Source organism: Agromyces sp. NPDC029043 (assembly GCF_055564615.1).
Map to the genome: position 1 here is coordinate 1 of NZ_JBVHVX010000027.1, position 49,877 is coordinate 49,877.

General features: G+C 63.9%; 47 protein-coding genes and 1 pseudogene. 30 read left to right on the forward strand and 18 right to left on the reverse strand.

Annotated elements, in window-relative coordinates:
• The 5 genes from ACZ4TW_RS22065 to ACZ4TW_RS22085 form a co-directional block, all read right to left on the reverse strand.
• On the reverse strand, window positions 1-386 hold a 386-nt coding region (locus tag ACZ4TW_RS22065), incomplete at its 3' end, for a cation transporter (protein WP_465546421.1).
• Between the two features lie 62 nt (window positions 387-448).
• Window positions 449-1,408, reverse strand: coding sequence for a hypothetical protein (locus ACZ4TW_RS22070; protein WP_007239618.1), 960 nt, complete (start codon window positions 1,406-1,408; stop codon window positions 449-451).
• Between the two features lie 92 nt (window positions 1,409-1,500).
• Window positions 1,501-1,707, reverse strand: coding sequence for a heavy-metal-associated domain-containing protein (locus tag ACZ4TW_RS22075; protein ID WP_005195294.1), 207 nt, complete (start codon window positions 1,705-1,707; stop codon window positions 1,501-1,503).
• Window positions 1,708-1,810: 103 nt separating this feature from the next.
• Window positions 1,811-3,079 carry an MFS transporter gene (locus tag ACZ4TW_RS22080; protein ID WP_465546424.1) on the reverse strand — a complete coding sequence of 423 codons (1,269 nt, stop codon included), beginning with the start codon at window positions 3,077-3,079 and terminating at the stop codon, window positions 1,811-1,813.
• Between the two features lie 3 nt (window positions 3,080-3,082).
• The gene (locus ACZ4TW_RS22085; protein ID WP_465546426.1) at window positions 3,083-4,219 is read right to left on the reverse strand and encodes a PLP-dependent cysteine synthase family protein; all 1,137 of its coding nucleotides are present in this window, start codon (window positions 4,217-4,219) and stop codon (window positions 3,083-3,085) included.
• Window positions 4,220-4,426: 207 nt separating this feature from the next.
• Between ACZ4TW_RS22085 and ACZ4TW_RS22090 the strand changes: the two genes are divergently transcribed.
• From ACZ4TW_RS22090 to ACZ4TW_RS22100, 3 genes are read left to right on the forward strand one after another with little or no spacing between them, the layout of a single operon-like run.
• On the forward strand, window positions 4,427-5,197 hold the full coding sequence (locus tag ACZ4TW_RS22090; RefSeq protein WP_465546428.1) for a response regulator transcription factor: 771 nt from the start codon (window positions 4,427-4,429) through the stop codon (window positions 5,195-5,197).
• On the forward strand, window positions 5,187-6,419 hold the full coding sequence (locus ACZ4TW_RS22095) for a sensor histidine kinase (RefSeq protein ID WP_465546430.1): 1,233 nt from the start codon (window positions 5,187-5,189) through the stop codon (window positions 6,417-6,419). The genes ACZ4TW_RS22090 and ACZ4TW_RS22095 overlap by 11 nt, the downstream gene beginning before the upstream one ends.
• Before the next feature lie 47 nt (window positions 6,420-6,466).
• The gene (locus tag ACZ4TW_RS22100) at window positions 6,467-6,847 is read left to right on the forward strand and encodes a BlaI/MecI/CopY family transcriptional regulator (protein WP_005180013.1); all 381 of its coding nucleotides are present in this window, start codon (window positions 6,467-6,469) and stop codon (window positions 6,845-6,847) included.
• A gap of 53 nt (window positions 6,848-6,900) precedes the next feature.
• Here ACZ4TW_RS22100 and ACZ4TW_RS22105 read toward each other — a convergent pair whose 3' ends face one another.
• The 3 genes from ACZ4TW_RS22105 to ACZ4TW_RS22115 form a co-directional block, all read right to left on the reverse strand.
• Window positions 6,901-7,230, reverse strand: coding sequence for a hypothetical protein (locus ACZ4TW_RS22105; RefSeq protein ID WP_465546432.1), 330 nt, complete (start codon window positions 7,228-7,230; stop codon window positions 6,901-6,903).
• Between the two features lie 28 nt (window positions 7,231-7,258).
• On the reverse strand, window positions 7,259-7,834 hold the full coding sequence (locus ACZ4TW_RS22110; RefSeq protein WP_007240708.1) for a hypothetical protein: 576 nt from the start codon (window positions 7,832-7,834) through the stop codon (window positions 7,259-7,261).
• Window positions 7,835-8,177: 343 nt separating this feature from the next.
• On the reverse strand, window positions 8,178-8,810 hold the full coding sequence (locus ACZ4TW_RS22115; RefSeq protein WP_465546434.1) for a TetR/AcrR family transcriptional regulator: 633 nt from the start codon (window positions 8,808-8,810) through the stop codon (window positions 8,178-8,180).
• 171 nt (window positions 8,811-8,981) lie between these two features.
• Here ACZ4TW_RS22115 and ACZ4TW_RS22120 point away from each other — a divergent pair, with 171 nt between their 5' ends.
• On the forward strand, window positions 8,982-10,532 hold the full coding sequence (locus ACZ4TW_RS22120; protein WP_465546436.1) for an MFS transporter: 1,551 nt from the start codon (window positions 8,982-8,984) through the stop codon (window positions 10,530-10,532).
• A gap of 200 nt (window positions 10,533-10,732) precedes the next feature.
• Here ACZ4TW_RS22120 and zapE read toward each other — a convergent pair whose 3' ends face one another.
• A complete protein-coding gene (gene zapE / locus ACZ4TW_RS22125) occupies window positions 10,733-11,740 on the reverse strand; it encodes a cell division protein ZapE (protein WP_270486921.1) in 1,008 nt (335 codons plus the stop codon).
• A gap of 322 nt (window positions 11,741-12,062) precedes the next feature.
• On the opposite strand from zapE, the gene ACZ4TW_RS22130 reads away from it, so the two are divergent.
• The 4 genes from ACZ4TW_RS22130 (at window position 12,063) to ACZ4TW_RS22145 (ending at window position 14,982) form a co-directional block, all read left to right on the forward strand.
• Entirely contained in the window at window positions 12,063-12,326 is a 264-nt protein-coding gene (locus ACZ4TW_RS22130; protein ID WP_465546439.1) for a hypothetical protein, read from the forward strand.
• A gap of 152 nt (window positions 12,327-12,478) precedes the next feature.
• Entirely contained in the window at window positions 12,479-12,883 is a 405-nt protein-coding gene (locus tag ACZ4TW_RS22135; protein ID WP_369141757.1) for an MFS transporter, read from the forward strand.
• 82 nt (window positions 12,884-12,965) lie between these two features.
• Entirely contained in the window at window positions 12,966-14,324 is a 1,359-nt protein-coding gene (locus tag ACZ4TW_RS22140; protein ID WP_454166274.1) for a TrkH family potassium uptake protein, read from the forward strand.
• Window positions 14,325-14,343: 19 nt separating this feature from the next.
• Window positions 14,344-14,982 carry a potassium channel family protein gene (locus ACZ4TW_RS22145; RefSeq protein WP_279107505.1) on the forward strand — a complete coding sequence of 213 codons (639 nt, stop codon included), beginning with the start codon at window positions 14,344-14,346 and terminating at the stop codon, window positions 14,980-14,982.
• A 135-nt stretch (window positions 14,983-15,117) separates the two neighbouring features.
• Here ACZ4TW_RS22145 and ACZ4TW_RS22150 read toward each other — a convergent pair whose 3' ends face one another.
• Window positions 15,118-15,402: a hypothetical protein gene (locus ACZ4TW_RS22150; protein ID WP_465546441.1), complete on the reverse strand. Its 285-nt coding sequence runs from the start codon at window positions 15,400-15,402 to the stop codon at window positions 15,118-15,120.
• Window positions 15,403-16,366: 964 nt separating this feature from the next.
• Window positions 16,367-16,855, reverse strand: a pseudogene (locus ACZ4TW_RS22155) (arsenic resistance protein); the annotation flags it as partial.
• A gap of 97 nt (window positions 16,856-16,952) precedes the next feature.
• Between ACZ4TW_RS22155 and ACZ4TW_RS22160 the strand changes: the two are divergent.
• On the forward strand, window positions 16,953-17,303 hold the full coding sequence (locus ACZ4TW_RS22160; RefSeq protein ID WP_465546443.1) for an ArsR/SmtB family transcription factor: 351 nt from the start codon (window positions 16,953-16,955) through the stop codon (window positions 17,301-17,303).
• A 287-nt stretch (window positions 17,304-17,590) separates the two neighbouring features.
• Window positions 17,591-17,815 (forward strand): hypothetical protein, encoded by a 225-nt coding sequence (locus tag ACZ4TW_RS22165; protein ID WP_259906560.1) that lies wholly within the window; start codon window positions 17,591-17,593, stop codon window positions 17,813-17,815.
• 77 nt (window positions 17,816-17,892) lie between these two features.
• On the opposite strand, the gene ACZ4TW_RS22170 is transcribed toward ACZ4TW_RS22165, so the two are convergent.
• Together ACZ4TW_RS22170 and ACZ4TW_RS22175 are read right to left on the reverse strand one after the other, a co-directional pair.
• Window positions 17,893-18,216, reverse strand: coding sequence for a hypothetical protein (locus ACZ4TW_RS22170; RefSeq protein ID WP_465546445.1), 324 nt, complete (start codon window positions 18,214-18,216; stop codon window positions 17,893-17,895).
• Between the two features lie 139 nt (window positions 18,217-18,355).
• Window positions 18,356-18,916, reverse strand: a complete 561-nt coding sequence (locus ACZ4TW_RS22175) for a DNA-binding protein (RefSeq protein ID WP_465546446.1) — start codon at window positions 18,914-18,916, stop codon at window positions 18,356-18,358.
• Window positions 18,917-19,136: 220 nt separating this feature from the next.
• On the opposite strand from ACZ4TW_RS22175, the gene ACZ4TW_RS22180 reads away from it, so the two are divergent.
• From ACZ4TW_RS22180 to ACZ4TW_RS22195, 4 genes are all read left to right on the forward strand, one after another.
• The gene (locus ACZ4TW_RS22180; RefSeq protein WP_061230199.1) at window positions 19,137-19,418 is read left to right on the forward strand and encodes a hypothetical protein; all 282 of its coding nucleotides are present in this window, start codon (window positions 19,137-19,139) and stop codon (window positions 19,416-19,418) included.
• 101 nt (window positions 19,419-19,519) lie between these two features.
• Window positions 19,520-20,566, forward strand: a complete 1,047-nt coding sequence (locus ACZ4TW_RS22185; RefSeq protein ID WP_465546449.1) for a PDDEXK nuclease domain-containing protein — start codon at window positions 19,520-19,522, stop codon at window positions 20,564-20,566.
• A 147-nt stretch (window positions 20,567-20,713) separates the two neighbouring features.
• Window positions 20,714-21,274 carry a hypothetical protein gene (locus ACZ4TW_RS22190; RefSeq protein ID WP_465546451.1) on the forward strand — a complete coding sequence of 187 codons (561 nt, stop codon included), beginning with the start codon at window positions 20,714-20,716 and terminating at the stop codon, window positions 21,272-21,274.
• Window positions 21,275-21,472: 198 nt separating this feature from the next.
• Window positions 21,473-22,030, forward strand: coding sequence for a hypothetical protein (locus ACZ4TW_RS22195; RefSeq protein ID WP_465546453.1), 558 nt, complete (start codon window positions 21,473-21,475; stop codon window positions 22,028-22,030).
• Window positions 22,031-22,487: 457 nt separating this feature from the next.
• Here the strand turns inward: ACZ4TW_RS22195 and ACZ4TW_RS22200 are convergent, their stop codons facing one another.
• The 3 genes from ACZ4TW_RS22200 to ACZ4TW_RS22210 form a co-directional block, all read right to left on the reverse strand.
• The gene (locus ACZ4TW_RS22200; RefSeq protein ID WP_465546454.1) at window positions 22,488-22,973 is read right to left on the reverse strand and encodes a hypothetical protein; all 486 of its coding nucleotides are present in this window, start codon (window positions 22,971-22,973) and stop codon (window positions 22,488-22,490) included.
• A complete protein-coding gene (locus ACZ4TW_RS22205) occupies window positions 22,970-23,683 on the reverse strand; it encodes a ParA family protein (protein ID WP_465546456.1) in 714 nt (237 codons plus the stop codon). The genes ACZ4TW_RS22200 and ACZ4TW_RS22205 overlap by 4 nt, the downstream gene beginning before the upstream one ends.
• 356 nt (window positions 23,684-24,039) lie before the next feature.
• Window positions 24,040-25,014 carry a GAF domain-containing protein gene (locus ACZ4TW_RS22210; RefSeq protein WP_465546458.1) on the reverse strand — a complete coding sequence of 325 codons (975 nt, stop codon included), beginning with the start codon at window positions 25,012-25,014 and terminating at the stop codon, window positions 24,040-24,042.
• 77 nt (window positions 25,015-25,091) lie between these two features.
• On the opposite strand from ACZ4TW_RS22210, the gene ACZ4TW_RS22215 reads away from it, so the two are divergent.
• Together ACZ4TW_RS22215 and ACZ4TW_RS22220 are read left to right on the forward strand one after the other, a co-directional pair.
• Window positions 25,092-26,486 (forward strand): cytochrome P450, encoded by a 1,395-nt coding sequence (locus tag ACZ4TW_RS22215; RefSeq protein ID WP_465546460.1) that lies wholly within the window; start codon window positions 25,092-25,094, stop codon window positions 26,484-26,486.
• 492 nt (window positions 26,487-26,978) lie between these two features.
• Entirely contained in the window at window positions 26,979-27,509 is a 531-nt protein-coding gene (locus ACZ4TW_RS22220; protein ID WP_465546461.1) for a hypothetical protein, read from the forward strand.
• A 1,798-nt stretch (window positions 27,510-29,307) separates the two neighbouring features.
• On the opposite strand, the gene ACZ4TW_RS22225 is transcribed toward ACZ4TW_RS22220, so the two are convergent.
• A complete protein-coding gene (locus ACZ4TW_RS22225; RefSeq protein WP_465546463.1) occupies window positions 29,308-29,847 on the reverse strand; it encodes a helix-turn-helix domain-containing protein in 540 nt (179 codons plus the stop codon).
• A 552-nt stretch (window positions 29,848-30,399) separates the two neighbouring features.
• On the opposite strand from ACZ4TW_RS22225, the gene ACZ4TW_RS22230 reads away from it, so the two are divergent.
• The 14 genes from ACZ4TW_RS22230 (at window position 30,400) to ACZ4TW_RS22295 (ending at window position 48,897) form a co-directional block, all read left to right on the forward strand.
• Window positions 30,400-32,535 (forward strand): cutinase family protein, encoded by a 2,136-nt coding sequence (locus tag ACZ4TW_RS22230; RefSeq protein ID WP_465546465.1) that lies wholly within the window; start codon window positions 30,400-30,402, stop codon window positions 32,533-32,535.
• 116 nt (window positions 32,536-32,651) lie between these two features.
• On the forward strand, window positions 32,652-35,099 hold the full coding sequence (locus ACZ4TW_RS22235; RefSeq protein WP_465546466.1) for a peptidoglycan DD-metalloendopeptidase family protein: 2,448 nt from the start codon (window positions 32,652-32,654) through the stop codon (window positions 35,097-35,099).
• On the forward strand, window positions 35,096-35,749 hold the full coding sequence (locus ACZ4TW_RS22240; protein ID WP_465546468.1) for a hypothetical protein: 654 nt from the start codon (window positions 35,096-35,098) through the stop codon (window positions 35,747-35,749). Before ACZ4TW_RS22235 ends, ACZ4TW_RS22240 begins: the two co-directional genes overlap by 4 nt.
• 178 nt (window positions 35,750-35,927) lie before the next feature.
• The gene (locus tag ACZ4TW_RS22245; protein ID WP_465546469.1) at window positions 35,928-37,547 is read left to right on the forward strand and encodes a MinD/ParA family ATP-binding protein; all 1,620 of its coding nucleotides are present in this window, start codon (window positions 35,928-35,930) and stop codon (window positions 37,545-37,547) included.
• Complete coding sequence (locus ACZ4TW_RS22250; RefSeq protein WP_465546471.1) at window positions 37,544-37,993, forward strand: hypothetical protein; 450 nt, start codon at window positions 37,544-37,546, stop codon at window positions 37,991-37,993. The genes ACZ4TW_RS22245 and ACZ4TW_RS22250 overlap by 4 nt, the downstream gene beginning before the upstream one ends.
• A gap of 67 nt (window positions 37,994-38,060) precedes the next feature.
• Window positions 38,061-38,225, forward strand: coding sequence for a hypothetical protein (locus ACZ4TW_RS22255; RefSeq protein WP_465546473.1), 165 nt, complete (start codon window positions 38,061-38,063; stop codon window positions 38,223-38,225).
• Between the two features lie 19 nt (window positions 38,226-38,244).
• Window positions 38,245-38,994: a DUF8175 domain-containg protein gene (locus tag ACZ4TW_RS22260; RefSeq protein WP_465546475.1), complete on the forward strand. Its 750-nt coding sequence runs from the start codon at window positions 38,245-38,247 to the stop codon at window positions 38,992-38,994.
• Window positions 38,995-39,050: 56 nt separating this feature from the next.
• Window positions 39,051-41,225 carry a hypothetical protein gene (locus ACZ4TW_RS22265; protein WP_465546477.1) on the forward strand — a complete coding sequence of 725 codons (2,175 nt, stop codon included), beginning with the start codon at window positions 39,051-39,053 and terminating at the stop codon, window positions 41,223-41,225.
• A 9-nt stretch (window positions 41,226-41,234) separates the two neighbouring features.
• Window positions 41,235-42,863, forward strand: a complete 1,629-nt coding sequence (locus ACZ4TW_RS22270) for an SCO6880 family protein (protein ID WP_465546479.1) — start codon at window positions 41,235-41,237, stop codon at window positions 42,861-42,863.
• Between the two features lie 16 nt (window positions 42,864-42,879).
• On the forward strand, window positions 42,880-44,472 hold the full coding sequence (locus ACZ4TW_RS22275; protein ID WP_465546481.1) for a hypothetical protein: 1,593 nt from the start codon (window positions 42,880-42,882) through the stop codon (window positions 44,470-44,472).
• 40 nt (window positions 44,473-44,512) lie between these two features.
• Window positions 44,513-45,211: a hypothetical protein gene (locus ACZ4TW_RS22280; protein ID WP_465546483.1), complete on the forward strand. Its 699-nt coding sequence runs from the start codon at window positions 44,513-44,515 to the stop codon at window positions 45,209-45,211.
• Window positions 45,212-45,215: 4 nt separating this feature from the next.
• A complete protein-coding gene (locus ACZ4TW_RS22285) occupies window positions 45,216-46,469 on the forward strand; it encodes a DUF1173 family protein (RefSeq protein WP_465546485.1) in 1,254 nt (417 codons plus the stop codon).
• Window positions 46,466-48,277, forward strand: coding sequence for a type IV secretory system conjugative DNA transfer family protein (locus ACZ4TW_RS22290; protein ID WP_465546487.1), 1,812 nt, complete (start codon window positions 46,466-46,468; stop codon window positions 48,275-48,277). Before ACZ4TW_RS22285 ends, ACZ4TW_RS22290 begins: the two co-directional genes overlap by 4 nt.
• Window positions 48,274-48,897, forward strand: coding sequence for a hypothetical protein (locus tag ACZ4TW_RS22295; RefSeq protein WP_465546489.1), 624 nt, complete (start codon window positions 48,274-48,276; stop codon window positions 48,895-48,897). The genes ACZ4TW_RS22290 and ACZ4TW_RS22295 overlap by 4 nt, the downstream gene beginning before the upstream one ends.
• A 176-nt stretch (window positions 48,898-49,073) precedes the next feature.
• Here ACZ4TW_RS22295 and ACZ4TW_RS22300 read toward each other — a convergent pair whose 3' ends face one another.
• Window positions 49,074-49,730, reverse strand: a complete 657-nt coding sequence (locus tag ACZ4TW_RS22300) for a hypothetical protein (RefSeq protein WP_465546490.1) — start codon at window positions 49,728-49,730, stop codon at window positions 49,074-49,076.
• Window positions 49,731-49,877: the final 147 nt, after the last annotated feature.

A 49,877-nucleotide genomic window follows, 5' to 3' on the forward strand; every position in this document is an offset into this window, starting at 1 on the left:
ACCATTGCCAGCGCGATCACCGGTACCGAGAGAACCACCGCACCGATCAGTCGGTGACGCAAGGCCACGAGCTCCCCGTCGTCGTCCGAAGGGTCATCGTCGGGGGCGGCACCTTTGGTGGGAGTGGCGGGCAGCGCAGCGTGGTATCCGGCCTGTTCGATGGTCTCGATCAGCAGGTGTGGGTCGACACCGGCGGGTGCGCTGACGTGAGCTTTTTCGGTGGCGTAGTTCACCGAGGCGCTCACTCCGTCGAGTTTGTTCAGTGTGCGTTCGATGCGTGCCGCGCACGATGCACACGTCATGCCCGACACGGCGAGTTCGACATCGACGGCGCCTGTCTGCTCGGCGGTGGCCGCAGGTGGGTGGATCGGAGCTGAGGTGGTCATGGGGGAGTTCCTCGTGGGTGAATGCCTCGGCGCAATGCCCCGGGGTGGCGCTGGTCAGCGAGTTAGTGTCCGGCGTGCGGATCGGCCGAGGGGGCCGTGGAGTCAGGTGTCGGGGCAGGGGTGCCGGTGGGGGCATCGAGAACGAAGGTGGCGGTGTGCACAGCGCCGTCGACCTGGAAGTCGAGGTAGAGCAGATAGCGGCCCGGGGTGGGGGCGGTGGTGGCGAAGCGGACCTGTGGTCCCGCTAGTTGACCGGCGGTCGGTGCCACGCCCTCAGGGTGAACATGCAGGTAGGCCAGGTCGCCTTGACGCAGGGCCACCAAGTGACCGAAAGCGCCCAGATACGGCTGCAGGGTGGTAACCGGTTGTCCTGCTCGGCGCACGGTGACGGTCAGTTCGGACTCGGCGCCCGCGCGCAGATGACCGGCCAGCTCGATGTCGAACCCGTCGACGGATGACTGTCGTGATTCGGCGGTGGGTGGGGCCGGCTGGTAGTCACCGCTGACTTCGACGGTGCTGGTGAGGGTGAGGGGTTGGCCGGTGGCGGCGGGCACGAAGTCGGCGTAGATCCGGTAGCTGCCTCCCGTCGCCCACTGCCAGGGCAGCGTCCAGCGCCCTTCGGGCGAGAGGGTGGGGTGCACGTGTCGGAAGTGGGTGCCATCCGCGCGGACGACGATCAGGTGCAGCTGCTTGTCGTGCTCGGTGGCGAAGTCGGTGACCGCGGTCCCGGCGGCATCGAGGATCTCAAAGCTCAATGGAGCCTGCACCCCGGACGCATGGGGTGCCACCACATTCCCCAGGATGAAGCCGGCTGCTGCCATCGAAACTCCGCGAACCTGATCGGCCCCCGGAGACGAGGCGGATGTTCGCGACTGTGGTGCAGCATTGTGATCGGCATGGGCGGACTCAGCCGGCGAGGTCGACGCCCTGTCGGGAGCGACACCAGCGGCGATGGCGTACGCCGCAGCGAAAACTATCAGCAGGGCCGCGGCGAAGACGCCGAGCTTGGTTGGAACATTCATCGCTGGATTCCTGTCATCGGTGGTGGCGACACCCACGCCGCCCGGGAGAGGCTGAAGTCGCCAGTGGGGCAGACACTTCAGCCCCTCGTCGGCTACTGCGCCAGGTGGTAGCCGGCCTCTTCGATCGCGCCGCGGATCGCGTCGGCCTCGATCGGGGCCGAGCTAGAGATGGTGACTCGCCCGCTGGCCACGTCGACGTCGACGTCAGTTACGCCGGCCAGTGCGCCGACTTCTTCACGCACCGACGCCGCGCAGTGCCCACACGTCATTCCGGAGACGATCACTGTCGATGTGCTCATGAGATGTGCCCTTTCGGTACAGCAGTGGTGCCAACGACCCTCAGGGGGTCTGTCGCTGTGGCGTCTCGCCACACCACCGTTATACCTTACCCCCCTAGGGTAATCAATGGGTTGTGGTGGGCTGAGCTTCGGTGGGGGCGGCGACACTGAGCCATCCGCGGCGGTGCAACAGCAACAGGGCAGACGCCGCCGCCATGCCGGTGAGGACTAGAGCGATCCACACCAGTTCGGGCATGTCGCGGGTGGTGGCCGCGCTGAACACCCACCCGGTCGCGGCGTTGCCGAGCAGAATCCCGATCCCGACGATGGTGTTGTAGAGCCCGTAGTGGGTGGCGACAAGCGTGCCGCGGGCCAGTCCCACCACCGTGTCCATTTCGAATGGGAACACTGCTGCGGTGGCGGCGGCGAGCAGAGCTGCGGTGAGTAGCAGGGCGGCGATGTTGAGGGCGATGTTGCGCTGATGCGTTGCGGTGCTGGCGACTAGGGGCAGGAAAGCTGCAGCCATCAGCGTCATTCCCACGCTCAGGCTGCCGGTGCTGCCCCAGCGGTTGCCGAACCATGTGGTGATGCGTAGCTGGCCGGCGATGGCCACCAGACCGGTCACCACGAACATTGCGGTGACAACACTGGTGGCGAGGGTGGGGTTGTCTGCTATGCGGTCGGCATGTAGGGGCAGGGCGAGGTAGACCTGGAAGGACAGCACGTAAGAGCTGGCCATCGCCGCAGCGAAGAGCAGGAATCGCCGGTTACGGACGACGCTGCGCCAGTCCTGAATGATTGAGGTGCTGCTCGGGGCAGGTGTTGTTGCGGGTAGCGCTTTGATCTGCACGAGGGTCAGGACCGCGAAAACTGCTGCCGCACAGAGAGAGGTGAGCCGGAAGTCCAGGGCGGTCAGGGCTAGTCCGACCAGCGGCCCGAGCAGGATCCCGGCCTGGTAGAACACGTTGAACACGGCGAATGCTTCGATGCGGCGCTCACCGGCGTCGGCGGCCAGGTAGGCCCGTACGGCGGGGTTGAACAGCGCCCCGGCGAATCCCGTTGCCGCCGAGGCGATCAGGATCGCCGGCAGCGAACTGACCAGGGCCAGTAGGACGAATCCGATGACCCTCATCAGGCATCCGGCGATGATGAGCGGTTTGTAACCCCAGCGGTCAGCGAGTGTTCCCCCGATCAGGAACATGCCCTGTTGGGAGAAGTTGCGTATCCCCAGGACCAGGCCCACTGCCCATGCGGCCAGGGCCAGCGGGCCGGCGAGGTAGGCGGCGAGGTAGGGCATGAGCATGTAGAAGCCGAGATTGATGGTGAACTGATTGACCATCAGCACTTGGCTGGGGCGATCGAAGCTGCGGAAACTGCGGTAGAGGCGTCGCATAGATCAGCTCGTGGGCTCGGCGTGCGGCACGCAAGTGGGGTCGATGATGGTAGGGCACCGCGTCCAGCTGCTCGCGACCTGAGTGAGCGGATCGCTGATGGTGCGGGGTTCAGTGGGCGGCGCCGGGGCGCCGATCAGGTCGTGAGCGCGGCAGTACTCATCGTTGTAAATGGTTCCGTAGTAGCGAGCGGGGCCATCGGGGAACACCGCCGCGATGCGCGTATCGGCCGAACGAGTACGCGCCAGCCAGCCCGAGACCAGGGCCACCGCGCCCACGCTCCAGCCGCCGGTGGCGTAATGCGTGGCGGCCAGGGTGCGACATGCCCAGACTGCCTCGGCCGGCGCCACCCAGTGCACCTCACTGAACTGGTCATAGGCAACGTTGCGGGGGTAGATACTCGAGCCGAGTCCCCGCATAATCCGTGACTGTGCCGGCTGGCCGAAAATCGTCGAGCCAATGGTGTCTACGCCCACAACCTCCAGCTCAGGGTTGAACTGCCGCAGAGTACGAGCCACACCGGCTGAGTGCCCACCGGTGCCCACCGAGCACACCAGCACATCGATATGTCGCAGCTGCGCGATCAACTCCACACCCAACGAGCTGTAACCGGTCACGTTGTCGGGGTTGGAATACTGGTCGGGACACCACGCAGCCTCGTCGCGCTCGAGCAGGGTGCGCACGCGGTCGCGGCGGGCTTGTTGCCAACCCCCGACCGGATGGGGATCGCTGACGACATCGACCTGGGCGCCGTATGCGGCGAGCATCTGCCGCAAGATCGGTTCCAGTCCTGGATCGGTCACCAAGGTCACCGGATGCCCGAACACGATGCCCGCTAAAGCCAGGCCTAATCCCAGTGTCCCACTAGTTGATTCGATGATCCGCGCCCCCGGGGCCAGCTCTTCACGGGCGCGGGCGCGTTCCACCATGTGCAGCGCAGGCCGGTCTTTCATACCACCGGGGTTGAAGCCTTCCAGCTTGGCCCAGAAGCCGCGCCCGTGCTCGGCGAAGGGTTCCTCGATGCGCAACACCGGGGTGCCGCCCACCAGCTGACGACTCAGCCCAGCACGGGGCGACGCGGCTTCGGCGGGGAAGGTACTGGCGAATGGATCACTGGTGGTGAGGCTGTAGGAGACAGTCACACGGGCATCCTCTGCGTTGTTGAACAGGACGCCGCCGGGCAGAAATCAGATCATCAGTGTGAGAGGGAACTGTGTCGTAACGTTCCACCCGGCGACACCGCCACCTTGCCCACCGAACCTCAAGGCTGATCGGCAGCGTGGATCAAGATCTGCTCAAGAATGCCCACGAGGTTGGATGATCGTGTAGACCACCGCCACCATAGGAGCGTGCCCCAAGATCGCAACGTCGTCGACGACCTCCATATGCCGGTGGTCCGACCACCGCACGGTCTGCACGCCCTGGTGATCGAAGATGAGCCCGACATTGCCGAAGTCGTTGCTGACTACCTGCAGCGCAGCGGATTCACGGTCACCGTTGCGCCCGACGGCCAGGAGGGAGTCGCCGCCGCACGCACGGCGAGTCCGGCAGTAGTCATCCTCGACCTGGGCTTGCCGTCACTCGATGGCGTCGAGGTCTGTCGACAGTTGCGCACCTTCACCAACGCCTACATCGTGATGGTCACGGCCCGCGCGGACGAAGTCGACACAGTCGTTGGCCTGTCGGTGGGGGCCGATGACTACCTCACGAAACCATTTCGCCCTCGTGAGCTGATGGCGCGCATCGACGCCATGCTGCGCCGACCACGGCCGACCCCAACCGGCGAGTCGCACCCGCGGACGATAGGGGAGCTCACCCTCGACCCTCAGGGTCGTGAAGTCCAGGTGGAGAGCACACCCGTGGAGCTGACTCGGACTGAGTTCGACGTTCTCGAAGCGCTCACGCGGCGGCCCGGTGTTGTGTTCAGTCGAGAGCAACTGCTCACCGAAATCTGGGGACCCGACTGGGTCGGCGATGCCCACGTCGTCGAAGTCCATGTCGCCAGTCTGCGCCGCAAACTCGGTGACAGCGCCGTAGCCGGCCGATTCATCCGCACCGTTCGCGGAGTGGGCTACCGGATGGGTGACGGCCAACCTCGAGGAGCCAGCGATGAACGATGAACGTCGACGGTTGCATATCCCCGGCAGCTTCGGCTCCCGGCTCATGCTCGCTCAAGCTATCGTCATCGCCGGCGGCGGCATCAGCGTCGCGATCGTGGCACTATTCGTGGCTCCACACACCTTCCACGACCACCTCGGCCAAGCTCGCCTCGAGCCAGGGTCAGTTCAGGCCGACCATGTCGAAGCCGCGTTCACTTCCTCGATCGTCGTCTCAATGTCTGTCGCATTGATCACCTCGACGATCCTGGCCACGGCCGTCAGCTGGTTCCTGGCTCGCCGCGTACAACAGTCAGTCGCCAGTGTCGCCCGCTCAGCCGTGGCTATTGGCGCCGGCAACTACCGCACGCGCGTACCCGATCGCCAGCTCGGCACCGAGTTCACCCAGCTCAGCCGAGCTATCAACCAACTTGCACAACGGCTGGATTCACAAGACGACATCCGTAAGCGGATGCTCTCAGACCTTGCCCACGAACTGCGCACCCCACTGACCACCATCGGCGCGATCACCGACGCCATCGAAGACGGAATCCGGGCTCCCGACTCACAGACCTTTGACGTCGTGCGCACCGCCACCACCCGCCTGCAGCGTCTCGCCGAGGACATCGCGACCGTATCCAGCGCCGACGAGCATCAGATGCCCCTCCACCCGGCGACGATCACTGTCAACGAACTGCTCATCGCGACCTACGAAGAAGCCGCCGACCTGTTCACCGACGCCAAAGTCACGCTAGGCATCGTCACCACCGCCGCGCGCGTACACATCCATGTCGACGCCGAACGAATGAGCCAAGTACTGCTCAATCTGCTCACCAACGCGCTGCGACACAGCTCCCCGGGCCAGCGAGTCGTAGTGAAAGCCGACACCGCCCCGGCACACGCGGTGCGCATCAGCGTCGTCGACTGCGGTGACGGCATTCCCCCTCAACACCTTCCACACATCTTCGACCGCTTCTACCGCACCGACTCCTCACGCACCAGAGACGCCGGCGGCAGCGGAATCGGCCTCACCATCGCCCGCTCTATCGTCGAAGACCATGGGGGCACCTTGCTCGCCGAAAGCCTGGGAGCCGGACACGGAGCCACCTTCACCATCACGTTGCCGACCACCACCCGACGTCACATCCACCGCAGCACCCCTGGAACCGAATTCTCCGTGGCCTTCAAACACCGCACGCGTCGCGGCGCTGCCGATGCGCTCCAACGGGACCAAGCTACTAACTGAGGTAGTCCGTCGTAAGATTGACCCGCATCTAGAGATGGCGGGTGAAAATGACTGGGCTGGGTTCACTGGAACGCGCAGTGATGGACGTGCTGTGGTCAGCCGGTGCGGCGATGTCGGTGCACGACCTAGTCGAGGAACTCCACGACCGCGAACCGGCCTACACCACAGTGCTCACCGTCGTCACCAACCTGCACAAAAAAGGGTTCGTCGGTCGAGAAAAAGTCAGCCGCGCCTACCGGTACTTCCCCATGCAGACCCGTGAAGAGGCCACCTCACGCACCTTGCGTCAGGTCCTCGACGCCAGCGGGGACTCCGCGGCAGTACTGATGCACTTCGCCCAGACCGTGACACCCGCCGAGCGTGAAGTGCTCAGCGAATACCTCACCCTTAAACCTCGCCACACCCGCGGCGGCGGCACCAAAGCCTAAGCCATAGAAACCCTCCGACAAGGGAAACTCCGGCGAGGCCCAGGCCCGACTACTCAACCGGTCGCGCGCCCCTTGACTGCTGGGAGTAGACGCGCCACCAGCGCACCGGCCACACCCGCAGCGAAGGCCGCAGCACTCACAGCCGACACCCAGTCGTGCACATCCACAGCGGTCAGCACCCGCAGCTCAACCGGATCACCGCGCCCGACTCCTGAGCGGGGGTCGGATGGCACGAGATCCGACGTTCGGAGCAGCATCACCAGCCAGAACGCGGCCACCGCCTCAAACATCACCACAGCAAGACCCACCGCACGGGAGATCGTACGGGCAGGACCGCGCGGGCCGAACCGACCCGCACGCCGCACCTCGACACCGTCAGTCATGCCCAACCATCTCCTCAGCACACCCGCATCACACCCCACTTCTACTAACCACCTTCGTATTTTGTGGCCATCGGGCGTGGGCGCCGGGAACGAGGGTCTCGAAGCAATCACCACAGGAGGCCGGCCGGGCCAGGCGGAAGACTATCGCGGCCACCAGACCGAAAATCGCGATCACACTGCCAGTACGGACCCACCTCGGGGGTCGATTGAGCTCTGCCCTCAACGCCAACTCGGCAATCGGATCAGCAGGCACCACGCCAATCTCGATCGACGCGCCCGTGGCCGCGAACACGATGAACACCCACATCGACGAGGCCATCCACACCAGCGGGTCAACCATTACAGCCAACGACGCACCGTGCAGATGAGCAGAAAACAACATGAGCGCCCCAACACAGAGCAGCGCCAACACGATCACCGACGCGAAAACACCCTGGGGAGCAACCACCATCACGCCGACGGCCGCACTCACGGCCACCGCACACGAAACAAGCGCCCGCCACGCCTCCCCACCTCGATCCGGCTGACGGGCGGCGACACCACACGCTGTGACCGCACCGAACAGTCCCAGGAGTACACCTTGGGCCACAATGTTTGCGATCACCACGCCTCCAACAACACCAGTTTGAAACTATCCTCGATAGTAGTTCAGGTGTACCGGAGGGCGCTGAGTGGAGGGGGAGTAGCCCTATATCCCCGTGGATGGGGCGAGGCCTCCCGGGTCGACGCGTCTCTTGGGCCGCGAAATACTTGAACGGCCGCTTCCGAAGTCGGGTTGGCCGGCACTGTAGGGATTGGGACACGCCGATCTGTTGTGCCCGCAACTGAAAGCGGACAACGAAGAGTGCTGTCCGGTACCCGATCTCAGGCCGTAAGAGGAGTGCGGTTGGCGGGCTTTTCGCAGCCGAGATGGGCGCCGTTGGTCGCAGAGGTAAAAGTGCGGCCGCTCAGTTTTGCGTCTGCGTGAACGCTGGTAGCAGGATCGCGTCGATGAACCACGGGGCGTCAGCGGCGTCGAGGCGTCCGGCACGTACTTCCTCGGCAGCCGCGTTCATCACCACGTGAGTGGTGGTCAGTAGCCACGTCACGGGCAGATCAGTTCGGAACGCGTCTTCGCGTTGTCCACGCAGCAGCAAACTGCGCATGCGGGCCTCGGCGCTCTCGTGCATCTCCCAGATCCGGGCTGCGGGGAGTTCTTTCTGCGCGGCCGCCAGCAGAGCTCGAGACTGGTCAACGAGGACCCAGCTGGAGGCGACCAGGCGTTGAAACGCCTCGACAGCATCACCATCCAGCGGCACACCGGCCAGAATCTCATCGCCGCGCGCAATGCTGTCGGCCAAGGCTGCATCGATCAGCTCGGTCCGCGTCTTGAAGTGCCCGTACAGCGTTTGCCTGCCCGTACCCGCCTCCGCGGCGATGTCTGCCATCGAGGCCTCCGGGTTCTTCTGGATCGCCGCCACCGTCGCGGCGAGGAACCTTGCCCGGTTGCGCTGAGCGTCCGCCCGCAGGTTCGCTGCGCCACGTCGTTCGCCGCGCGCAGCCGCACGAGATCTCGCCGTCGTGGTCTTGGTCGTCGCCATGACCCACCTCTTAAGTCGTACGGGAATGTCTGAGATATCGTAGCGCTTATATCTCGTACATATATGTACGAGATCATCTGTGCGACGGGCCGAGCGGTCGCGCGCACAAGCGAAGAGAGGAGCCGACACCATGACCACGACACAGGTGCTTCGCCTGAGAGGTGACCGACCATGAGTCGCAACGAGATCGCCCTTAGGGCGGGAGCCAAGAAGTGGTGGGGACTGGCGGTCCTGGTGACCCCCTCGACCCTGCTGTTCATGATGCTCACGATCCTGTTCCTCGCCGCGCCGAACATGGCTGCGGACCTGAATCCGTCGAGCACTCAGCTGCTGTGGATTCTCGACATCTACGGATTCGTCATGGCCGGATTCCTTGTCGCGATGGGCGTACTCGGCGACCGGATCGGCAAGCGTCTTCTGATGGTGATCGGCGCGATCGTGTTCGCGACAGTCTCTATCGCCGCGTCGCTGACGACGATCCCCGAGCTGATGATCGTCTGGCGTGCCATCCTCGGGCTCGCCGCCGCGATGATGGTCCCGGCGACGATTGGATTGATCTTTGTGCTCTTCGCCGATCCTAAGCAGCGCGGCGTAGCTATCGGCGTCTGGGCCGGAGGCATCTCCGCCGGCGTCGCCCTCGGACCACTGCTCTCTGGTGTCCTGCTGGAAGGTTTCGGGTGGCAGGCGACGTTCCTCGTGGCGGCGCCGATCATGGCGCTTGTAGCAATCGCCGCACCGCTGCTCGTCCCCGAACATCGCGATCCCACCGCAAGAATCGACCTGCTCAGCGCCCTGCTACTGGTCGGCGGCTTACTGGCGATCATCTACGGCATCAAGCGATTCGCCGCCCAACAGCCGGCGGCCCCCTCGATCGGGCTGCTGGTCGCCGGCGCGGTTGTCGGGCTGTGGTTCGTCATCCGCCAGCTGGGCGCGCAACAGCCGCTGCTCGACGTGCGGTTGTTCGCCAACCGCACTGTGTCCGGGGCGCTGGCGGTGTTCCTACTTTCCGCAGCGGCCCTGGGTGGGGTGTACTCGCTGTTCACTCAATACCTCCAGCAAGTCCAGGACCTCACGCCGCTGCAGGCGGGCCTGTCGATCCTGCCGGCGGCGGCGCTGCTGATCGTCGTCTCAACATTCTCCTCGGTGCTTGCGAGGAGGTTCCGGCCCGGCAACGTCATCGCTATCGGCCTGCTGACTCAGGTCGTCGGCTACATCCTGTTCACCCAACTCGACGCCGGCACTGGCCTGGCGCTGGTGATCGCAAGCTTCGTCATCACCTACCCCGGCGTGGCCCCCTCGATGGCACTGACCACCGACCTCGTAGTGAGCTCGGTACCGCCCGAGAAGACCGGCGGCGCATCCGGACTCGCAACCACGGCCAACGATCTGGGCATCTCGCTCGGGGTCGCAGTCCTCGGCAGTGTCGGGATAGCGGCCTACCGCAGCAGCGTCGAGTCCTCCCTTCCCGGCAATCTGCCCGCCGATGCAGCAGCCGCGGCCTCAGACAGCATCGACGGCGCCCTCGCCTACGCCGACGAACTGCCCGGAGCGCTCGGGCAACAATTGATTGGGGCTGCACAGGTGGCGTTCACCGATGGCCTGAACACCGCAGCCGCCGTCTCCGCCGTCATCGCCAGTATTGCGGCGATCATCGCAGCAACGCGGCTACGTCACCTACGCCCCACCGGGCAGGCGCAGGAAGCACCCAAGAAGACAACCTAGCAATGGCCCCGATGACTAGCCGCCTCTGACGAGTATGGGCAAGCGCGTCCGTGTTCGCCGTGGATTCAATTCACGGCGAACACCGCCATCCTCGACGAGAACGCGGCCTCGTTATGTCAAGTGCCCTTAAGAATGCGTACTCCCCCTGCTGATTTAAACTGGTAACGAGACGTGTTGCTGTGAGACGAGTTGTCTCGCTGTTAGCTGCGAAGCAGCTGGAGTCGGCTGGCCATGCGGAAGGTGTCTGGGCGCGTGGTTTCAGTCGCGAGGAACTCGTCAACCGTGTGAGTTGCGATGAATGTGGTGGGGGTATCGGTGTCGGTCAAGATGTCGATCACGTTGATAAACCGCTGCTGCGCTTCGCGGCTTGCATCGTCGAACAGGGGGACGTCGGTTACGACCCATTCATCGAACGCGTCGGCCCAGTAGAGATATTCGATCGTCGACAGTGTTGAGTCGCAGAGCTGAGCGAACGAGATCCATAGCTGACCGTTACGGACCGCCAGGGCAGGGAACTGTCGACCCCGGACAGTGAGCGTCACATTCTCGTCGGCGGATGGATAACTACCGGGCGGCAAAACGGTCAGCCACTTGCCGGACGCGAAGCCAGTGGTGTGGTGAGGTGACTGCGTCCGGTAATCGGTGGGACCGTCGAGGTGGAAGACATCGAGGTGGTCCTTGATCATCGCGATACCAGGCTCGAAGGTGTGGTGCCAGATAGGATTGGGCAACAACGAGTCCGGCGCATAGTTTGAGGTGACCAACACCGTGAGCCGCTGAGCGAACACGAACGCGAGCAGGCGTGTGAGAAGGCGAGCGTCACCAGAATCGTGGACGTGAAACTCGTCGAAGAACAGCAGGCGACTTGGCCCGAGGAGTTCACCGAGCGCGGATTCTAACGCTCTAGGATCATCGCGGGAGTCGTGTACGCGCAGGTGCAACTCGTCGAAAAAGTTGTGGAAGTGGACCCGGATTTTCGGCACCGCTACTTCATCGAAGAAGGCTTGAGCCAGCCAGGATTTTCCACGGCCGGCCGGCCCGTAAACATAGAGTCCACGTGAACTTTCGTTTCGGCAGGCTCGAAGTCGACGACCGTCAGGCTGGGCAAGTATGGCGAGTCGTTCAGTAAGCCGCTTCTGGTCGGCACTGAGACCGATACCGGCCTGTGTGGCAGCGACATCGATTGCCTCGGCGACGCTCTGACGCACAGGGGGCACCTGACCGATCGTTGCACGCCCGATACATGTCGAAGCGATACTGTGTGCGACGTCGCACTTCCTAACGCGAGAATCTCTCATCTATTTGCACAACCGCTGCTGATCTGCAGATTGAGCTACTGACCACTGAGGCCCAAGAAGTCGCCACCGGTCGCAGCCAGCAGTTTCGTTCGAGATCCGCTAGGACGAGTTCTCTCATCTGTTTCGACTCGTCCTAGATAACAGCCGATAATAGATATTATGTCAAGTAATGCTTGTCGGAGTCGACTAGCGATGCTTGACATACAAGCTACTACTACCCCACGCTTGAAGCGTGACAACCACTCATCTTGTGGATCTCGTTGACGCGCACAAGCATGCGTATGGAGTCAGCGATGCCGAGTTGGCGCGACGCATCGGGGTTTCTCGGCAGAACCTGAACCTGTGGCGCACGCACGGGGTGCGCGGGCTACCGGCCCGCGCGACGTTGGAAGGCATCGCGACGGTAATCGGACGCACCTATCAGTCGGTCCTGGAGGCAGCACTGCGTGACGCCGGATACCTCGACGGTCCGTGGACCACCGCCGCCGACCATTAATTGAGTAGCTTCCGGATCGACGGAGACGTCGGGGGCGACGAGAAGGAAGGCCCAGCAAAGATGAAAGATGACAGTGCCCGCAATAGGCTCCTTGCGCTGGCGGCGAGCCCAGCTCGGTGGCGGCCTGGTCGCCAAGAACCCTGTGGTTTCTGATGTGCGCCAACGTCGCGGTCGCGGCCGGCACAGCACTGGTGATGGTCAATACCGTCGTCTACGTCCGCGGGGTGATGAACCGCGGTGACTCCGCCCTCGGCCTCGCCTTGGCGTGCTACGGGATGGGGTCCCTTCTGGTCGCGGTGGCCACCCCGCGGGTCGTCGAACGCATCGGGGTGATCCGCACCATGTCGGCCGGTATCGCCGTGACCGTGATGTCGCTGGCAGCGGCCCAGTTCGCACTATCGCACGCCTGCTTTCTCCTCACCTACCCGATCGCGGGCCAGTTGGGCGCATCCAGCCTGACCTTCGCCGCCAGCGCACTTGCCGCGATTGCTGTTCTCGCGGCCGTCGCTGCGACAGTCGTGGCAAGGCGAGGGCGCCCGACTATCCGACCTGATTAGCTCACGGTTCTAAGGGCGGTCGTCGGTGGCAGGTCTATTGTCGTTTCTCGTGACTGCGTATGGGCGGGTGTCACCGTCTGTGATGCGGCGGTGGGCGGGCTGGGCGACGTTGAGTCCGGTCCGGGTCGTCGCCCTGAGTTTCGCTGCGGCGATCGCGGTGGGGACCGGGTTGCTGCTGCTGCCCGCGGCGGTGGCGTCCGGGGGCGCCACCAGTGTGACCGCAGCGCTGTTCACGGCGACGTCGGCGATGTGCTTGACCGGGTTGATCGTGGTGGACACTCCTGTGCACTGGTCGGGATTCGGTCAGGCGGTCATTCTGGGGCTGATCCAGGTCGGTGGCCTGGGGATCATGACCATGGCCTCGTTGGTGGGGCTGATGTTGGCGCACCGGATCGGACTCAAGGCACGGTTGAACACCGCCGCCGAGGCCCGGGCGGCCGAACTCGGCGACGTGCGGGGCGTGGTCGTGGGCGTGGTCCGGATGAGTTTGCTGATCGAGGCGGTCACCGCGGCGGCGCTGGCGATTCGTTTCGCGGTCGGGTACGACGAGCCGGTGCTGCGGTCGCTGTGGCTGGGCGTGTTCCATTCGGTCTCGGCGTTCAACAACGCCGGGTTCGCGCTGTACAGCGACAACGTGATCGGCTTCGCCACCGATCCGTGGATCTGTGTGCCGTTGATGGTGGCGGTGATCCTGGGCGGGTTGGGCTTCCCGGTCCTGTTCGAGGTGGGGCGGCGCATCCGCCGGTCCGGATCCGCGGCCCGGGAGCACCCGCGGTGGAGCCTGCACACCCGGCTGACCGTGCACGTCACGGCGATCCTGCTGCTGGCGGGGTTCGCGGCGGTCCTGGCGCTGGAGTGGACCCGCACGCTGCAATCGTTCGGTTTCGCCGACAAGGTCCTGGTGGCCGCGTTCCAGGGGACGATGCCCAGAACCGCCGGCTTCAACAGTGTCGACTACGCGCAGATGGACGAGGCGACCCTGCTCGTGACCGACGTGTTGATGTTCATCGGAGGCGGCAGTGGAGGCACCGCCGGCGGGATCAAGGTGACGACCTTCGCACTTCTGCTGTTCGTCATGGTCGCAGAGGTGCGGGGCGAGAAATCGGTCACGATCTTCGACCGCCGTGTGGACACCCGCGTCCAGCGCCAGGCGTTGGCCGTGGCACTCATCGGTATCGGATTGGTGACGGTCTCGACCATCGTGCTCCTGGCGGGGACGCCGTTCCGGCTTAACGAACTGCTGTTCGAGGTCACTTCCGCGTTCGCCACGGTGGGGCTGTCCACCGGCATCACCGCGCAGCTTCCCGAGTGGGGTCAGTGGATACTGATCGGACTGATGTACCTGGGCCGGATCGGCCCGATCACCATGGTCAGTGCCCTGGCCGCTCGCCAACGCGGACGACGGTACGACCTTCCCGCAGAAAGGCCACTCATTGGCTAGGAAATCAGCGCCGGACGCCGTGGCAGTGCTCGGTCTGGGTCGGTTCGGCAAGTCGCTCGCCCTGGAGTTGATGTCCCAGGGCGCGGAAGTGTTGGGTGTCGACGCGAGCGATGCGGTCGTGCAGAAGATCGCCAACCGCCTCACGCACGCGGTGGTGGCCGACACCACGGACGAGGAGTCCCTACGTCAGTTGTCGGTGCACGAGTTCGATCGCGCGGTGGTGGGGATCGGCTCCGACCTCGAGGCCAGCCTGCTGACCGCCTCGGCCCTGATCAATATGGGCGTGGCGAACGTGTGGGCCAAGGCGATCAGCAACTCCCACGCCAAGATCCTCACGCAGATCGGTGTGCATCATGTCGTGCGGCCGGAACACGACATGGGCAAGCGGGTGGCCCACCTGGTCCGCGGCCGGATGATCGACTACATCGAGTTCGATGACGGGTTCGCCATGGTCAAGACCACCGCCCCCGCCTTCGCCACGGGTCGTAGCCTGGGCCAGTCCACCATCCGGACCGACTACGGCGTGACCGTCGTGGCGATCAAACGTCCCGGGGAGGGCTTCACCTACGCCACCGCCGACACGATCCTGCACCCGGGAGACACCATCATCGTCTCCGGAAAGGTGCGCGACACCGAACGGTTCGCAGAACTGACCTAGCCCCTCGGTGTCGAACAGTCCTGCTGGCGCCTGAGTCTGAGTCACTCTCGACATGACGGCAGGACAGGCGGGGCTGGTCCGGTAACCCGCCCGGTCAGTGTGGTGGTCCAGCCCGGTCCGACGGGGTACCTCGTTCTATACGGCGCTGTGAGTCGCGGCGAAGATCACGAACGCCACAAATAGGGCTCCGAGAGCGAGGCTGGTGCCGATGACAGCGTCACGACGATTGGATGCCTCGCCTTGGTCCACGAGCTTGAGGCTGATCCATCCGGATACGAGGGCAACTATGGCGGCGGCGATGGTGATGGCGCCGCCGATGAAGGGCACGAGGGACGCCAGCGCGGCGACAATGCCAGCAACTAGGGACGTGATCCCGGCGCCATTGCGGTACGCCGTCCCGGCGGGATAGTCCTCGAGCATGGGGCCTCCCATCGCGCAGTCCGGTGAGCGAACAATACCTGCAAGCGGTCAAGCCTGAGACTGCCTTTTGTCTGCCTCCGGTTCACGAGAAGGGGTTTTCGGGTCTGGTCGACCCGCTTCGCCCGGGCTCACCCGGTGATTAGCCCCGGGGGGTGGATGTTAGTGGTGGCGACCACCGGGGCGTCGGTTCGGCTGGTGGGCTGGGTGGCCGAGGCGAGGGGTATGCGCAATACTCGGAGTCGACGAGTTCGTCTATCACAGATTCGGAGAGTGCGAAATCCCCTGATGGGTATTTCTTGCGGAAGGCCTGGGTCGTCTGACGACCCGGGCCCGAGTTGTCTCTGGTTGGTTTCACTGAGTCGGCCAAAGGGAGATTTCACTCAACCGCCGAATCGGTCAAGGCACCAGCCCCGGCAAAGGAACGGATGCTGGCACCTTCTCCCCTAGCCGCTGAGACGTTTACCATCGGCAGGCATGGCCCCTGCCACGACTGCCCGCAACCAGCTGCACGTCTCAGTGCTCACGCCGGCTCACAAGGCGGTGGCGTTTTTCACCGGCGACGACACGGTGGATCTGGACGATGTCGACTGGCTTCTTCCCCAGGGGTGCGCCCCCGGTGATGAGATCTTCCACGTCACCGGATCGGCGAGGCCCGGCCATCGTCGAATGGGACCACATCATCGACGGGCCGCACAGCCCAGACGGGCTCGATTTCGAGAGCATCGAGTTCTACCCGGACGGTGTCTCGGTAGCCGCAGTCGAGCGTCGGCTTGGATATCCGCTGCCGTCTCTGCCAGGCACGATCGATCCCGACCTGGCAGACAAGGTCCGGGCAGCGGTCCGGGCCGAAGCCGAATCCCCGACCTCGTGGCGGGAGCTGAGCGATGCGCGGTGCGCCCAGCTCACCGTGGTCTCCGAGGAATATTCGGCCTACGGCTGCCCGGTGTGCGAGCGCACCGAGCTAGACCACCTGGAACACGGAATTGATGGCCACCAGCACGGCGGCGGCCTCGCGGTCGCCGCAGGCGAGATCGTTCCAGATGAACACCATGGCGATACAGCGGGCGAGCCCGACGATGATCAGCCCGGTGCGGTACTCCGGCAGGTCCGGCAGGAAGATCCAGGCCAGCGCGAACATGAACGCCGGGCCGAGCACCCAGTTGAGAACCAGGGACAGGGTGAGGAGCTTGCGATCGCCGGTGACCCGGTGGGTCTCGTCGTAGCGGACCTTCGCGAGCACGGGGTACATCATCACCAATAGACCGATCGCGATCGGAACGGAGATCCCACCGACCTGCATTGAATCCAAGACGGCGTTGAGGCCTGGGACGAACCTGCCCAGCAGCAGACCGACCGCCATCGCCACCAGAATCCAGACGGCGAGCCAGCGGTCGAGAAAGGACATCTCCTTGGCGACCGGCGCGACAGCCGGCGCAGGTGAGGTGGTGCGCATCGGCACGAGACTCCCTTAGATCGATGATTGTCTATGCGACAGGCTAGGCTGACATATCGGTATGTGTCAATGTAAGATCGTCGACGGGTGATCGAAAGTGACTGTGGCAAATTCCGACCTACTGGCCCCTGAGCGGGCCGAGTGCTGTTCCATGGCTGCGACACCGGTAGATGCACCGACAGCGGAACGGATGGCGGGAAGGCTCAAGGCGCTGGCAGATCCGATGCGTCTACGGCTGATGTCGCATATCGCCGCACACGGGTGCGATTCAGTATGTGCGTGTGACCTGCTCGAGGTAGTCGAAATCAGCCAGCCGACGATCAGCCACCACCTCAAAAAGCTCGTGGACGCCGGCCTGCTGACCAGAGAGCAACACGGCAGATGGGCTCACTATTCAGTCATACGGGAGGCCTTCGACGATCTGCGCCGCTTCCTGGACCTGACCTGACCGACGCAACGCTTCGTCGGCTCTCGGAGCCGGTCGCGACGAGACTTGGGCCATCGATCGCGACCAAGAGCTCTCCGGAAAGACCGCCAGGTTTGCGACCGCCCACTCGTCGGTACGCAACGCCATCTGGAATTGAACACACCTCGAATAACTACCGGCTGCCAGTCATCACCTGGCGACAAGGCGGCGTCAGCAGAACCGAGTACGCGCACCGCTTCGCCCTCCTAGTCGCCGGCCAACTGACCGCCGAGGCGATCGGTGAGCACCGCTGCAACGAACCCCTGTGCGTGCGCGTAGACCCGGACCATCTCATCGCCTCAACCCAATCAGCGAACCTGCTCTACGCGGTCGCCTGCGGACGCACCGGAATCATCCGCAACACCACCGAACGCCACGACCGGCACGCCCGATCCCTCGCCGTCCGCGACGCGGTCGCCGGCGGCTGGAACCCCAAGGCCTACGCCCAAGCTTGCGGCAACACCGCACCACTAGACGAGCCCCCACTGTTCTAGAATCGTCTCCAAACACCTACAGCAATGGCCCCACCAAAGAGGTGGGGCCATAGCTGTATCGGTCGGGGTGGGAAGTGTCAGCGGGCGGCCGCCATGCGTCTCTGGCGGCGCAACTGCCAGTAACGCGGAATCGCCCACCGCAACGGCGTCTTGTCGATCACCACCAGCGCCAGACGCGACCGGTAATGCACATCGTGGCGCACGGCGAACGACCAGTGCCCGACAAACCACGCCACCATCCCCAACGCCATCACCGTCGGCGCCCAGGAGCTCGACTGCACCACCCCACAGAAGCCGATCACGGCGCAGATGCCTCCGATGCCGCGCGCCAGCGGCGGCACCAGAAGCGATGCCACCGCGACCACCGCCACGGCCTGTACCGCGGTCTGCAGATCCCACATGACGCCCCCCGTGTTGGCGTTCCGGCTGTTACGACCCGAACTCAACCGGCGGAGCTCCGAGCCGCTTGTTCATTGGCAGTCCTGTTCGGTCAGTGTGCTCGCCCGGTCCGACACGACAAGACCATCACGGTGCGGATCGCTACTTGTCCTCGGCGGACTGTGCGGAAGAACGAAACGCGTCCAACAGTTCACGCAAGGTGTCCGAAGTGGCCTCGGCCCGCACCCGGGCACGGTCGGCCTCCTCGGCCTGGACGCGCGCCTGCTCCGCCTCACGCTGCATCGTCTCGAGTTGCTGGCGGACCTGGGCCAGCTCGGTGCGCAGCTGCTCGGCGTCCCGGACCGCCTCCTCCCTGGCCGCGTCGGCGTCTGCTCGTTGCGCCGTGGCGGACTCCGCCGCAGCGAGGGCATCGGCCTCGCCGGCGCGCGCGGCATCGAGCGCCACCGCAGTGGCCTCGTCTGCCTGCTCGGCGGCGCGCTTCCACGCCGCCGCCCACACCGAGGCCACCATCGCCGACATCGGCTCCGACAAGTCCGGGGCCTCCGGCACCTCGCCGGCTGCACCCGCGGCGTGCTCGCGCATCCACGCCGCCACCTCGCCGATCCGCACCCCCGCCTGCTTCTGCACCGCCCGCACGGTGACCTTGTCCCCACGCGCGACGAGTACGCCGTAGGCGTGAGCGATCTTCTCTGACGTCGACATGGCAGCCCTTCCAGATTCAGCGTCCGGTAACCGGTAATCGGTAACGTGTTTTGTTTCCTACGTTACCCATTCTAGGTGACGCCCGCGCCCATGTCGAGGATCGAGCGCTGACCGCTGCTAAGGCGCCCGGCGTCCGGCGGCGAGCACACCGGCGGCGACATGAGCCGGGTGGACAATTCCACGTACCAACGACTGAACGGAGAAGATTGTGGATGCAACAATGCTCGCGCTCACTCTGAGCGTGTGCGCGTACTGCGCGATCGCGGTGACCGTGATGGTCGCCGTGCCCGCCGGTCGCGGACATCACATTGGCCGTCCGGGGACGTTCGTCGGCATCGCCTCCGGCGTGACAGGCCTGGGACTGTCCGGAGTCGCCGTCCTGGCGTCGTCGGCGGTCCTGCCCATGGTCGCCGGAGGCGCCATCGGCGCCGGCCTCATCGGAGCCGGCCTCGGCTTGGCCCTGAGTGAGGCGGTGAAGGCTCTTCCCGCCGGCCGGGATTGAACTTTGAGGGCCCGGCCCCGGCGAGTCGCCATTGACGGGCCTGGCACATCTGCAGCCGGTTGCTATCCAGCGTGCCGGGGTAAACCTGTCAGGATGGACGGGTGACCTCCCGGGACCTGGACCTGCCATCCAACTATGGGCGCCTCGTCGAGGATCTCAAGGACAGGGTCCGACGAGCACAGGTCACCGCGCAGCGAAGGATCAACACCCAGCTGATCGAGCTGTACTGGTCCATCGGACAGGCTGTGCGCGAGGAGAGCGCCCGGCAGGGGTGGGGTAGCGGTGTGATTCGCAGGCTCGCCGAGGATCTTCGGGCCGAGTTTCCCCAGATGAAGGGCTTTTCTGCCCGAAACCTGCAGTACATGGCGACCTTCGCCGGCGCCTGGACTGCCGGACCAATCGCGCAACAGCCTGTTGCGTACTTGCCCTGGGGGCACGTGACTGTCCTGCTGGACAAGCTCAGCGCTCAGGACGATCGAGACAAGTACGCAGCCGCGGCCGTCGAGCACGGCTGGTCGCGCAACGTGCTGGCCAACATGATCGCCAGCAGCGCCCTCGAACGCCGCGGGGCGGCTCCGTCGAATTTTGCGCAACAGCTTGTTGCGCAAGATTCCGAGCTTGCCCAGCAGATCGCCAAGGACCCGCTGATCCTTGATTTTCTGGACCTGTCCGGCGAGGTCGCCGAGCGTGAGCTCGAGGAGTCCCTGACCGACCGGATCGTCGATACGCTGCGCGAGCTCGGCCCGGGATTCGCTTTCGTGGGAAGACAAGTGCACTTCGACGTCGGGGGCGAGGACTTCTACGCTGACCTACTGTTCTTCCACGTCGAGCAATTGCGGTACGTCGTCATTGAGCTCAAGACCGGCAAGTTCAAGCCAGAACACGCCGGGCAGCTGCAGTTCTACGTCGCCCTGGTCGAGGATCGCCTGCGCCGCGCCTCGCATGCCCCGACTGTCGGGATCCTGGTCTGCGGCAGCCGCAATGATCGTGTCGTCCGCTACGCACTGAACCAAGCCGGCGCACCCCTGGCCGTCTCAACCTTCAGCTATGAGGCCCTACCCGCCGCAGAGCAAGAGGCACTACCCAGCGAAGACGACCTCACCGCAGCCCTGGCCCAAATCACCGAGAACGACCAAGACCACTCGTAAACAACGCTGGAACACACCGTAGCCCCAAAACAGGGGCCCGACCAGCCATTACGTTAACGCCGATAACTTACGTTATGTCAGGTAATCCTGATGCAAAAGTTTTGGAGCGTCTGGTTTTCCTGATGCGCTCGGTCTACCCTAGCACTCATGGGATGGCGATACGACAGCGAAACGCATCTGCATGAGGCCGGACTGGTTCCAGTGTTCGTCGACGGCGCGGAGGGTCACGGGTCGACCATGGTTGACGGTGTGGACCACGAGATCGTCGAACGCGGCCAGCTCCCGGCCGACGATCGCCTGCGGCCCTCGGCGCAGATTGTCGGGTGGCTACTGCGCTGCCACTGCGATCGCTGGGACAGTTCCGAGGGCTCGATGTGGACCGATCCGATCCAGTGGACTCGGGTCCCTTCGCCGTCCCTTGAGGACCTCGCCCGCCACCGCGTGTACGCCTCCGACGCCGATCTCTGGGTGGCCGATCGAACCGATGTCGAGCAGGCCGCCCGAGCGGTGTGGCGGCGTGAGCATTTGGATCCGGTCGACGTCGACGACGAGATCCGGGCGGCAGTCGCCGATCGAAGGGCGGCTGAGGAGCGCCTGGACGCCGCAGTCACCCGGGCCCGGCAGATGGGCCGGTCGTGGGCGAAGATCGGCGTGGCCGCAGGCATGACGACACAATCGGCGAACGAGCGCTGGAGGAACCGAGTATGAGTAGCGGTGACCGAATTCCGATGCGGGAGTTCATTGTTGAAGCCGATGACGTGATGGTGGTGTCGAGAATTGTGGCCGGAGTGGTGGGCCGAGGACTGAGTCCTTCCGAGTCCTCACGCCTGCGGATGGCGTGGCGATCAGCGTCACCGGCCACACTGATCGAGATTGCCGACCAGCTCGACAGCGAGGACCGAGCATATGGGTGAGGTCACGCAGTTCCGGATGAAACTGACTCCGCGGCAACGGGAACTGCTACGCATCCGCCTATGGGTGTATGCCGACATGCTGTACGACGATGTCGAGGAACATGGCGGCGAACCGGTGGAGCCCAACGAGGGCTGGTGGTCACTGGCCGATGTCCTGCCCCCGTGCACGTGGAACCTCGATGGGGAGTGGCGCCGGAACATGGCTCGCGCCTTCGATGATTTGGCCGGCGACATGGAGACCGGAGCGCTCCCCTACCCGCGGTCGATCGCTGAGCAGCTCGCGTTGCGACTGGCGATCGATGGCGCACACACAGCAATGACCGATCACGACTACGACGCCGCCACTTTCGACACGCTCCCCCACCACCGCCATGATCGCGACTGGGAGGCTGTCGTCGACGATCTCATGGAGGACCGCGATGTCGAGGCGTTCTATTCCACCGACCCAGCCGTGGTGTCAGCATTCCTCTCCGTCCTGCCGATCGACATCTGGTTTCGTACCTTTCCTCAGCATCCTGGGCGGGCGGACACTCGCGGCCACCGCCGATAGACCAGCGGAGTAGCGGATGGCGATCGAGTCTCACCCATGGCTTTCGGCTTTTAGCCAGTAGTCCCCTCTTCGGACTCGGCAGCGCCATTTGGGTCCTGAGCCCACGCGACGTAGCCGCAGGTTCGGCAGGTCCACGATAGACAGGGATTAGTGACCTGATTGTTCCAGCCAACGAGAACGCGGTGCGGGCCGAGTGGATGACCGTTCGCGCACCGAGATGGCCCACGAAGAGCGAAGCCCGTCGACGTCTGCGGCCAGTGGTCACCGACGATGGTGCTAGCGGGATGGGCCGGCGACTGCCTTCCCGCGTCGCCGGCCGAGCAGGGCTGATCTGCTACTCCATCCACCGCATCAACAATAGTCGCGCATCGAACACCTGTGCTAGTCGTTTACGCAAGGCGATTTATGCGGCTACAACGTGGTGAGGCTACAACGCTGTAGCGATGTAATCGCCCCGTTAGAGACGTGGTCGGCCCGGGGTATTGCTGGGTTTGCTGGCCGCTTCGGCTCGCAGTAGATCGACGGCCTGCTGGGGTGTCATCTTGTCCATGAGCAGACGCATAGCGAGGCGCGCAAAGGCACTGCGCGAGTCGACCCGGGTACCTCCCCGCATTCCCGCGATGGAGGCTTCGGTTAGCCAGTCATTTGCGGCCTCGTCGAAGTAGATCGTGCTGGGCGCAACTGTGCGCCCAGTGGTGGACTGTAGCTTCGACACTGCACTAGGCGTGGCAGCCTGAGGCGCGCTCGGCTCCTGGTGCTGGGCAGGGGCGGCGACGGGCTCGTCGACCGCGGCGGCGGATTCCTCGGCGATAGGCTGATGATCGGCCGCCGGGCCTGTTGCCGGCTTGGGCGGCGCAGGGTTCTTCGGCGGCGGCATCCGCCGCGCGGTCTTACGATCGCGTTTGCTGGACAGGGCTGCGAGCCCATCGAAACTCTCGGTCATCTCACGTACTCCTGGATCATCTGGGCGGTCTGAGTAATCGCCTCGGCGACTGGACGCAGGTCTTTGCGCAAACGTGGCTCGGCGGTCATAGCGATCCGTTTGGTGCGCTGGCCAACGGCGTTTACCTGTGGAATTGGCGGGCCGACACGAACAGACGTGCCCTCGACGATTCTCGCGAGGTCCTTCACGGATCTTGCCGGCGGCGTGGCTGGCACCATGTTCGGCGAGATGATCAGCGGGTAGTCAGCCATGTCGTTGACCAGTTCCTCGAGTGCACGCATCTCGCTGACCTTTAGTGGGGCAGGTACGACCACAGCGTTTGCCACCTGCATCGCGCCGTGAGCAGCTGGCGAGATCCCTGGATGTGTGTCCACAACGACCCATTCGGTATCCCATTCGACAGCCCATCGTTCGAGTGCATCAGCCACCGTCTCGGCATCGGGCATCTGGTCATATAGGTCGGGATGACCGGGTACTAGCCGCGGTTTACGGTCGCCTTTGATCGGGTGGGGCACCCTCCCTGTCGCCAAGGCTTCGAGAATCGGCACCCGAACTCGGTCGAGGGGGCGGTACCCCCAGGCTGCGGTAGCCCCTCCCCCATCATGCTCGAAGTCGACCAGCACAGCGTCGAGCACGTACGCGAGCTCATACGCTTCGGTCGTCTTCCCGATGCCACCTTTACGGGAGTGCAACACTATGATGTTTGCCATTTGAAACCCTTCAACGTTTCACACTTCTATTGTTCAGAATTGTAAGTATACAACGTTTGACCCATACACGTGTGTAACTCTGCAACACTTAAAGACTGAAACTGGTAAACGTTGAGCCGTCGAAACCGCACAACCGCGTAGCCGCACACCGTTTCGGATGGATAACGTTGTACCGTTATAATACCCCAGTTCCCACACCGTGCCCGTCGGGTCGGCGGTGGTGTCGGAGCGATGGGTAGATTCGACAACCACCAAACGCTCTAACGTGGAGGCGTTACGCCGTTGTAACGGCACAACGTTGGGCCACTATGCCCGAAGTGCTTTCGCTCCCCACGCAACTAGCCTGCTCGCGTTGCTTAGACAGCCGTCAGTTCACACACAACAACTATTCCTGGGTCGACCGTCGGTGACGGGTAGCGATGAAGAGTTATGAGGCAAGTGCGCCAATGTTCCCGGCTCCTCAAACGAACCTGAACCTGTGGTCGCGCTTCGGCGCAAAGTCGGTTACGTAGCTCAAATAGCAGCGCAGCGTCGTCTGGGTGGAGGAGTACTGCCGAATCGTCGTCGTCCAGGGCTGCTGGGACGGGGGTCAACCAGTACGCAAGGTGCGCGGTATGGGAACGGTCTGAGAAGGCTAGAAGGGCCAATCCGCGGTTCGGGGATTGGTTACACGAGAGGCCGCGTATCCCCTGCGTTCCGATCGTAACCGGGGAGTCGTCGGTGATGTCGTGGATAATCCCGTGCACTTTGCCGTCATCAGCACTAGCCCGCGCGACAAGTTGCCATTTCATAAGCTGCTCAGGCTTAGCGTCATGGCGGAGGTCGAGTGTATCTAGGAACGGCTGGCCGTCGCGGAAACACAGTTCGACAAACTGGGCCGCACGTTCGAATTGCAGAACATTCCGAAGCAGGCTCGGAAGCTCAACCCGCTCTCTGAAGGTCGTGAAGCAGTCCGCGCGAAAGCGATGTAGAGATGCAGTCTGATGCGCGACGTGATCGGAGCGGTCCCAGACAAAGACTCCGAGACGTGGGGGAGGGGGCGGTTCCACGGAGGCTTTTGCGATCCAGATACAGACTGCGCTCACACGGTGATCCGGTCCGACAGTCAGCGCAGTCCTCACCCGCAGCGGCGTTCGGCGGGCCGTGATCGGAAGGTCGCCAATTGGCTTCTGCGTCCGAAGGATGTGGGCAACGATCTTGCGGCCATCGACACCAGTAGAGCGAGAGATTCGATCCAGGGATGCCCAGTTCCGTTCGGCCCCCGATCCCCACACAACGCTGCCGGCACGGCCTGCAAGCGTCTCTATGACCCACCACGACATTCGGACCATAATACCTGGTTGGGAGGGTATACCTCGATTGGGAAGTAGATCGGACCACCGGTCATGAGCTAGTTTGAGGAGTGCGATTGGATCAAACTCTTCCCCACGCGGCGTGGCGTCTGCCGATCCTCGGCGATGTGCTGAGTGCAGACCGGCACCGGCCGACCCAGCATGAGGCAGCTGTGGGCGAACGTCTCGGGCCGATCTATGAACGGAAGCTGCTGAACGTCCGGTTTCCGGTCGTGTGTGGCGCCGCGCTGGGCAATGAATGCAGCGATGAGCAACGATGGGGTCGCGCCCTTGCCGGCCCGACGCTGAAGCTTCGCGCGATTGCACGGTCCGGGATGTTCACCGCTCGGTCATCTGATCCTCTATGGGGCCAAGCTCGTCGAATCCTCGCGCCAGGCTTCACGCAGGAAGCGTTGCGTCGGTATCACGCAGCGATCTCGTCGGTGGTGGACGACGTAGTCGATTCCTGGGGTAGTGCCAAAACGGTGAATACGCATGACGCTATGACCGCGGCCACTCTAGAGGTTATAGCCCGGGCTGGGTTCTCTCGAAACCTGGGGCTATTTACAGGCTCCAACGATCCGGATGTCGAGACGATGATTTCGGCTGTGAACGACGTGTTGTCGTGGGCGTCGGAGTCCTCGAACGACGTTCCCCTAATCGGAGATATTCGAAGCGCTATTCAGCAGAAGCGATTTGCGGCCAAGCTGAGAGACTCAAGGGGTTTCATTGACAGAATCGTTGATGAACGAGCGTCCGAAGGGGGAGAGTTCAACGACCTACTCAGTCTTATGCTGAAGACGGCTGATCCGGAATCAGGCGAGTATCTACCCCACGACAATGTCAGAGACCAAGTGCTGACGATGCTTATCGCGGGACATGAAACAACTGCGGCGTTGTTGGAGTCAAGTCTTTGGTACCTAGCGCAAAACCCGCAGGTTGTTCATGCAATCCGGGACGAAGCGCAGCGTCGAACACTGAGCTACGAGGGCGTAGCGGGAATGCGCGTGACTCGCAATGTACTCAACGAGGTATTGCGTCTGTGGCCGCCGGTTCCTGCGTACTTCCGTGTCTCTCGCCAGGATCAGACCCTCGGAGGGTACGACATACCCGCCGGCCAGATAGTATCGGTGCTCGCACTGGCCGCGCAGCGCGACCCCCGCGTGTGGGGAGAGGATGCATCCGAGTTCAACCCGTCCCGGTGGGAGGCGCAGGCGATGCGGAAGCATCCGGGCACCTTCTTTAAGCCGTTCGGAACGGGGCCACGCTCCTGCATAGGAAGAGCCTTCGCCATGCAGGAGGCGACACTCTTTATCGCTAGTATTGCACTGCAATTCGATTTAACACTGGCCGTCAACGACGATGTGAGCCGCGGGTCGGAACCCACGATGATGGAGCGCGGAACATTGCGCCCCGAACCGTTCTACGTGAAGGTGACGCCTGTGAGGAACGTAGCGAAGATGGCGGAATAGGACGTCATCATGGGGTGGAGTTTGATCGTTCGTCTCACAGAGAAAGAAGCGCCGACAGTCTGTTGGCAAGACGGGCACGAGGTGGAGTGGGCCTCTGTGACGCGATTCAAGCGAACAGACGGAGTCGACCTCAGCGGCCTTATCGATGCGGCGTTTACCGCCCCGGTACTGCCTCTGAGTCAGCGCGAAACAACGCCTGTCGTCTCTACATCGGTGGAAGGCCGTCGCGGGCGACGGGCCGTTGAGATTCACCACGTTGTCGACACGCGGGGCGTTGCGTGCGGCCTCCAAGCGTGGGTCGCAGATCCCGAAGTCGAGATGGAACCGCGCCCGCGAGCCGCTGGCTTCATGTACGAGCACGCGTCGGGACACGTAACCAACTCAGAGGACACGTGGCTACTGGGAGCTTCCACCACAGAGGGGTATGGCCGTGTCGGCGATCCTGATCAATTTCTCAACCAGGTAGTCAGGGCCGACGACGTTGTAGGAACGATGGAGCTCGTCGCGAAACCACCGCTGCGAGAATCACAGATCGCTCGGACTACGCTCTTGCACAAGGATGGACACCTCGACACGGTGGTCACTCCGGCCCGCGTCTATCCGGACGGGGTGAGGTTTCTGACTCAGGTCATTACGCCCTGGGCGCCGCCGGAAATTGATCCCGCGACGGCAATGCGGCTGGCCGACGAAGCCGGCGATCAGCTGTGCGCATTGGTCTCTTTCACTGACGACCTGCCAGCAATCGTGTACTGGGCAATATCGCCACCCAGCTGGGTGGCCTATTGGTCCGGGAAAGCCGCCGTCTCTCGTGACGACCGCGGAGTACTGCACGAAGGGGATCGGACCGAGTTAGCCAGTGCTTGCGAGCAACTCGACAGCGGAGCCCAGACGGCGGCGCTGACGCTACGGCTGCGGGCCATAGACGGGGGCTGGAGGGCGGTTTCTGCGACCCTCACCCGCTATCCGAGTCAGACGCAGATGCGTTTCTACGTCATGACCATGACGCCAGGCACGGAGCTGTGAGTGCACCGAACCACTGGCTCGATGGGAAGGCCGACGTCGTCGAGACGGTATCCGTCCTCGCCGCACGCACTGCATGTGGCGATTGCTGATCTGCGTGTGGCCGCTTCAGCTTCGCGTTGCTGGTCGTAGTAAGCGGGTGGGCAGGCAAGGTCGTCGAGGTCACGGTAGCGAGCGATCAAGGTGTTCATGAGAGCAATGGGCTTGTGTGGGTTAGCCGCGACGTAGGGGAGTCCGCGGTGGTCACGAAGCAGTGCGTGGAGGTCAGCCGGTGTCCAGTGATGCCCCGCCAGTGGCGCCAGGACCCGCCCCCAAGCGGTGATGGTGACTCGTTCTGCCCAGCTCGGCGCTAAGCCGCTATGGAGCCAGTTGCGGGCTAGGAGCAGCCCTCTGGGGTCCGGTGGTGACTGTTTTCGCTTCTGCCGAGCCCTCTGTGTCCTAGACGGGTCGCGCGAAGCGCGGCTTTTGAGACTGCCGGCTGTGCCGGTTTGGTGTAGTGAGTTGTCACCAAGGGGAGAAGGGGCCCTTACGGGACCCCTTCGGGGATGGGGTGTCACGGAAGTATTGGGCAGCGGGTCGATCTCGAACTTTCGTGCTGTGACCTGTGGATTATTTGGAGGGTGCAGGGCGTAGACCGAGGCCCACCCTCGGCTGCGGTCCTTCACACGCCAAGACGCGAGGCGCTCCCGCTTCGTCCGTTGCCGGCCACGGAATACCTCAGTCGCGAGGCCGAAGGCCTTCATCAGCCGCGAGGCTCGCTGCACGGTTGCTTCTGAAAGTCCAGTCATCGCCTGGATGGTCTCCACGGCGAGACGGCTGTTGCGGCCAGTGTCCCAGTCGGCGGCCGACGCACGAGCTGCACAGACCTTGCGGAACGCCTCACGCCCACACCCTCCCCTGCCTTTCTTGTCGCACACAAGGGTTCGCAGGACGGGGTAGAACAAGTCGTAGGCGATCTCAGCTTGTATGAGCCAGTCGAGATCGCTATGCCAGCACGCGACACCGCGATATGCGCCCTTGGGCAGCTCGAGGATGGTGACGCGGTTGATACCGAGTTTTCGCAGGAAGCTCGGTGCGGTGTGGATGCGCCCGCGTCGGATGTCAGTGGGGGAGGAGCCTGGATAGAGTCGCGTACCGCAGCCACGCGCAAGCAGAGGTGCCGATCGCAGATCACGATTCGACACACCGGATTCAGAAGGGATTGCGGGCACCAAAGGATGCGCGCTACCCTGAGACCTGTCCAGCAAGACAGTCCCTTCGGGGATCAGGGAGCGAGATTGCCGCCTCGCCCCATAAACGTCGTCGAACGCCCTCGGTGCCAGCCGGGGGCGTTCGTCGTTTCAGTTATGCGGTATCGAGCAAGTCGAGTCCTTCCTGTAGCGCAGGACCAAGGTCGGGTCGGTCGGCGTCGCGCGCAACCAGTGCAGCAAAGTAGTCGACGAGCGTGAGCCCATGGCGGCGTGCGCCTGCTCGGAATGCCTCGTCGAGCGCAGGAGGAATCGCGACGTTTCGTTGCACCAATTGCTGACCGTATGGGTCTTTGCGTGGTCTGCCGGCCATGCCCCCATTTTGACTAGCAAAAAAGGCGCGAGAGGTTAGCGACACACCACGTGGCGCAATTTTTCTTCGCCAGGGCACTCAAGCGGGGCATCCCATGAAACGAAACCTGGCCGCCGAATGTGGCACTACCAGAGACACGGAGTGGCGCGCGGGAGTGGCAACAATTCCCCGATACTCGGTCGACAGCAGCGCGGAACATCACGTGCACCGCGGAGAGGCGCAGGTAGATTGCTTGCGCAGATTACTTACCGCGTCGGCGCGCCGCCGCTCGCTCCCGGCGTAGAGTCTGCCGATCGTTGAGGCCGTGGTCCCAAGCTTGAACTACTTCTGACTCGCCCACGCTAAGAATGTCGGCTATCCGCGCGGCCAGCGCCTCGTCGATAGGCAGCCTCCCGCGCTCTATATCGCTGAGTTTTGAGGCCGTGACCGAGAGTTGCGCCGCCAACTCGGTCTGCGTGTACCCGGCCCGAACGCGTAGATCCGCCACATAGACGCGCGCAGATGCGTTGGGGGTGAGATCGCCCGGCGAGACCCCCAGCGTCTTTGCCGCCAGAACAAGTGAGCGAGGAGCCGGAGTTGTGACGCCTTGTAGCCAAGCGGAGACTGCCTGCCGGCTAACGCCAATCTCGTCGGCTAGATCCTCGATGCTCATGCCTTCACGCGTCAGCACTCTTCGCAGCGCTGCGGGCGAGAATCCCGGCGACCCACCACGCGACACGCGAACCACCTCTCGAATCAACCTCGGCGACTCCTGGTCGCGAGGATCATTGTGACGCGCCACGGATTCCCTTTCGACCGTAGATCGATGATTAATTGCGGCAAACAGTTGCGGTGAATGATGGTGGCCTCTACCGTAGACAACGTGGAGGCACGCGCGGGCAAGAACCTCGACGACACTGGTCGTATAGGTTGCACAGCTAACGAGCAGGGCGCTAATGTGACCGTGCGCTCATCCCACAAAGATCTTTGGATGAGGACCTTCCCGTTGGTTGACATTTCACCAGCGGTCGCAAGAGGAGCCGAATATCGGCCCCTTGTTCTGCGTACCAATTTTGCGGGAAGGATCAGCTATGCGTCTACGCCTGTGGAACGCCTGCCATCGCGGATGCCAGGCCGCCCGGCGCGCTCCCCGGCGGCGGACCTCCGAAGAGGGGGGTGTGGTCTCGCTGTCTTGTAACTAGGCGGGCCCAGACCTGGCCCGAGAGTCATGAAATTTGCCGTTTCACTCCCGAACCAGGTCTGAGCCCTCTTCTTTGATCTGTACCCGTGCGGTAGGTGAAGTACCCGGGACAGACGTCGTTCATCGTACCTACGATTGGCGGCGTTCTGGTGTATGAGCCTGCTGCAAACCAATTTGCAGGGGATGCACATGTTGTTCGGTCGTCGATCTGGATTCGATCGCGCCATCGTCGTGATTCTGTCGCTGCTGGCGGTAATCGCGGTGTCTGTGGGCTCGCGGCCTGGTGCGGCGGCGGCCGAAGCTACTGCGGGACAGGGCTGTACGCCGATGATGGCGTTTCTGGCACCGGGGACGTGGGAGACGAGCAAGACGGCAAATCCGGCCACCCCTAAAGGGATGATGGCGAATATCGGGAACCGGTTGAAGCGGGACTATGGGTCCTCGATCACGGTGCTGTACACGAACTATTCGGCGTCCGCGTTCGATAAGGGCGAAACGTATGCGGCGTCAGAACGTGATGGGGTCGAGCGTACTGAGGCCTTGATGCGTCGGTGTCCTGGTGCTCGGATCATCCTGGGCGGCTACTCGCAGGGGGCCGACGCCGCCGGTGATGTCGCGTGGAAGATCGGTCACGGGAAAGGTCCGGTGCCGGCGAGTTCGGTTGCGGCGGTGGGGTTGATCGCTGATCCGAAGGGTGAGAAGTCTCAGGCACTACCGCTGAAAGGGTCAGGGATCGCAGGCAAGCGACCCGGCGGGTACGGGGCGTTGGCCGATCGCATCCAGTGGATCTGCGACCCCACGGACCTGTACTGCAACGTCACGTCGAAGAACCCGTTCTTGAAGACGCTCGGAAACACTTTGGGTTCAGCGATGAATGGTGAGATCCCGAACGTGTCGGCGCTGACTTCGGACTACTCGAACGTCGACCTGGCCGGCGCGGTCTCGACGGCGGACAGGCTCAAGAGCAGCGCGCAAGGTTTGTCAGCGCCGACGTCGCCCGGCGGAGCGGGCGAGTTGGCGGAGGTGGCGACCCTCGCGAATCAGTTAGTGGCGACGTTCGCGCCGATTGCGGATACCCAGCAGTGGATCAAGCAGACTCCCGGCGCGGAGCGGCGTTTGCAATCCTCGCCGAAGGATTCACCACGCGCACAAGCAAATACCGTCTTGTCAACGCTCAGCGGGATGGATGTCTCGGGAATCGTCAAGTCGGCGTCGACGATCGCGTCGACTCTCGGATCGACCCTTGGATCGACCCCGACACAGTCCGCCGCGCCGGCGCCACAAGGCGCAACGCCAGCTGGTGTGGAGTCAGCACCCGTCGCTGGTGCGGTCGACGGGTCCTCGACCGGGGTGTCGGCGAGCGGTAGCGGCGTGATCGATCCGAACGCTGGTCTCAGCGGAGCTGCGGCGACGGGGGAGACCCTCGGCGGTAGCATCACCGGAACGGCCTCGTCGGCGGATTTGACGGGACTGGCGTCTACGGCCCTCGGCCTGGCCTCGCAGGTCGCCCCGTTGGGGAGCACAGATCAGGCCTCGTTGCAGACCGCCTCGCAGGTCCTCGGCACCGTGAAGATGGACACCATTGTGTCGCAGGGGATGAACGTCGTCTCGGCCGTCGTCGGGACCGACTACGTCGGCATCGTCAACAACTTGCAGCTCCTTCCGCAGCAACTCTTCGCCGGCGACATTCGAGGCGCACACAGGACTGCGGGCACACTCAATAACCAGTTCTCGCCCTGGGTGAAGATGGCCTCCCAGATCGATTTCAAGACAGCGTCGCGGGTGGCGGGCATGATCCCCGATCCGCAGGGCTATGCGCAGATCGCCTCGCTGGTCCTGGATTTGGTCGGCAACGTCGATATTGTGCGGCTTGCGCGCAATGTCGGCCAGATCCAGGAAGTCGCCTGGCAAATCCTCGAGACCGGGAATCTCCTGGCCCTCACCCAACTTCTTCCGATCGGCCTGGACCTCGCGTCGGTGGCGCTGGGTGTGCTGTCGCCGGGGGCGAAAATGTCGCCAAGCCTTCTGGGAGCGGGCGCTACTCCTGAGCAGGTGTCGCTGGCAACCTCGACGCAGGGCCAGGATGTCGGCTCGTTGCTGTCAAGCGTGTCGGGGCTGGCCTCCTCACAGGGTGCGACCGACCTCTCGAAACTGATCGGGGAGGGCTTGGATGCCGCGTCGTTCCTGGCATCAGGGTCTCACCAGTCGTATGCGAGCAAGAAGCTCGCCGGTGGCCGCACCGCTATCGACATCATCTACCAGTTCTTCCGCCAAGCGTTGGGAGGCTGAACGACACAACCACACAGCCAGGCCGCATCTTGAATGCGGTTGCAGGTAAACACTTTTCATCTGTCCGGGCGGGGCGCGTGAGAAGCGACGAATCAACGTAACGCAGAGGAAGGGTTATGGGTGGTAGTGCATCCAGTTCTGGTGGTTGGCTCACCAAACTGGCTCTCATCGCGTTCATTGGCCTGACCCTGTGCGCGAGCATGATGGTGGCCGTATTCGGCTCGCCAGACCCTCCACCGGAGGAGTCGTGTTTACCCGAGGGTTCTCAGAACGCGGCCGCGGTATCGGCAGGTAGCGGTGCGATCGCCGCGGCCGCGAAGGAGGCCGTCGACGCTGGCCGCGGCCAGGGCATCACCGTGGCCGTGGCGGTGACCGACAGTGGCTCTCCGGAGGACTCACTGACCACGGGCGCAACGAAGTCCGTGCCGAGTGCGTCGGTCATCAAGCTTGCGGTTGCGGTAGCAGCAGGTAAGCGTGTTGACGCGGGCGCGGTGCCGATGAGCCAGGTGCTTCCCCTTCTCACGCCGATGATTTCGGTATCGGACAACAACGCTACAAACGAGCTGGTTTCCTTGATCGGTGGCCGTGACGTTGTGAATGCTCAGATCCGTGAGCTCGGGGTACCTGCGGGTGATGCGACGTTGGGCCGCGACCTGGGTGTCCCGGTGACCGGCCCCGACACGAATCAGATCACCATCGGCGGCGTGTCGAAGCTGTTGCAGATCATCTACGACAGTGACCGCAATGTCGGTGGGGGACGCAAGATTTCGAAGTCGTCGGCAGCTCCGATCGTCGCGGCGATGCGTGCCCAGCAGGTGAATACGAAGTTTGGTGCGGTGCTGCCGCATGACCAGATTGCGCACAAGACGGGTGAGCTGACGGGTACTAGCCATGATGTGGGCTGGTTCTTTAGCGGAGACCGGTGGTTGGCGGTGTCGATTCTGACGACCAAGCCCGGTGCGGCGGATCAAGTGGGCAACGACATCATCAAGCAGTTCGCGAAGAAGGTGTTCGACGCCCGCGACCAACCCGTGATCGGCAAGGACCCCTCTCGTGGACCGCCGACACCGTCGCCGGCACCGACCGCGTCATCGACGACGAACGGTGCTGGCGGCGGCGAGGGTGCCCGTCAGATGCCGATGAAGGACGGCGCATACCAGCTTTCCTCTGGTTTCGGACCGCGGTGGGGCACTGAGCATCAAGGCGTCGACTTCTCTGCCCCCTTAGGGACCCCGATCTATGCGGCCATGGCCGGCAAAGTCGCAAAGTCCGGTCCGGCGACGGGATTCGGCAACTGGATCATCGTCGACTTCGACAACGGCACATCGTCAAATGTGTACGGCCACATGCGGGCAGCAGACCTCAAGGTCAAAGAGGGCGACACCGTCACCGCCGGCCAGCAGATCGCCGCAGTTGGTAGCGAGGGCGAGTCGACGGGGCCTCATCTGCATTTCGAAACGTGGATCGGCGGGCAGGCAGGTAAGGGTGGTCGTCTCGGCGGCGGGCATGCGATCGATCCGCTGCCGTGGCTGCGTGGGGCTGCGCAGCCGTCGGGGACCGCCGGTGCCGATGTTCGTAACGTCGCGAAGGTCACTCCGGGCCAGGGGTGCGGTGACGTCGCGGTCGGCGGCACCACACTCAAGCCGGGTTCGGTCCCGGCGGCGTTCGAGCCGTGGATCATCAAAGCGGCGGGCACCTGCACAGAGATCACCGCGCCGATCATCGCCGCTCAAATTGAGAACGAATCCGGCTTCAATCCGCGCGCCTACAATGACCGGTCGCAGGCAGCAGGAGCGACTCAGTTCATCCCTGAAACCTGGGACGCCAAAGCTGTCGACGGCGACGGCGACGGCACAAAAGACCCATATTCGATCCCTGACGCGGTGATGAGTCAAGCCGCGTACGACTGCGAGTTGCTCGGCATCATGCGTGATGCACTCAAGCAGGGGCGAGTGCACGGTGACCTTCTTGAGCTCACACTGTCGGCCTACAACTGTGGGCCGGGCGCAACACTGAGCCGTGGCGGCCCATGCCAGAACACCGAGACTCAGAACTACATCAAGAACATCCCTGAGCGTGCCCGCAACCACTTCACGGCGGCCGGGGCGATTGTGCAGGGCGGCCCGGTCGGTCAGCGCATTGTCGCGGCGGCGATGCGATGGCAGGGCACCACGTATGCGTGGGGCGGTGGTACGCCGCGCGGGCCGTCAAAGGGCATCAGTGACAACGGCGGCCGCGCCGACACGCTAGGCGACTTCAACAAGGTGGGCTTCGACTGCTCAGGCCTGGTGCTCTACGCGGTGTATCAGGCCACCGACGGCAAAATCGAGCTTGCACACTACACAGTCACCCAGCTCAACGATCCCCGCGGAAAAGCGGTGCCCGCCAATCAGATACAGCCCGGTGACATCGTTTTTCCCGCCGGAGGCGACCCGCAGCACGTCGCAATCTATATCGGGGACGGCAAAGCTGTACACGCTCCCCAGTCCGGTGACGTCGTCAAAGTCTCGCCGGTAGCCGAGGCGGTCGGAAATGGTTTCAGCATAAGGAGATTCGCAGCATGAAGATGGCCATGAGTGTGCGTCCCGCACAGGTAGGTGTCGTGGTTCTAGCGGTACTCACCCTCGCCGTGCTGAGCGGCTGCGGAACCATCGGTGGTGACGGCGAGGACTCGCCGACAACGGGAGCTCCTGCTCAGCAATGGACCCCTGGCGACGGGGCCGCAACGGAGACCTCGCCACCGACGTCGGATCTTCCCGACGTGCGAGCGACACCGCCGACGCCGCAGTCAACCTTGCCCGCTGATGCGGCGGGAGTGAATCGCGATGATCCCGTGGCGGTGGCCACCACCGCCACGCGGATCTGGTTCACGTGGGACACCGGTCGCGATCGCAGCCCGTCGGATGCGGTAGCACGTGCCGCGCCTCTGCTTTCCGAGTCCTTCCGGACGCAGGTGTTGGGCGATCAGGCGCTCAGCCCCGGCGGTCAGTGGTTGGTGTGGTCGAACGCGAGCGCGGTGACCCGGCCGACGATTACGCAGGGCCCGAATCAGGGTGCACCGGACTCCTCGACACGCCGCTACTTCGTGTTCGAAGTTGCCCAGGCCGGCTTCGCCGACGGTCGCCAGGTGGGCTCGACGGTGGACCGCCAGGTGTGGGTGATCGCCGTGAGAGGCGCTAACGGCTGGGAGGTGAGTCAGCTCCAAGAGCAATGACAGACCAGCCGTTCCATCAGGTGCCCATCGGGCACATCCCAAGCATCACAAATGAGTTCAGCACAGCAATGAAGGAGAACAACGGATGACCGCACACAACGCCGCCGGATTCGCCGGCGAAGACGAGGGATACGAGAATCGCGGCGATCGAGACCGTGGGTACAACGCGGAGCCGCCGGTGACCTTGCGCCAGCAGCAGTTGCGGCGACGACCGGTGGTGGCACCGCCGGTCGAGGAGATCGTCGCCGAGGACGATTCCGGTGTGGAGCTCAACGAGGAGAGCGCACCGACAGAGCCGGCGGCGGGCAACAACGATCCCGTGACGGAGAACTTGTCGGCGATCGACGACGTCGTCGCCCCTGGCGGGGGGGAGGACACCGAGCCTCGACCCGACGCCGAGCAGGTGGGGCCAGTTGCGTACTCGCAACAGCAGGCAGCTCCGGGCGAGAATCCGTACGGGGTTGGGTACGTCGGTGCCGGCGGGTTCTCTGACGCAGCATCGATTCGTGCCGGCGCCGGGTACCAGTACGGTGCTGCCGGCCGCGTCCTGGTCGATCCGGACCCGGCGGCGGGGCGAGGCCGTCAGGGCGGTCGCGGTATGGGATTGCTCGACACGGTCGACGGGATCGAGCAGGACCCGGCCGAATGGGGCTGGCGGGGGCGGTTGAACGCGCTCGGGTTCAAGATCCGACCCCGCCCCGACAGCGAGGAGGTCGCATTCCGGCAGGCGATCGAGCAGGTCCGCCAGCCGTTGCCGGGCTTCTGGGTGGTGGCCGTGGCCAACGTGAAGGGCGGGATGGGTAAGACCCCGACAACTCTGATGCTGTCGAACACCTTCGGCCTGTATCGCGGCGGCGGTGTCGTTGCCTGGGACTCCAACGAGTCGAAGGGCACGCTGGCTGAGCGTGCCGCGGCGTCGATGGCCGCCAACGAATACCCGCCGAGCGTGTGGGACGTGCTCGAACACGCCGCCGAGCTGGCGGGCCCGAATGCGCAGGCCGGTGCCCTGTCACACTTCCTACGCAAGCAGCCCACGATGGACGAGATTCTCGCCTCGGACCAGTCGTCGAAGCGCATGAAGGCGATCGGACGGGATGAGTGCGCGGCGATCATGGCGGTGCTGCGTCGTCACCGCAACGGCGTCATCATCGACACCGGCAACGAAGACACCTCCCCGAACTGGCAATGGGCGATGGAGCACGCCCACCAGCTCGTGATCCCGATGCCGTATCGACGAGACGCCGCGGCCAAGGTCACACAGATGCTCGATGGCCTGCACGCGCGTGACTTGTCGGCGTTGGTCAGTTCCGCAGTCGTCACCCTTGCACCCACACCCGGAGGCACAGATCAGGATCGTGAAGCGATCATCAACGAGCTGCGCGCGGTGGGTGTGCACCGGTTCGAGGACATGCCGTACGAGCCGCAGTTCGAGGGTGCCGGTGCGCGCATCGTGTACTCGCGGCTGCCGTTGGAGACGAGGGTCGCCTACACCCACCTCGCCGGCGAGATCGCGAATTCCCTGGCGCACACCAAGAGTCCGCGCGGCGTCGAGTTCGACGCCGGGTTTGTTCCGCAGTCGATCAGCCGGCCACCGGAATACGACGTGCGCGGTACCCGCACTCCCATGGCCGCCCATGCCGGGTATCCAGTGCCCGCAGGTTATGGGCCCGCCTCGGGTGGGTTCCCCGCGGTCAGTTACCCCGATCAGACCGGCGGCTGGCCTGTCCAGCAGCAGACCGGCGGCTGGCCTGTCCAGCAGCAGAATCCCTACTACTCCCCGCTCGGAGGTCAGCGATGAAAAACATTCCAACGATGATGTTCACCATGGGGGCCGCACCAGCGCAGCGCCGTGTGCGGCGGCGCGCCGTACTCGCCGCTCTGCTTGTGGTTGCAGCCCTGGCGGTGGGGTGGTTGACGGCTGGGCCAGCAGGTGCGGCGACCACTCATACGGTGGCTCAAACCTGGAACCCTCTGACCGGCATCATTCCCGACTTCTCCCTGTTCGGCCCGACCGTGGGCACGACGTGGCGGCGAGTGATGGGGGCGTTCTGGGCCGCATGCCTGGCTGCCTGCTCGGTGTGGGTGATCGTGGCCGGAGTGAAGTGGTCGGCCGCCAACCGTCGCGGCTTTGCCGCGCAACAAGTGGACGCCAAGCAGTCGTTCATGGACGCGAGTATCGGGCTCGGTGTGTGCGCCGGCGCATCCATCATTATCGCCGGTGTCATCTTCGCCTTCGGCGTCTAACCCTTCCTCCATCCACGCAGGCCACCTGCACAGTCATTTTCGTTGTCTTACAAAGGAGTTGCATTCCATGTCCACATCGTCTCGTCCAGCACGCCGTTCACCGACCACCCGGCCGTCCTCGCGTGGGCGGTCCACCAGCACCCACACCCGGCGCCGTGTGCGTATCGCGCTGATCTTCGGTGCGTTGTTTGTCATCACGCTGGTGATCCTGGTGGTCAGCGCGTTCCTCTGATCGAAAGGCAGTAACAACCATGGCTAAGAAGCCCAACTACAGCACCGTCTCCACCGCCGCGGTCGACCCCGGCGCGATTCCGCCACCACCCAAGCGCAAGGGGGGTCGGCTGTCCAAGTCCTGGCTGATCGGCGCGGCCGGCCTCCTGGTGATTATCGCGTTGGTGTGGGGGCTGGCTGCGGCGTGCGGGAGCGGCAGCGCTGACGACGAAGGCTCCGCCGGCGGCAGCGAGCAGCGGGCGATCGGTTCCGCGCATGGTCCGGAGTCGATCTCCGACGGCATCCCATCGCGCTACACCCGTGACAAAGCTGGTGCGGGCACGGCCGCGGTCAACTTCATCACCGCGGTGAGTCAGGCGATGGAGGGGCGGATCGACGCAGAGAAGCTCAAGGAGTCCAGAGTCGGCACGACGCCATCCGAATCGTTATCGAAGGTGCTCGACTCGGCCTCTGATCGCCGCGATGACGGATCGGTGTTCAACGCAGCACCCGTGATGGTGACGGTGCCGCAATACTCCGCCGACGAAGCGACAGTGTCGGTGTGGTCGGTGGGTGCCTCGCAGTCGCCGGTCAACGATTCCGGCAAGAAGGGTGTGCTGACGGTGTGGTCGACGACCACCGTGACGTTGCGGTGGATCGATGACGATTGGAAGGCGGTCGACTGGTCGTTCCAGTCCGGCCCGAATCCCGATGAGGTCACGCTGCCCGAGGCCGATTCGACGCTGTCGCAGACCGCACTGAGCGGCTCCTACAGCTTCTTCATCAACTAGATAGGCGGCGAGAACCTGTGGGACGCAACATGCGTGTACGCCGCCGATGGCTGCTTGTGGCACTGCTCGCGGTGCTCGCGATTGTGGCAGCCAGCATCGGAGCAGGATCGGCGGCCGCCGACGACGAGCCTGCCGCCGGGCAGGGTACGTCAGTGCAGAACGACGGAGGCAAGAAGCTGCCCGCAGGTTTTCCTACACCACTCAAACGGTTCGTCGCCGGCACCGAGGAGTTCAAGTCCGCGCCGTGGTTCAAGGGTGTGTGCGCCGACAAGGGCGGAGACTTCGCCGGTTATCTGGCGGCCATGTTCCCGGTCGAACCGGAGTTACTGTTCTGGTCGCGCAGCGAGGATGAGCGCGCCGCGCAGCTCGCCGACCGTTACAAGGAGAATGGCAGCCTGTCGCCGAAGATCTCCTCGGCCGAGGAGGCGAAGAAGGCGATGAGCGGCGGATCGTTCCGCCCGACGCGCGACAATGGGTGGCTCGATGCCAGCTACCCCACCGACAAGAGCGAGGACTATCCCTCCACCACTCCGGTATGCGCGGAGGATCTGGCCCAGTGGGGCAACAAATCGATCAGCGCGTGGGGCTTTGAGTTCGTCGACGTTCCCGACGACGATTCGATCAAGGCGATGGCCGGTGGGGATGCTCAGCTCGAGAACCGTATCCGCAAGCCGTGCGAGTCACCCAGCGCGGAGGGTGTGTGGTTCTGCGTGCACGCCTTCTACCTCGATTGCGAGAAGCCCACCGAGCAGCGGGAGATCACCAAATGCCGGCAGTGGAATGTCGGTGTAGGCAAGCTGTTTCGGGGGACGGCGAACTGGATCGACCAGAACACCGGTGTCAGCGATCGCATCAACAACGTCGGACGCAACGCGATCGGACTGTGGCTCAAGACAACCCCGGCGTACTGGCAGGGAAAGATCTACTCTGCGGCGTTTGCGAATCTGTGGAATCAAACGGCGGGCGCGGTCGCAAAGTTCTTCAAGGACGCCCAGGATATGCCGGAGAAGTGGGCGAACTGGTTCAAGGAGTTCGCGCTGGATTTGACGACCACGGTGCTTCCGGGGTTGGCGTCGGTGGGTGAGTTCGACCTCAAGGCTCCGTGGTTCCTCAAGTGGTACGCGATGAGTATCGGCTTGGGGTTCGCTGTGATGACGGTGATGTTCCTGCTCGCGACCGTGCGCGCGTCCCGATCGGGCGGCGCTGAGGCCTTAGCCCGAGACACGTTGGGTTACTTACCAACTGCGATTGCGGCGATGATGTACACGCCGATGTTGGCGTGGATGCTGCAAGCTCTCGCTCACGAGATGACAATGCTGATCGCGAATCTCATGGGGACGTCGATGGATGAGGTCGTCGACAACGTCTCGTCGATGTTGGGGTCGTTGACGAACGAAACCCTGGTGGGTGGAGTCATCGGAGCGATCATCGGGTTCGGCCTGCTCGGTATGGGTGCGTTTGCTCTGTTCCTGGGCTTGCTCATGCATCAGATCGGTATTCCGTTGGCGTGTGTCGCGTGCGCGATCGGTTACGGGATGCTCGTGCATCCGACGTGGCGGCGCAAGGCGTTGCGGGTGCCGATGATGTTGATCTCGCTGATTCTCTCGACCCCTTTGTTGTTCTTGGCGCTGGCCGTCATCATCCAGGTCATCAACTGGTCTGCCGCCGAATCCACCACGGGTGACGGGAAACTCGCATCCTGGGGACAGCTCGCGTTGTGCGCATTCGCGTTCTTCGTCATCGGTATCGCACCCTTCTCGCTCCTGAAGTGGTCACCTCTTCTACCCGGCAACGAGGATGCCGACCGGATGGGAGACAGTGGCGGTGGAGCTGGCCAGATCGTCGGCGCCGGAGGGATGGGCGCGGCCGGCGGAGTGCGGGCGAGTCATTCAGCGCGGGAAACGTCAGGAGCCGCCAGCGGTAGCGGCGCACATCATGCAGCAGCAGCCAGTCACCACGGCGGCGGAGCCCACGCCGCCGGTGGCGGCGGTGGCGGCGGTGGCGGCGGCAGCGGGCAGGTCGTCGGAAAAGCAGGCAAGGCCATGTCGATGGCTGGCGGGCCGGTCACCGCGACCGCGGGCCGGTTGGCGTCGGTGGCCGGTAAGGGCGCTCACGTCGCCGGGGATGCCGCGAAGGCTGGCGTGTCGGCGGGCACACGGGCGGGCGCGATCAATGCCTCCCAGCGTGCCCACGGCATCGCGGCCGACTCGGCCCCGACCACCAGTAACTAGGAGAACAGTATGACCACAATTGACGTTGCCAACGCGGAACGCGAGGGTGTGCGGACATCGATCCTGGGTGGCGAGGTCGCCAGCCGCTACGTCGGTGGTGTACCGATGCCGGCGAAGCTCGCTTTGGGTGTCGCGCTGGTGATCACACTGGTGTCGATCATTTGGCTACAGCTCATCGGGCTCGTGGTGGCCGCGATCGCCATTCCCGGCACGATTGGTGCGGTCGTCGATTTCGGGAACGGATCGTTCGCGTCGCGGCAGATGCATCGGTTCCATGAGTGGCTGCGGCGACGTCGCGGTGAGCATGTGCACATCAACGAGGCTGATCCCGACTACGGCAATCCTGATGTCGATCCTGGGTGGTCACGTCCGGTGCCGCTGGGCAAGGTCGAGCCGCTGGATTTGGCTGGGACCGGCCTCGACGACATGTTCATCCTGTGGCACCACAACCCTGGTGAGGCGAACTACTTCTCGATTGTGCTGTCGGTGCAGGGGTTGGCGGAGGGGTTGCGTTCGGACAGCAAGTGGGCGCAGAACCTTCAGGCGCTCAGCGATTCGGTCTATAACGCGTGCGCACGCCGAACCTCGCATGTGAAGAGTCTCCAAATGGTGTCGCGCAGCGTGCCGTCGGATCTCAACCCGCACGAGCAGTGGATCACCGAACGAGTGGCGGGACTGCCGCCCGACCTCGCTGAACGGCTCTATCCGGCGATCGTGTCCTACGGCGAGGTGGTGGATTCGATCCGCCCCTACGCCGAGGATCACCGCACCTATCTGGTGGTGTGCCTGGGGGAGACCGGGGCGTTGATGAAGCAGGCGGCGCGACTGGCGGGGTCGAAAGACGCCCCGGTCGAAGGTGGCGTGGCGCAGGTATTCCGCGATGAGGTCGCCAGCATCCAGCGGGCGTTGGAGGCCAGCGGATACGGGCGTGTCGACGTTCTCGGTGAGCAGCGAGCGTGCGCGGTAATGCGGGCGATGATCGACCCGTCGTATCCCCTCGACCAGCACGAGGGGGTCCGGTGGGAAAACTGCTTCCCGTCCTATGTGGGGGGTGTCGACGCGCTCGTGGTGAGGCCGCTGCCTGACCGTGAGGATGCCGTCGCTTGGCATACGCGCGTTGCGGTCGTGCCACCGGGCAAGGTAGCGCCGGTCCCGTTGGGACCTGCGTGGCTTGCTCCGCTGCTGACCGGTGTGGAGCCCGACGAAGGTGATCCCGGCGAGGGTGTTCCGCCGTGTCCGACGATCCGAACCATTTCTGTGCGAATGGATTTCGTCCCCGCCGACCGGGCGCGGCAGGTCACTCGTAAGCATCAGACCTCTGACTATGCCCAAGCGATCGAGTCGGAGCGTCGCGGCAAGATCAGCGACGGAACCTCCGAGGTGATGGCTTCTGCGTCGGCTCGTCGCGCCCTCGATTTGCGGGAGGGATCGGGCTATCACGGAGTGATTTGGTCGATGTCGCTGTCGGTGACGGGCCACGACGGAGATGACTGTGACCGGGCGTGTGCGCGGGTCACCGCGGCCGCTGATGAGTCTGCGATCACCGAATTGCGCTGGCGCGAAGGAGATCACGACATCGCACAGTTCTGGACCCTGCCCCTCGGTCGGGGCTTGGCGTCGACCCGATACACGCGCTGACGAGGAAGGCATCCACATGACGACAACAGAGGATCGGATCGAGGTCGACGAGGACCTCGCGGCCGCCGAGGACGAACGAGAGCGGCGCACCATCACTGAATGGTGGCGCTGGGTGCTGGGCCGGGAGGACGGCGTCGGGCCGTTGGCGAGCGGTGACGCAGAAGCCGAGCACGCTCTGCATGCTCTGCGAGAACGTATCGAACCCCCGGAACGGCGGCGCTGGCTGGATAAGTGGGGGTGGTATGAAGGCCGCCCGGCTGGGGCGTGGACGACCACCCGGCAGGCCGAAGCGTTGAATCTGGCGACGACACGCCAGCCGGTGCAGCATGGCGGGCTGTTGGCCGGCCGAAACCTGATGGGCCAGGCCGCGGTGCGCCTGGATCCGTTCGAGCTGTACCGGGATCGGGTGATCGATGGAGTCAACGTGTGCGCTATCGGCGATATCGGGTCGTCGAAGTCGTCGATCATGAAAACCGTTGGCCTGTTTCGGCAGTTGATCTTGGAGCGTCAGATTGTGGCGTTCGATAAGAAGAACCAGGGCGGCCGAGGGGAGTATGGGCCGATCGCTGACATTTTGGGTGTCGAGTCGGTGACCTTCCGTGCCGGCGGTGGTGGCGTATCACTGAATCTGCTCGATCCGGAGATCTCCACCGACGGTCGCCACGCCGGGGGCGTACCGGGTGTGGTGCCCGCCGGCCAAGAGCTCTTGCTGCTCGCGGTGCTACAGGATGCGATGGAACGTCCCCTGAATCCCCGCGAAAAGGCGGCTGTGCGATGGGCCCTGGCTGTGGTGAACCAGCGGGCCGTGGAGTCGGGAACGGAGCCGCTTCTGGTCGACGTGGCTGGACAACTCCTCGACGGAGCCGGTGGCAAGTCGGAGGCTGCTCTCGATTTCGTGCGGCGCGGCGAGGACGTACCCGAATCAATCAAGGGCGATCTGGGTGACTACGCGTACTTCGGTAAGCGGTGGGCGTCGCGATCATTGGAGTGGGGAGTCGAGCCGGGTCTGGCGATTCTTGAGCTGGTGGACGGCGCGCTGCGGGGGCTTGTGGACCAGCCGACGAGCCGGTCGGTGAAAGAGGCGTTGAAGCATCCCTTTGTGCACTTCGATCTGTCGGCGCTCCCTGAGCAGGGGCCGGGATTGCGCGTGGTGATGACGACCGCTCAGACCTGGTTGGCCAACCGGCTCGCCGCACGGTCGCTGGCTCGACGACAGACAATCGGCATCTTCGAGGAGGGCTGGTTCCTGGGCGAAGGCGCGACCGGAAAGGTCGCCCGCGGAAACATGAAACTCTCCCGCGGCCTGGGCTACTCGACGTGGTCGGCGTTCCATCACTTGTCCGATCACGCGAAGGATTCACCCTCACGCGCACTCATGCAGGAATCCGATATCGCGTTGCTCTACAAGCAGGGCCGCAACGACGACGCTGTCGAGGTCTGCCAGATGTATCACCTGCCGCCGGAAACCGTGGATGTGCTCACCCAGCTCGGCCGCGGGCAGTGCTTGATGTGGATGAAGGGCCGCGACCCGATCCTGATGCAGCACGTGCGATCTCAGCTCGAACGCGACCTCACCAATACCGACAACGTCCTGGAAGGCACCACGTAAAACACCCGGCCGGATGGCCACCACAGGAGAGGACCTCATCGTGACCACCAACGATCCCATCGGGCGACAGAGTCCGCCCGCCACACGACCGTCAACGACGGCCTACAGCGCTGCTGACGCCCCGCTAGCTCCGTATGAACCTGGGTACACCCCGGGGCCCTACGACTACGCCAACGGCGGATATATCGACCAGTACGACCCACCGGTGCAGCCGCGGATCGATGCCTACGCCGCTGAGCAGTATGAGACCGGTGGTGCACCCGCACCGCAGGGTCGACCAACCCACCGCCGGTCGGCGTTCGATCCTGGTGTCGATCTGGGGCGCTTTGTCGGTGGCGCGGTGATCACGGCGGTGATCGCGGCGATGGTTGGGTATCTCGGGGTGCTGATTGTCAACGTGGCGACCTCGAGGTGGGTACCGGGAAACTATTGGATCGATCACCAGCTCGTGCGCCCGGAATTATCGCCGTCGACGGCGGCGTGGCTGGCTGCGGCGGCGGCGGCTATCGTCGCGGCCGGCGCCATGGTCGGGCTGTTGCAGATCACGAACTCGGCAGGGATGTTCTTCACGCTGATCGCCGCGCTGCTGGCCATCCTGGGTTTCGTCATCGCGATCACGTCGGGACCATGGCCAGCGACGGTCGGGCAGGCCGGTCTCATCGCTGTGGTCATCGGGGTTGTCGGTGTGCTCACCACGAGCTACACCCGCATGACAATCACTACGCCGGAACGGTTCTGAGACGATGTCGCGCTACACGGTGGGCGGCGATGTGATCGATGCCGTCGGTGACCAAGACGCGCAGAGGATGCTCGAACAAGCTCGCCGCGACGGTGTGCGGCCCTTGTGCGGATGCCGTCGGCCGGGAGTGCCGATGTATGTGGCCAGCACGCCGTCAGGACTCATCGTGAAGCGGATGCCGGGATCGGCGACTGATCACGCCGCCGAGTGCGCCTCTTGGGAGCCGCCCGCCGGATTGTCGGGGCTGGGAGAAGTGATCGGCGAAGCGATCACCGACAACCCTGAAACCGGGATGACTGCGCTGCGCCTGGGTTTTGCGCTCTCGCAGAGCGCTGGGCGTGCAGCTCCGGACGTATCGGCGGGAGCAGATGCCGAGTCGGTGTCCACCGACGGCCACAAACTGACACTGCGGGCATTGCTGCACTATCTGTGGGATGAGGCTGGGCTGACGTCGTGGTCTCCGAGAATGGCTGGTCGACGCAACTGGCGGGTGGTCTCGTGGCATTTGCGTCAAGCCGCGCACGGTAAGACCGCCAAGCGTCAGGCACTCGACCGTAAGCTGTTCATCCCTGAACCGTTTGACGCAGAGCACAAGCGGCAGTTGCTATCTCGACGACACGCAGCGTGGAAGGCTGCCCAATCAGTGCCGGGAAAGACGACCCAGCTGCTCTTGCTCGTCGGTGAGATCAAGGCTATCGAGGAAGCACGCTACGGGTACAAGCTGGTTGTCAAACACCTGCCCGACACCTCTTTGGTTCTCGCCGAGGATGTCCACAAACGGCTCCGCAAGCACTTCGCCGACGAACTGGATGGCTGGGCCGGCGATGACGCCTCACATCTGATGATGATCGGCACATTCTTGGTGAACAATGCCGGTATCGCGGTAGTGCGAGAGCTCTCGGTGATGCTGGTCGATGAGCATTGGCTGCCGGTGGAGTCCGGCGCGGCCAAGATGCTGCTGTCGACAGCCATCGACGAGCGCCGCCGTTTCCGGGTGTGCCTGCGTTACAACCTGTCTCGTACCGCAGCGTCGGCCACGCTGGTCTTCACCGACACCGACCCGACCACGGCGGCGTTCATCGACGATTCGGTGTCTCTGGGCGATGCGATGTCGGCGGCCGCCGACCACGCCGACAACACCGCCTCACCTATTCCTGATGGCGTTGAGGGCATGGCCGTGTGGTCGTGGCTCACCGCCACGGAGATGCCCGAACTTCCTGAACCCGCCCGTATTCAACCGCAAAGGACCGCGCTATGAGCTATCACCAGTCTGGGTCGTCGACCCATAACTCGTCGAGCTCGGCGGGCCCGATCCTGGCCGTGATGGGCGCTGTCGTGGCTGCGTTGACTCTGGTGTCGTGTGCCGGTGCCCTGTCGGGGGTGTTGGCCGGGCACGGGTGGGCCTGGCCCGGAGGTGACGACCCAGCTCTGTTCGCGGGCCTCAAAGCGCTTGTCACCAGTCCTGGTGATCCGGCGGCGTCGTGGCCGGGGGACGTGGCACCGGGGCCGGCATGGTTGGTGTGGGCCTGTGTTGTGGTGCTGGTGGTCGCTGTCGCCGCGTTCGCGTGGTGGGTGTGGTCGGTCATCGATACGCGCAGGGCCCGCCGCGAAACCCGGCAGCGGGGGTTGGCATCCCGTGAGGACCTCATCGCCGCGAATCTCACCGAAGAGGCTGCGGTCGCTCGTGCGCGGACGTCAACGCCGGCGCTGCGGGATCAGAAGGTTAAAGACATCGATCCAGGAGAGGCGGCGATTTATGTCGGGCAGCTGCGCGGGTCACGCGAACCGGTCTATGTGCAGCATCGCGACTGCACCCTGATCGAAGGGCCGACAGGTGCCGGTAAGACGTGGCGGTCGGCGGTGCAACGGTGTTGGGATGCACCGGGTTTCCTGCTTGCCACGACAACGAAGGCTGATTTGATCAAGGCCAGCTTTGCCGCGCGCCGCGACGTGGGGTGGGTAGAGATCTTCGACCCAACCGGCATCACCGGCTGGCCCCGGCCGCTGCGGTGGGCGCTGCTCGCTGGGTGTGACGACGAACAGGTGGCGATGCGCCGTGCCGAATCCATGGTGAAGGCCGCACCGCTGGGACAGGTGAAGAACGCGGGTTTCTGGGAGTCGCGCGCCACGACAGTGCTGCGCTGCTATCTGATGGCGGCCGCGGTCGAGGGGTTACGGCTACGGCAGGTTCGTACCTGGGTGAATCTCAAGGAATGGGAAGAACCCTATGGGATCTTGGTCGAGTCAAACCCGATGTGGGCCGCCGACATTCGCGGTTTGGCCGCGGGAGAGTCCGACTCGATCGACGATGTGTTCTCCACGGTGGCAAGCATGTTGGAACCGCTGGCCGATCCCAGTGTGGCCGCGGTCGTCGACCCGCCGATCGAGCAGTCGATTGACCTGCGGCGGTTCGTGCTCGACGGCGCGAACACCCTGTACCTGGCGTGTTCGTTGAAGCAGAAGCAGGTCGCTCCGATCGTCGCTGCCCTGGCCGCCGAGGTGTATGAGATCCTCGACCTGCATTCCCAGCACCAACCCGGTGGACGGCTAACGGTTCCCGCGCGGTTCGTGCTTGACGAGGTCAACAACATCGCCCCGATTCCAGGCCTGCCCGACATGATGACCGACAGCGGTGGCCGCGGCCTGAGTATCTGGGCGTACGCACACAACCGGCTACAGAACGAGAAGCGGTGGGGGCGTGAGGCTGGCCGCGAGTTCACCATCAATGCACCGAACCGGATCATCCTTCCCGGCCTGGGCGATGAGGAGGAGTTGGCGTCGTTGTCACGGTTGTTCGGCCAGTACGAGGAAGCCTACGGTCCACAACCCGGTCAGACTCGAATGAAGAATGTGTTGTCAGTCAACGAGATACGCGAGATGGATGAGGACCAAGCGTTGATGATCTATCGCGGTTCCAAGCCGATTATGCTGCGGATGCCGACGCTGTGGGAACGACCAGACCTTGCCGACGAAGCCCGGATCTCGGAGGCCTTGTTCGATCACATCTGCCAGACCGGCAACCTCGATGCCACCGTTGACGATCTGGCTGTGGAGTCGGCGTCGTGACCGCGGTCGCCGAGAAGGGGTCGACTGCGGGACCGAAGTTCTCGCCGTCGCGGTTCTGCTGGGAAAGTCTGAACCGCGCCGACGCCGAAGAACTGTGGTCGGAACTGATCGACTGGGTCGGCTGGCTGCGGGTGCGTTATGAGCTGGGGTCGGTGATCCCGGGATGCTGGTACCGCCATACCCGCATGGTGGAGGAGCTGACGGCGCTGATGACCGCGCATCGGGCGGCCTACGATGACTCACACACCTCAGATGGCCAGTATTGGTCGGACATGGCGGCCTGGCATGTCCACTATCTACGCCCGTTCCTATCGACGATCAAGGACCTGGGCACCAAACCGTGCGGTCCTGATACCTGCTCGGCTCGACCGCGGGCGGTACCGGGATTTCACGGTGTGGCTGACTGGGTGAATGCCGACGTCGAGGCCCGACCCACCGGTTCGACGGCGGCGCGGCCGGCCACACTAACCCCTGGCGAGGTTCGGGAGTTGGTGCGCAACAACGAGGCCGCCCCACTCGACCCCACAGATCCCGACACCGGATACAGTCACAACGGCCACCGCTGGTTCTATGACCAATCACGAAAAGTGTTTGTGGCACAGACGATCACCTCTACCTGACGCCGTCCCCGGCGCGAAAAGACCAGCGACACTTCAATGATGATCCGGCACACGGCGAGCAATTACTTCGACGTTCTCCTCGTGCCCAATCTGAGTGTCGTTGGGCGGCAGGGGAGGCCGAGGTCTGCTGTTGTTCCCCGCCCGGAACAGACAGGCCCGGCCTCTCCTGCCGCTCCCTATCCCCCGATGAAACTGGTCCAGGCCGACGACAGCACGTCCTTGACGATGAGAATCAGACCGGGAATGAGAACGAGCCCGCTAGCTGCGATCGCAACGATCTGAGGGGGCCGCAGGTACGTATTCTTCGCGAGCCACACACCTCCGCCGATGCAGCCACACACAGTCAGCATGACCCAGAACTTGAACGATGTGGGCATCTCGGCGGCTCCGCGATGCCAGTAGTCGATCAGCGCGCAGATCGCGGTGACAATGGCCAGTGCCACGGCGAGGATCGCGGCGACCAGTTCGGCATCCCCGTCTCGGGTGAAGCATGCGAAACTTCGAGATACCCAATAGATGATGGCGAGGGCTACGAGAGTGGCAACCAGCGCCAACCAGGTCGTGGACGTGTGTCGTAGTAAGCGTCCGAAACTGTAGCCGTACAGGACAATTGCGAACAGTCCACTCACAATGATGCTGATGACGCCGAGCGTGGTGGGTACGTGGCCCTCGATAATCCAGACGGCGACACCGCACAGCGCAGCGGCGGTCGCGATGCCCAGGAACGCCAGCATCCAGTGCCACCACTGCCAGCCAGGGTCATAGGTGCGCGCGACATCGGTTGTGTCGGGAGCGTAGAGGTCCCTCTGGGCGAGGATGGTACGGGTCAACATGCTGCTCCTTGGGTTGGGCGGTTCGGTGTCCAACCGTACGAAACGTGAGTGAGGGACTGGTGCACGATCAGGTGACAGTGTCGGTGTCATGCCGCTGAGGCGGCTGTGTTGATGATGGTCTCGTATTCGATGGGCGTCAACCGGCCG

What these genes read in the sequence shown, in the direction of transcription:
- ACZ4TW_RS22070 (WP_007239618.1), bottom strand. Translation starts at nt 1,408, where the DNA reads ATGAATGTTCCAACCAAGCTCGGCGTCTTCGCCGCGGCCCTGCTGATA.
- ACZ4TW_RS22075 (WP_005195294.1), bottom strand. Translation starts at nt 1,707, where the DNA reads ATGAGCACATCGACAGTGATCGTCTCCGGAATGACGTGTGGGCACTGC.
- ACZ4TW_RS22080 (WP_465546424.1), bottom strand. Translation starts at nt 3,079, where the DNA reads ATGCGACGCCTCTACCGCAGTTTCCGCAGCTTCGATCGCCCCAGCCAA.
- ACZ4TW_RS22095 (WP_465546430.1), top strand. Translation starts at nt 5,187, where the DNA reads ATGAACGATGAACGTCGACGGTTGCATATCCCCGGCAGCTTCGGCTCC.
- ACZ4TW_RS22100 (WP_005180013.1), top strand. Translation starts at nt 6,467, where the DNA reads ATGACTGGGCTGGGTTCACTGGAACGCGCAGTGATGGACGTGCTGTGG.
- ACZ4TW_RS22105 (WP_465546432.1), bottom strand. Translation starts at nt 7,230, where the DNA reads ATGACTGACGGTGTCGAGGTGCGGCGTGCGGGTCGGTTCGGCCCGCGC.
- ACZ4TW_RS22115 (WP_465546434.1), bottom strand. Translation starts at nt 8,810, where the DNA reads ATGGCGACGACCAAGACCACGACGGCGAGATCTCGTGCGGCTGCGCGC.
- ACZ4TW_RS22120 (WP_465546436.1), top strand. Translation starts at nt 8,982, where the DNA reads ATGAGTCGCAACGAGATCGCCCTTAGGGCGGGAGCCAAGAAGTGGTGG.
- ACZ4TW_RS22135 (WP_369141757.1), top strand. Translation starts at nt 12,479, where the DNA reads ATGTGCGCCAACGTCGCGGTCGCGGCCGGCACAGCACTGGTGATGGTC.
- ACZ4TW_RS22140 (WP_454166274.1), top strand. Translation starts at nt 12,966, where the DNA reads ATGCGGCGGTGGGCGGGCTGGGCGACGTTGAGTCCGGTCCGGGTCGTC.
- ACZ4TW_RS22150 (WP_465546441.1), bottom strand. Translation starts at nt 15,402, where the DNA reads ATGCTCGAGGACTATCCCGCCGGGACGGCGTACCGCAATGGCGCCGGG.
- ACZ4TW_RS22170 (WP_465546445.1), bottom strand. Translation starts at nt 18,216, where the DNA reads ATGTGGGATCTGCAGACCGCGGTACAGGCCGTGGCGGTGGTCGCGGTG.
- ACZ4TW_RS22175 (WP_465546446.1), bottom strand. Translation starts at nt 18,916, where the DNA reads ATGTCGACGTCAGAGAAGATCGCTCACGCCTACGGCGTACTCGTCGCG.
- ACZ4TW_RS22180 (WP_061230199.1), top strand. Translation starts at nt 19,137, where the DNA reads ATGCTCGCGCTCACTCTGAGCGTGTGCGCGTACTGCGCGATCGCGGTG.
- ACZ4TW_RS22190 (WP_465546451.1), top strand. Translation starts at nt 20,714, where the DNA reads ATGGGATGGCGATACGACAGCGAAACGCATCTGCATGAGGCCGGACTG.
- ACZ4TW_RS22195 (WP_465546453.1), top strand. Translation starts at nt 21,473, where the DNA reads ATGGGTGAGGTCACGCAGTTCCGGATGAAACTGACTCCGCGGCAACGG.
- ACZ4TW_RS22200 (WP_465546454.1), bottom strand. Translation starts at nt 22,973, where the DNA reads ATGACCGAGAGTTTCGATGGGCTCGCAGCCCTGTCCAGCAAACGCGAT.
- ACZ4TW_RS22205 (WP_465546456.1), bottom strand. Translation starts at nt 23,683, where the DNA reads ATGGCAAACATCATAGTGTTGCACTCCCGTAAAGGTGGCATCGGGAAG.
- ACZ4TW_RS22210 (WP_465546458.1), bottom strand. Translation starts at nt 25,014, where the DNA reads ATGGTCCGAATGTCGTGGTGGGTCATAGAGACGCTTGCAGGCCGTGCC.
- ACZ4TW_RS22220 (WP_465546461.1), top strand. Translation starts at nt 26,979, where the DNA reads ATGGAGCTCGTCGCGAAACCACCGCTGCGAGAATCACAGATCGCTCGG.
- ACZ4TW_RS22230 (WP_465546465.1), top strand. Translation starts at nt 30,400, where the DNA reads ATGAGCCTGCTGCAAACCAATTTGCAGGGGATGCACATGTTGTTCGGT.
- ACZ4TW_RS22235 (WP_465546466.1), top strand. Translation starts at nt 32,652, where the DNA reads ATGGGTGGTAGTGCATCCAGTTCTGGTGGTTGGCTCACCAAACTGGCT.
- ACZ4TW_RS22240 (WP_465546468.1), top strand. Translation starts at nt 35,096, where the DNA reads ATGAAGATGGCCATGAGTGTGCGTCCCGCACAGGTAGGTGTCGTGGTT.
- ACZ4TW_RS22250 (WP_465546471.1), top strand. Translation starts at nt 37,544, where the DNA reads ATGAAAAACATTCCAACGATGATGTTCACCATGGGGGCCGCACCAGCG.
- ACZ4TW_RS22255 (WP_465546473.1), top strand. Translation starts at nt 38,061, where the DNA reads ATGTCCACATCGTCTCGTCCAGCACGCCGTTCACCGACCACCCGGCCG.
- ACZ4TW_RS22260 (WP_465546475.1), top strand. Translation starts at nt 38,245, where the DNA reads ATGGCTAAGAAGCCCAACTACAGCACCGTCTCCACCGCCGCGGTCGAC.
- ACZ4TW_RS22270 (WP_465546479.1), top strand. Translation starts at nt 41,235, where the DNA reads ATGACCACAATTGACGTTGCCAACGCGGAACGCGAGGGTGTGCGGACA.
- ACZ4TW_RS22275 (WP_465546481.1), top strand. Translation starts at nt 42,880, where the DNA reads ATGACGACAACAGAGGATCGGATCGAGGTCGACGAGGACCTCGCGGCC.
- ACZ4TW_RS22285 (WP_465546485.1), top strand. Translation starts at nt 45,216, where the DNA reads ATGTCGCGCTACACGGTGGGCGGCGATGTGATCGATGCCGTCGGTGAC.
- ACZ4TW_RS22290 (WP_465546487.1), top strand. Translation starts at nt 46,466, where the DNA reads ATGAGCTATCACCAGTCTGGGTCGTCGACCCATAACTCGTCGAGCTCG.
- ACZ4TW_RS22300 (WP_465546490.1), bottom strand. Translation starts at nt 49,730, where the DNA reads ATGTTGACCCGTACCATCCTCGCCCAGAGGGACCTCTACGCTCCCGAC.